Raw genomic sequence first — 57,671 nt, 5'->3', positions numbered from 1 at the left:
GAGTACACAACTTTTGGCCTACGAGATTACGCATCATACCGCGCAGACAGGTGAACACTATATCACCTCAAGTGAAAAAGAATATTGGAAAATGTTCCGATCCGCCTGTGGTGGTGGCCTCATTGTAGGTGTGATGTGTATCTTAAAGTTATTGTTGGGAAAGGTACATACCAGTGAGTTTGGTCATGCATTTTTATATAGCCTGAATTATGCGATAGGTTTCACGTTAATTTATCTTTTTGGTGCAACTTTAGCAACCAAACAACCCGCAATGACGGCTTCTGCATTGGTCAATGCAATTGAGCAGGGAGCTTCCGGAGCTGGAAATAACAGACATCGTTATTGGATGTTTGCTGAATTATTTGGAAGATTATTTCGGTCTCAGTTCATTGCTTTTGTTGGTAATGTTGTGATGGCCTTTCCGATGAGTCTTTTTCTTGTTTGGTTGATTCAACAGCTGTCTCATGTTAATATTGCGCGTGAACAGTGGTTACATCTTGTTAACGACCTTAACCCTGTAAAAACACCTTTAGTTTTTCATGCATCAATCGCGGGAGTTTTTTTATTTCTTTCGGGAATTATTGCTGGAAGTATATCAAATAGAGACAAGCATAATTCAGTTTATTATCGCATTCAGGAGCATCCGATGTTGAAAAAAGTATTTGGACAGCGGCAGACAAACAAAATAGCTTTGTTCTATGAGAAAAAATGGGCAGGTATCGTATCTAACGTTTGGTTTGGAATTTTTATGGGAACTACAGCTCCCGTCGGACTTTTTTTAGGTTTAAATCTGGATATTAGGCACATCACATTTGCGAGCGGGAATTTAGCATTGGGCTTATTTGGGAACGGTATGGAGTTGCCTGCCAAGATCTGGTTTTGGGGGATCTTGGGGATTGGATTGATAGGTTTTTTCAACTTTATGGTTAGTTTCTCCCTATCGTTGATTTTAGCTTTTCGTTCGCGTAACTTATCCTCGGGAGAATTGATTAAAATGGGGCGAGCCGTTTGGATCTATTTTAAGATAAATCCAAAGCTGTTCTTCTTCCCACCTCGAAAAAGTTAAGTTCTAAAAAGTTAAATTCTAATGAAGGCCAGCAACCCTTAATCAATCCCTGCCAATACAAGGATAACAGGCTGATTTCCTTCTAAACATTGATGTCACCGGAAAGATCGGGTGTGTCTTCGTCGTCTTTTTTTCTCTGCGCGGCCTGTTCTGCATCCTTATTATGGGTACGATCGTCTTTAATACCTGATAAATCGGTATTAGGACGCTTTATACGTTTGGAAGTATCATCTTTATGATCTTCGGACAACGCATTGTTTGACTTCTTTGAATCTTCCTCAGAGGACGTTATCATCATAAAAATAACTATGCTTGCCGTACGAGATTTATTTTTCAATCTATGCATTTGACATGTTGTTTTTTAGTAGGGAACAGCGTTCGTAGCGTTATCGTTGGCGCAAACTATAGCTTACTTTCGCCAGCAACAATTTCAATAAGGTTTTCAAGCAAGGAAATTTTTATTTGCTGGCCGCTGTAACTCCTGCATTCATCATCGATGTGTATTTTTTTGCCTTCCCATTCCATGGTCAACTGACTAGCTCGGATGGGTTTTATTTTCAATGCTACATTGGATCCATTCAATAGCCCGTCAATATAGTCTATAAGTTCCTGCCGTTGCTTTTCAGTTACAATGATGATGTCGAATTGTCCGTCGCCCGGATCAGCATTGGAAGATAAGATTAGTCGAGGCCCCATGCTTGGAATATTCATAACTTCGGCGAGAATACATGCTGTTTCAAAGTGACTTTCTCCTACCTTTATTTTCAGTGTTTTGGCCGGAAACGTTTGGACCAGTTCGCGTAATTGCTGGAGTGCAATTTTTATTTCTTCTTCTGCACTAAGATCTTCATCTAAACTCTTTTTGTCCATTTTTTCCATCAATAAAGGGAATACGCCGAAACCGATAGATTCTATAAAATGGAGTGGCTTTTCTGCTAATCCCAAAATCATTCCTACATCGAATTTTTTAAGTTTACAGTCGTTCCAAAGACCAATGGCTTTTTCACAGTCAAGAGGAATGCCAAGAGAGATAGCAATATTGTTTGCAGTTCCTTGTGGCAGTATGGCGATTGGTCTTTTAAATTTTAGTTTTTTTTCCAATAGCGCTAAAACTGCAGTTCTGATCGTGCCATCACCGCCGGCCAAGGCAATAATATCAGTCTGCGGATCGATCTTCTTGACAGCATGCTGTTTTGCGACTACTGTACAATTGTGTCCAAGATTTTCAATCAATTGACATAGTTCATCTTTGTCCCCATTCGTATCATCCCCAGCGGTAGGGTTATGTACTAATCTTATGTTTTTGCCATGTTCTTTCATAACAATTGAACAAAGCATGGCTGAGATTGGTTTTTAAACAAATGAACAACTATGAATATACTTATTACTAACGACGATGGCATTTATTCGCCTGGTATCGCAGCACTGGCAAGAATAGCGAAACAGTTTGGCACGGTAAAAATTGTGGCACCCGATGTGGAACAGTCTTCAATGGGACATGCGATTACGCATTCCCGGCCGCTAAGTTACCGGCGTGCCCCTATTACTTTCGAAGATATTGAAGCTTTTAGGGTCAATGGAACTCCGGCAGATTGCGTAGCATTGGGTTTACATATGTTTCCTGATACGCAGGTTGTACTTTCCGGTATCAATATGGGACCAAATCTTGGTAATTCCATGTGGCATTCGGGTACACTAGCTGCTGCAAAGCAGGCCACTCTTCTTGGCATTACGGGTATTGCGTTGAGCACCCCTGTCGGAAAGACTGAACCGGATTTTGATGGCTTATCTGAATGGACAAGGGATGTGCTAAAAATATTAATTGAAAATGAAGAACCCTTTGAAAACAAAGAACCCGCTCTGTACAATGTGAATTTCCCAGCCCAACCTCAGGGCATAGCATGGACAAGGCAATCAGTAAGGTTGTATGATGGTAGGGTTGTCGCTGGAGAAGATCCTATGGGAAGGGAAAACTATTGGATCACTGTCATACCTTTAGAACCTGCTGATAAAGGCACAGATCGCTGGGCAGTAGAACACAATTTAGTGTCCATTACACCTTTACGTCTTGATCTTACTGCGCATGATGAACTTGCGGAAAGAGTGAAACACGAGCAAAGTTAATTCAATGGAGCTAATCGAACGGGAAAATTAAACATTAATGGAAAAAGATATGAATGCAACAGAAAATTTAATGCAGAAGGAAAGATTTCGTCCAGTTGATAAGGCAGGATTGGGAGGCGTAGCTTTAGGTAATGGATTTCAGCACCATACTGATTATGAATGTTTGAAGACAGTAGAAGCGGCGTGGAAGGCTGGAATACGACTCTTTGACACTTCCCCATGGTACGGTTTAGGTATAAGCGAACGTCGAATGGGCTTATTTTTAAAAGATCAACCTAGGGAAAGTTTCACTTTGTCAACAAAAGTGGGTAGACTCATGTTACCTCAAGAGGATTTTAACATGGACCAGTTGCTGTGGAAGGGGAAATTAAATTTTGGGTACCGTTATGATTATACTGCATCAGGTGTAAGAAGGAGCTTAGAAGACAGTTTACAACGCTTAGGACTGTCTTCGATAGATATGGTATTTATTCATGACCTTTCACCAGACAATGGAGATATGAAAGACAGCTATGCTTATTATTTTGAGCAAGCTGCTAACGGTGCGATGCCTGAATTGACTAGGATGAGAGAAGAAGGGCTTATTAAAGGCTGGGGGCTGGGAGTTAATACCGTAGAACCGATTTTACAGACATTGGACGTTGCAGACCCAGATGTTTTTCTTTCAGCCTGTCAGTATTCGCTGATAAAACACGAGGAAGGGCTGAATGAAGTTTTTCCTAAAGTCGCTGAAAGAGGTGTTTCAATTGTTGTGGGAGCGCCATTATGTGCTGGATTTTTAGCTGGGAAAGACCGTTATCTCTACGATGGAAATTTCCCTGCGGGTGTAAAGGAAAAACTAAATGCATTGCATCAGGTCGCAAAAAATCACAACGTCGATCTTCGCACAGCAGCATTGCAATTTTCGGCCGCTCCTGAAGAAGTATCTGGGGTGATACCGGGTGCACATACTGCTGAGCAGGCGGTAGAAAATGCAAATTCTTTTAACGCTAAGATCCCCACCGACTTTTGGAGCGAGCTAAAACATGAGAAACTTATTGAACAAAACTGTCCAGTACCAAACATGTGATTACTTGACAAGATTTAGGGTGTGATTGGCACACCCTCTTTGAACCGATGTGAATTGGGCATTATTTTAGATCAGCTTAAATATATGTCATGGAATAGACCTCGTGAAATCTGCCGGGATAAGCAGTTTGAAAGTAATTTTACTGTTGTCTAAGTGAACGGTTATGGTCCCTTTGTGAAGTTTTGCTATTTCACGTGCAATAAATAATCCTAATCCCAAACCTTTGCTATTGGCTCCTCTTGTAAACGGTTCGAACAAGTTTGATAAATCCGACATGTGCTGTGGGAATATGAGGTCATTCGTAACGCTAAAAATAAATTGCCCATCATCAATGCATGCGTTGATTTCTATGTTTTTATTAGGATCCCCATGCTTTATTGCATTTCCGACTAAATTTGCAACGGCTCGTCCCATCTTATGTTGATCACAGCGTATCTCAGTCGGAAGATCGATGTTGGCAATTAACTTTTGATGATGCAAAAACTCATATTCTGATAGGATTTGTCTAATTACCGTATCTATTCGGAAACATTCATTAATTATTGAGGGTTTATTTTCAAGACGAATACTACTAAAATCCAATATATCATCGATCATCCCTTTCATCCGAAAAGACGCTTCTTCTATTTTCTTTATTAAGCGTTTTTGGTTATCATCTTTTACACTTCCCACCAAGTATTGTGATATCACCTTTACGATACTGACAGGGTTATTTAGATCGTGGGCCAGGGCTGTTAAAATGAGTTCTCTGTTTTTAGTGTAACTAAGCTCCTGTTTTAATGCACTTCTCGCGTTATTTAAGCCGAATATCGTGTTAAAGTCTAGTGCAATTAAATCACTGCAAATTGGGAGAAGCGTTTCCAACTTGTTTCGGTCCAAATGTACAGGTTCCGCATGCATAAAACTCATGTGCCCCACAATAGCGTCATTCTTGTTAATTATTGGATAAGAGATATAACTTTTTAAGCCGAATTCCTGCAGCACGTGAGCCCATTGATCAACAGTACATTGTGCGCTATCATCAATGTAAATAGGGGAAAAACCTGTTCTGATTTCCTGATATATTTTAACATAAGTGTCACTATTTTTATCAACTATTTGTTGAGACTGATAATCATAAACGCACCAATTTCCCCATTTTAGTCCATCTTTCTTACGTATCAACCCATATCTCATTTTGGTCTGACTACAAAGTTCCTCCAGAATTCGTTGACAGGTATTGAAGTCGCTTTTATTGGATGTGCTGTACGGTTTATTTATTTGATTTGGGATGGTCATTTTTTTTTGCGTTGTTAGCTACGTGAACCCATCAGTGGGTAATCATTTCTCAGTGAAAATACAACATAGTTTCCATATTATTTTTCCAATTTCGCAATTTGCTCGATTAGGCCTTTAAATATAAAGGCGTGAAAGGGTAGCACGGCATACCAATATAGCCTACCTGAAATTCCCAATGGCCTAAAAGTCGCAGTTTGTATCAACGTTTGTCCTTCGATTTTAAATTCGAGCCATGCTTCGCCCGGTAATTTCATCTCTGCATAGAGAAGTAGTCTTTTCTGTTTTTTATCTGCAATTAGGACACGCCAAAAATCAAGGGTGTCACCTGCGGAAAGATCAGTTTTGCTTTTCCGCCCTCGTCGCATGCCGACCCCACCAACCAATTGATCCATAAAGCCTCTAATTTTCCAAAGCCAATTGCCATAGTACCAACCCGATTGTCCGCCTATAGACCAAATTTTGTTTAATGAAGTGTCACTGTTGCCGAGTGTCACGCTACGAACATCTTTAAAGCAACCATAAGCCGGCACTTCCAACAGTCTGCTTAATCCTCCAGATAGAATAGTACTGGTCTGCGCATCTTTCCAGCTCGAAATCACATGGTTACTTTCAATTTTTTGGAAAGCCAATTGGATAGCCGTTCGGTAGTTTATCAGTGATATGCCAAGTTGCTCGGCAAGGCGATTTGGTTTACATATCACTTCTACTTTCATGCTGTCAACTAAGTTTTTAGCCAAATTGTATGAAGTGGAAGTAACAAAATAGAGCCAGTAGGAAGATAGCCTTGGCGTCATAACAGGAACAATATAAATATGTCTCGTAAGCTTTCTCTCAGCGGCATACTGCAAAAGCATTTCTTTGTAAGTAAGAACATCCGGACCACCAATATCATAACTTTTATGGTATGTTTCAGCGTTTAGTACAACACCTACCATAAATTCAATGACATTCCGGATGGCTATTGGCTGGCATTTCGTTTTAAGCCATTTTGGCGTGACCATAATCGGCAGTTTCTCTACTAAATCGCGTATGATTTCGAAAGAAGCGCTACCTGACCCGACAATTATACCAGCCCTTAATGTTGTAATGGGAATTGAACCACTTGCTAATACCTTTTCTACATTTTTCCTTGAATCCAGGTGTTTGGACAGCTGGTTGGAATTACTTATTCCACTCAAATAGATAATCTGCTGTGCTTTGGTCAACTCAATGAAATTTTTGAAGTTGGTGGCGCATTCAATTTCCATGCGTTGAAAGTCACCAGTTTGGGTAGCCATCGAATGTATCAGGTAATAAGCTACGTCAAAGTCAGTTGGCAAGTTTTTGAGTGTCTCTTTATCTAGAAAATCTACTTCGATAACTTTTATATTATGCTGTTCAGTTGGAATATTGAGCCGATCTTTATCCCTCACACAGCAGATAAGCTCATGTCCTTGCTCCAATAATACGGGTAAGAGGCGTTTGGCAATATAGCCCGTCACACCTGTCAAGAGAACCTTCATAAGCCATTACATCTTTTATTTGTGTTGTTTCCTATATAAATATCCTAAAATTTAGATAAATATTTAAATTTACTTCGCGGTTTAGCTAGTTATTCTTTCCTGAGCATTGTACAAATCTGCCTTTTTTTGTAAATAGTCGGGGCTTTTACAAATAGAATAAATATAGCTTTTCCATTATATGATGCGTAGGGGAGTTTCGGTAATAACTTATTCCTCAGATCTGCTAGCCTCGCGGCTCCCATTAACCGTTATTGCACGAAATATAAAGGTTACAACGGCCAGAATTAATAAAACATGAACAGTATCTTCTGTTACGAACCCGCCAAGAAAAGTAACCGCCCAAATAATGATTATGCTAACGGCTATCGAATACAATAAATCTTCCATATGCTATTTCTTGATTGGAGAACAATATCCCGATGAAATCGTTTAAAATTTGATCGGAAAAGATAACGCTCAATTTCGATATTTGGAGGAGATATATATTTCTTGTACGATTAAAATTAATCAATGCGTACTCGGAATATAGAAGTTTAAAAGCGTGATTCCCTTATGCTACCCAGCAGATAAAATGGAATTCATATCGCGGCACAGGATTTGAAACGAGAAATGCCCGATTGTTCGGGCATTTCTCGTTATTCATTATTAAGCAGATTCATTTACGCCTGAAACAGCAATTTCTGTAAGTAACGTATCTGTTTCCTTTTCTTCATCAAGTGTTTGTTGTAGCAATTGCTCTGCTTCTGAATGTTTCATCAGCTTTGCAAATGTAACCAGACAACCATAACTTGCTATTTCATAATGTTCAACTTTTTGCGCTGCAGAAATAAGCGCTGCATCCAATGCTGGGTCTCCTTCAAAATTTTCGATAATCTCGTCAGCTTCCTCTAGGAGCCCCTCCATGGCTTTGCATTTCTTACCTCGAGCGGCGATTCCCAATACGGAAAACACTTCCTTAAGCCGCTCAATCTGCTGTTCGGTCTGGCCATGATGTTTTTCAAATGCCTGTTTCAGCTGTTCATCTTCGGCTGCCTTGCTCATTTTCTTTAACCCTTTTAAAAGTTGTTTTTCAGCACCCAAAATATCTTTTAATTCGTCTACAAATAACTCATGTAAATGCTCATTTGGCATTTTTTTTTGATTTTGATTCGATTTTGCCATAATTCTTTTTTAGAGATGGACATCTGTCAAAATGAGATCGTTTTTAAAATCTCATTTTCATTTCTTCATCTTCACTGGCATTCGTCAATTGGTGACAATAAAACCCTTACATTCTTTTGCTCCATATAGTCGAAGTGAGCTTAATCGTATCATTCGTAACAAAATTTAATACATATGCGGTTTATTTGATCTCACATTCAGATTTTATTGCTGTTTTTTAGTATATTACGAACTAATAGTAATTCAGAATTAAGCTCTATATTATTTTTATTGGTTTAATTTTATCCTAAAACAACCCTTTTTTTTTATACATAAAACTATAATAGTATATTAGTGTTCTAATTTGTGTGTATGAAGTATAAGCTTTTAAAAGAAATCATTGGATTAGTCGAGGAATTTGACGCGGAAACAGAAGTTACTGATAGCTTTAGCGATGACTCCGATGGATTTAAGCGTTGGATAACGGCAAAGGAAACAGGAACTTCTGTTGAGCCCTATTGGGAAGGAAAGGAAAATGGGCGCACGCCAGAAAGTGTAATCAGCACCTTACTTGTGCATATGAATAGGTTTGCAAAAAGCTATTCCAAAGCGGCTATATGGGAATCTGATTTTTCAACCCAAGAGGAATATATATATCTTATTACCCTTAGGTCATTTGGTGAGATGACAAAAATGGAGCTAATCAGGAGGAATATTCATGAAAAACCAGCGGGTATGGCCATTATTAACCGTTTAATCAAACAAGGATGGATTAGCCAGCAAAGTTCAGAATCGGATCGTCGAAGTAAAGTGATTTATATTACGGAAAATGGTCGATTAGCTTTAGATCAACAAATGGAAAAAATACGGCATGCAACACAAATTGTTTCAGGTAATTTGACATACAGTGAAAAAATAACATTAATAAGTCTATTGGATAAACTGAGCAGATTTCATCAGGTAATTTACGATAAGAATATTTCACCAGATAAACTGTTGGAGCAGATCAATATAGCGAAATAACATCCATAGTTTAATTAACATCAGTGAAGAAGAAGGAATCAAATTAACATAAATGAAGAAGAAGGTAGCAGTTATAGGTGCGGGTTTTTCAGGTCTTTCAGCTGCGGCTTATCTCGCTCAGGCTGGATGCGACGTACATGTTTATGAAAAGCATACGGTGCCCGGTGGGAGGGCGAGACAGTTTGACACAGTTGAAGGATTTAAATTTGATATGGGACCAAGCTGGTACTGGATGCCTGATATCATTGAGTCATTTTTTTTAGATTTTGATTGCAGTACAGCTGATTTTTTTGAGCTCGTTTCGCTCAATCCGCAATTTGAAATGATATTTAGTTCAGGACAGATTAGCGTACCCGAATCTTATCCGGAATTAAATCAGTTGTTTGAGCAGATCGAACCTGGAGCGGGTGAGCAGCTGGATAAATTTATGGAGGCTGCCAAATTTAAGTATGAGGTAGGCATGCGCGACTTTGTCAATAAACCCTGTCACAATTGGAGTGAATTTCTGTCCCCTAAGATTGCTCTTAGTGCTTTTAAGCTCGATCTGCTTTCTAATTTTAGATCCTATGTTGCTAAATATTTTAAGGACCAGAGGCTACGCACATTAATGGAATTTCCTGTTATATTTTTGGGTGCTTCACCCAAAGATATTCCGGCCTTATATAGCCTAATGAATTATGGCGGTTATGCATTAGGTACTCATTATCCAAAAGGAGGTTTTTTTCAATTGGTGCTAGCGATGCAACAGGTGGCTGAGAAGCAAGGCGTAACTTTTCATTTCGATCATAATGTCGCTGGAATGAGGGTTAAAAATAATACGATCAGTTCGCTGGAGATTAACGGAGTGTATCATGATTATGATGTTGTGGTTGCCTCGGCAGATTATCATCATATTGAAACATTATTAGATAAAGAGTTCAGAAACTACGATGAGGATTACTGGAAAACCAGAACGTTTGCACCATCCAGTTTGATATATTACTTAGGTATGAAGTCTCCTATTCCTAATTTAACGCATCACACCTTGTTTTTTGAGCATCCATTGGACGATCATATTGAATGTATCTATGGCGAAAAGAAGTGGCCTCAGAATCCTTTGTTTTATGCTTGTTGTCCATCCAAAACGGATCCCAATGTGGCGCCTGCAAATACGGAGAATCTTTTCTTATTAATGCCATTGGCTACAGCTATTTCGGACGATGAAGAAACGCGTGAAAAATATCTTATTCATATGTTAAAGCGTCTAGAAAAGCATACTGGTTCAAATATGTTATATGAACAGATCGTATATAAAAGAAGTTACTGTGTGAGCGACTTTGTAAGCGATTATAATGCTTATGGCGGAAATGCTTATGGATTAGCAAATACATTGAAACAAACAGCGGTATTGAAACCGAAGATCAGGAACAAGAAAGTTAAGAATCTTTTTTATACAGGGCAGCTGACGGTGCCCGGCCCCGGGGTACCTCCATCCATTATATCGGGTAAGATAGTCGCCAAAGAAGCCATTGAATTATTGCGTAAATTATAAGATCATGAAAAAACTATTTGATGAACTCGCTTATGAAGTGAGCAAAAAAACAACTGAAAAGTATAGTACAAGTTTTTCGCTCGGTATTTTGGCTCTAAAGCCGAGCATTCGTTCAAGTATTTATGCGATATATGGTTATGTACGATTGGCTGATGAAATTGTCGATAGTTTTCATGGTTATGACAAGCAACGGTTATTGGGGCGACTTTATTTGGAAACCACCAATGCTTTAGATGAAGGTATTTCGTTAAACCCTATCCTGCAATCTTTTCAGGAAACCGTACGCAAATATAATATTGATATGTCCCTTATCAATCAATTTCTTCATAGTATGGAGATGGATCTCAACAAAGTTGAGTACAATTCAGAACGCTACAAGGAATATATTTATGGTTCTGCAGAAGTCGTGGGACTGATGTGTCTACAGGTTTTTTGTGAAGGCGACCGTCAGCGCTATGAAGAGCTAAAGCCTTATGCCATGAAGCTCGGTTCGGCATTTCAAAAAATCAATTTTTTACGCGATCTAAAAGAAGATTATCAGGTGCTTGGACGCACCTATTTTCCAAATTTGGATATGGGCCAATTCGATAATATCATGAAACGTCGTATCGAAGAGGAAATTCATACCGAATTTAAAGAAGCACTTTTGGGAATCAAGAAGTTACCTGCGTCGTCTAAGTTTGGAGTCTATTTAGCTTATAAATATTATCTCTCTCTCTTTTCACAGATCCGAAAGAAATCTTCTGAAGAAATTTTGGAAAATAGGATTAGAATACCTAATATTCAAAAAGCTTATGTCGCAGTTAAAAGTTACGTGCGCTATAAGGCGGCTTATTTATAAATCCATCAGCTTATCGCAATATGAACCTGATTATTATACTGCTCACTTTTATCGCCATGGAAGGCGCTACCTGGTTAATTCATAAATATATTATGCATGGCTTCTTATGGATGCTCCATAGGGATCACCATGATCATAGTAACGAGGGATTTTTGGAGAAAAATGATTACTTCTTCATTATTTTTGCTGTTCCGACCATCGCCCTAATGTATTTTGGCTCTTTAAGAGATTACAATTATCTTTTTTATATCGGCATTGGGATTATGCTGTATGGTTTGGCTTATTTTTTCGTTCACGACATCTTTATACATCAGCGTTTCAAATGGATGAGTAAAACAAATAATCGTTATTTTTTGGCTCTTCGGCGTGCTCACAAGCAGCATCACAAACATTTGGGCAAGGAAGAAGGGGAATGTTTCGGTTTTCTGTATGTGCCAATGAAATACTTTAAAATGTATTCTAACAATGAAAAAATATGATGCAATATACTTATTCGCTTATCTTATTCTTTACGGTAGTAATCTGTTTTGTCGCATCCTTCGACAAGCGGCTTCGATTCGACCGTGAATTTTTTCCATTCTTAAAAGCAGCTGCGCTTGTTGCTATATTTTTTATCGCTTGGGATGTGTGGTTTACGAGTGAGGGAGTTTGGTGGTTTGACACAAGATATACTTTAGGACTGGTGATAGCAGGACTGCCAATAGAAGAGTGGCTATTCTTTATCTTCATTCCTTTTTCTTGTATTTTTACTTATTTTTGCATTGACAAATTTTTTAAACTGCAATCCCTTTCCGCCTTTAACAACATCGTCGTTTTTGTAAGCATCATTATATGCGCCGTGGTTGCTCTCCGTTATACAGATCGAATTTATACCCTGGTAACCGCTGTGGTCACTATTTTAACACTGTTGATTTTCCATTTTGTTTTACGCGTGCAATGGATTACGCAAGCCTCTTTGGTTTTTACCCTGCTCATGTTGGGATTTTTACCTGTGAATGGTATACTCACGGGAACTGGATTGGAATCGCCGATAGTGAATTACAACCCAATGGAATTTATGGGCATCAGGATACTGACGATTCCTGTAGAAGATGCGGTATATGGCTATACACAGTTTTTATTGGTTCTCTATTTTTTCAAGAAATTTCAAAATAAAGGTTTGGCTTCAATAGCGAAGTGAGACGCATTGGAGCAATCGGATTAAAGATACGTATGCTGCATATGTCCGTAGAGGAGCTGATTCCCACTTCATTTTGTTATTTTATTTCTACATGCTTTAAGTAAAAATTGTTTTGTTGATCAATTTCTATCGTGTAATTGCTATTGAGCTCTAGTGTCCATCCATCCCCCTTAATGAGATTTTTTTCAATGGATATAGGTTTAGTGATGGATATCTTTTTCCAATCAGGACTAATTAAAGCCCCATTTGTGACATCTAAAATCCCCCAAGCATCTGTAATTCGGGTAGTGGGATAGTATGTGCCCAAGTTTTCGATCGGAATGATGGTTCTAGGGTCGAAAGAATAGTTCATTTTTTCGAAATGAATTTCAAAATGAGAAGATTCGACAAACTTGTTTTTGTAAGTTTTGACTAAGCGTTTATTTTCAGCATCCCTTTTATTTTCTTCTTCAAAAATTACAGCTGCATTATATGCTTTGGAAAGATTCTTAAAATTTTGTTCAGTTGGCGGAAGGAGAGAAATTGCAAACTTGCGAATAAATAATGCTGTTAGGTCAGTTTCTTTATCTATTTTTTTATTCCAATCGTTATCCTTTTTATACAGCAGATAACCATAAGTTGGCGTCGTTTGGTAGGCAAATGATCTTACAAAGGTGCGATTGTTTTGAGATCGGTTAATACCATTTATAAGATATTGTTTTGTCGATTCATCGCTGCGGGCACTGACTATTATTCCTGTAAATTCGGCAATTCCTTCGTTAATTTCCAATAAATTCTCATTTTTAGCAGCTTCATCGAATAACATGTATCTATATTTTCTAAAAAATAGGGCATTGGTGAGATGACGTTTCATGTCATTTTTATGTGTGGACATTAAAGCTTGTTTTAAAGCTTCAAATTCAAGACGTAAGCTAATCCGGCCATCTTTTTCGTCGAGGTGATTATTGTTCGCATTATTTAGTGAGAAACCCAAATCAGGTTGTATACGATGAAATGACTCATGTGCAAGCAGATTTATACGATCATCCCTGTTTTCTGGAAGTGGCAACATAATCATTGCCCACCTCTTGTCATTCCAATCCAGTGCCGTGTTAGAAAAATTGACCTCCTGAGGTAGAATTCCAGTATATAAGTTAGCTGATGGTTTTAAAGCTTTTTTTCCATCCAATTCGTTGGCATAGATTGTGCGTGTGGCGGGATCAATAAGAAGAATTGGTCCGTATATACTTTTATTCCATAACTTGAAACTCTGATCTGAGGCAGTTTTGAGCTCTTCAAACCATGAGTTGATATTGGCTGTTTCATATTGCTTACGTTGTGCATAAGCCTGCGCAGTAAGATGGATAATAAAGAGAAGAGTAAATATTTTTTTCATAACTGTATGGGAAATAATTGACTTTCAAAATAGGCTGGCCAGCTTAAATTAAAAAGTATTAAGGGAGAATCTCTTGAAAAAAGGTATCATGATAGGTTTTGCCAATCGCAATTTCATATTTGTCGATAAACACGTCATTATGGTCAAATGAGTCGATTTTATGTTTATTGATGATATAGGAGCGATTTATCCGTAAGAAAATAGATTTTGGAAGCCAGTCATGTATATTCTTTATGGTCATACGTGTAATCACGCGTTGATCTTCCATTTGGAAAATGACATAATCTTTAAGAGATTCAATAAAAAGAATTTCGTTGAGATTGATCTTAAAAAATCTACGGTCAGATTTTACAAAAATATAATCATCCGTGATTTGCTCTAAATTTTTATTCTCTTCATCCAAAAGAAGTCCATGATAAACAATCGCCTTGTCTACAGCTTTACGAAAACGAACGGTATCAATAGGTTTAACAAGATAATCGATTGCGTCGACCTCATAGCTGTCTACAGCATATTCGGAATAAGCGGTGGTAAAAATCACAAGCGTATTTTTGGGAATATTTTGTGCAAACTCAATTCCGTTAATTTCCGGCATATTGATATCCAGAAAGATTAAATCAACAGCGTTTTGTTGTATAAATGTACCCGCAGAAACAGCATTGTTGAAACTTTCAAGAAGTTCAAGAGATGCAATCTGATCGACTAGTTTCCTTATTCCTTTACGCGCTATAGGCTCGTCATCTACAATGATACATCTCATAATAGTAGCGTTAATTTTACGATATAATTTTGTTCTGTTTCTTCTATTTCTAAAGCGTGCCGATTTTCGTAAAGCAACTGTAATCTACGAACGATATTGCTCAATCCGATACCCCCCCTTTCTGTTTGCCTTTGGTTTATAGATTTTGAATTTTCACATATAAAAATAAGGGATTCTTTTTCTAATTGAAAGGATATATTAACATAAGATATGCCATTACTGTTCAGGTTGTGTTTAACAGCATTTTCTACAAAAGGAATGAATAACAAAGGAGCAACAATTACTTTATTGCTATCTCCCCAAATTTTTATATTGAACTCAAATTGGTCCCTTCTGACTTTCTCCAATTCCAAATAGTCTGTCAATAGACATAGATCGTCAGACAATAAAACTTTATCCCTGCTGTTGTTAGTGAACTGGTATTGCAATAAATCATCGAGTTTGGTTAGAATATGGGCTGCCATGTTAGGATCTTCATCCACCAGTATATTGGCATTATTAATCGTATTGAATAAAAAATGAGGATTGATTTGACTCTTTAAAAATTTGAGTTCCGATTCAGTAGTTGCTTTTTGTAACTCCTGCTGCTTCATCTTGCTCTTTATTAAAGGCTTAAAGAGTAAAAGCGATGAAGTGCCGAAAATAAATAGGATGATTGCCAGTAAGCTGGATGCTAAACTGAGAAATATCGCTGTAGCGCTGGGATCGTTTCGGCTGACTGCGATATCGTAGAACATATTTTGCAGGACCATCACTATCAATAAAGCAAATACGGAAAATAACACGACAGCGATTAAATAATGTATCAGCTTATCTTTGGCTAAAAAGAAGGGGAATAGCAGGTAAACGTTTACATAAACCAGCATATTCATAAACAAATAGTAGGCTACCCAACCGCAAGTTCTGTCGAAAGATAGGTTTAGTTTATCAGGCGCATCGAAGAATATCCCAATTGAAATTAACAGCATAAATAGTTGCATACAAAGATGCCTGTGTATGCTGTAGCGATCTTCAATTAAGAAAGCAATTTCTTTATTTTCTACGGCTATTTCCATTCCTTAAGATCTAGTTGAAGACTGATATTTCCGGATTCAATAGTAAATATATATAAATCAGGATAGAGCATATTTAATTTGTCGGTTATTTCCATTTTGTATTCCGGGGGGAATAGATAAGTGTTCTCATAGTTTACGATAAAGCGTATTTTTTTTTCTGAAATTTCAACGTTAATACTTAAGCTTTTAATTTCATTTGCTATCAGCAGGGACTGTATCAATACGATTAATAAAAGAGGAGAAATCAGCAAATTGTTGGTTTTTCCCTTTACCTCCAGAACATATTCAAAACGGCTATCTTCAATAAATTTTTTTAATTGTAGTAAGTTTTTTAGGAAGATTATTTCGGAATTAAGGAAAACTTTATTTCTATCGCAGTCATAGAGTTGGTAGCGCAGTAAATGACCGAGTAACATCAATATTTGTGAGGCTTTTTGTGGATCTGATGCGGTTATTAAGGCCGCTTTACGTAAGGCTCTCGACATAAAGATTGGCGAAACTTGCCCTTTCAGTTTGTTAACTTCTGTTTCAAGGAAGTTCTGCTCCAGCATCATCACATCTTCGTTCTTTTTATTCCATTTTCGAAAGAGTTTTATAACTGACATGCTCCATAGACAGATTATAGTCATTGCTGAGGAAGATAGACTGTCTATTAGGATAATTGGATTGCTATAGGATGTTATGCGATGCGGTAGACTCAAAATTGCGCGTATGGAATATTCCAAAACAAGCGTGCAGCCCATAAGCGCTACCACAAAAGATACTAACAAAAGGATATAAATGGTATAGTTTTCCTTTAACAAGAACTTTGGTATGAGGTAAAAATAATTCAGATATGTTGTTAGTAGGTAAGTGACAAATGAGAGAAAACAAATTAAAAAGATAGTGTTTCCCAAAGAAGACATAATGTCTTGATACACTATAAATGTTTGATTAAAAGTAATAATAACTAAGGTTAAAATAAAGGTTAGATGCCTCCATGGTCTATAATTGGAGGCAAATAAAAAATGATACGGTTTGCTTTGGCTCATATAGGTACTAAAATTACATTAAAAATCCATTCTATACAGTATATTAAAAAGTGATGTTGCCTGTTTTTTGGGTTCTATGGCCCCTGTATTTAGATTATATTGATGTCCATAATACTCTTTTGCGCCTGTAACATTCAGCCATTTGATTGCAATCTCGTGCGATCGTTTCAACCTGTTAAGTCTATAACTTATCGAATAATTAGCGATAAACATGGGGGAGAATTGTTTAGCAAATGCATTTTTTTCCTCGTATTGGATTTCTTTATCAGGATGGTTAAGGGAAGACTTTTCCAATACCGGAGCATATCGTTCTCCTCCTTGCAAGGTCAATTTCAGGTTAACGCTTAGTAGATCCCGTTGCTGTTTGTCCATAAACCATTCTTTGCCTGTCAATCCATTAATCATAAAACGCCTGTTAAATTTGCCGTTATGCCAAATGGCGTCTCCACCCGCAAATTTGGCATCAAATAGAGTGGCGGTCAACATATAATAAACACCTTTTTGTAAGTAGCGCTCGATTGTAATATCCAATCCGACATGCTGTCCTTTGCCCCGGTTCACCAGCGCATCTTCCACGTAGAATAGGTTGCGGTTAAGGATGGAATATGAGCTATCCGCAATTACTGGCACATGGAAGAGATATTGATAAAACGGTTCTAGTTTGATATGCATGTTATCCGACAGTTTATATTGATAGGATAAAGACATATGGTGCGCTTTGGTGAAATCAACATCCTTGTTTAGTGGTTGGCCATTGCCTCTATCTTTTACAAGGAATACGTCCATCTTCTCCATACGGCTATGTAGGCCATAAGCCATGGCAATCGAGCTTTTAGGTCCTGAAGACCACTTTATAGCAGCTCGTGGTTCAACCGTCCAATGGTTATTCAGGGTTAATAGCTGTGCATTGAGCCCTAATGTTACATAGATTTTTTGGTTAAATTCAATTAATGAACTGCTGTAAGCTGAAAGCAATGTGGTAGTCCCTTTTCCTTCGGAAATTGCCAGCAATGGTTTTCCTACAAAAGGTGAACTATCCAGCTGGGTGTTGTAATACATGTTTGTTACCGTAAAGCCGGTTTTATTGCTATACTTCTCCGCATATTTTTTATCAAAGGAAGATGTTAAAATCACATTGGTATAGCGGTTTCTTAAATTTAAATAGGGCATTTCGGTACTATCGTTGAAGATATCTTCGGTTGCCTTATTAGTTGAATGGGTAGTGGCCAAAGTGGTACGAAGAACTCCTCCATTCTCAAAAAAATAGCGATGGGTAATGCCGGCTGCTGCAGACATCTGGTCTGTTTTTGAGGATTTACGATCATCCATATACTTCCAGCTTGATTCTGATTCTTTTTTTGTACGGAACCTATCGGCTAATGCGTTTCCCCAAATTGAAAATGTTCCTTTATGCTTACTCGGAAAGTTTAATTTAAAATTTAGATCCTGATAGTCCAATAACTGCCCATTAGTTTCTCCTGTGCTAAGTTTGCTCATTAAGCCTGTTGTAGAATAGCGGTAATTAATCAAATAAGAAGCATCATTATTCGTACTAAAAGGTCCCTCCGAAGCGAAATCGAAGCCCAATAACCCTGCCTGGAAGGCATGTTCATGTTTCCGATTATTTCCTGTCCGCAATTTAAGGTCAAATACCCCTGATACGGCATTGTTATATTCTGCAGGAAAGGCGCTATTATAGAAGTCCGAGTTGGCTAAAACATTTGTGCTCAATGAAGTCAGTATGCCGCCGCCCAAAGTCGCTATATCTGCAAAGTGATTTGGATTCGGTATTTCTATTCCCTCAAGTTTCCACTGAAGCATACTTGGTGCATTCCCATGTACTGAGATGCCATTATTTCCAAGACTTGAAGATACCCCGGCAAAAGAACTAACCAGACGGGCGGGATCATCCATTCCGCCAGCATAGCGATTCATTTCTTCAATCCGAAGTAAACGTCCTCCAGTCAGCGCCATTTTATTTGAAGCTCTTTCCTTATTGGCTGCCACTACCACGTCTTTCAATACGTAATGCGTCGGATCCATTGCAATTTCTAATGCGATCTCTTTTTTAGAAGTTAGCATAATCTCTTTAATCACTGTAAGCTCGTAGCCTAAGCAATAAGCCTGTACGGTATATCGTCCGACTGGAAGATTGGGCAAAACGAATTCACCCTTATCGGAGGTTATTGCAACCAAACCTGGTTTTTCCAACACTCGGATAGATACGGCAGCGAGCTGTTGGCCGGACAATCGATCTGTAACGACCCCGCCTATTTTTTGTGTTGGGGGAATCTGAGCATGAACAGCCGTAGAAATTAAGGTGAACAAGAATATAATGACGATTTTATCCTTTAATTTTTCCATAATTTTATAGAGTAAATCGAAGCTATGTCGAAGCCCCTTTTTTCGCGCTAATTTTTGGCTGAGTACGATTTCGAGTGCATCCAGGACTCTTTCGCATTCAGGGGCTGATACTTGGGATAGTTTTGAGATCTGTTCTATTGTTTCTTTTCTATTCATTCTTAAATCTGATTACGGTTCAAATTTATCGGTCTAAAAAAGTTCCTTTAGCGATATGAGACGAAATGACGCTAATGAGCGACAGAAATATGTATAGCTAGGGTCATGCGATAGCATAGGCAGTTCCCGACCAATTGCAAATCGATAAATAGGGGCATGTTTACCTGATTGCATACTGATGTAATATGTATTTCTTATTTTTGTATACCTAGTATTGCCTATGCATATCTAATCAATGATTAGATTGATCGAAAAAAATTGCTAGATTTGAATTAAATTTTATCTACTTAAACTGAAAAGCAAAAACGGCTCAAATTTATAAATGAACTCTGATCAACAGATTTGGCAAATGTTTCAAGTTGGACATGAACCTTCGTTCAAAATACTTTTTGAACGCTACAACCACCTGTTGTTCAATTATGGATTTAAATTTACGCAAGACGAAGAAATCATCGAAGATAGTATTCAAGAGCTATTTGTAAAACTATGGTGCAATAGGGATACCTTAAGTGCGGATGTTGCTGTAAAGAACTATCTTTTTAAAGCGTTTCGAAGGACGTTGATCAAGAAAATAGAACAATCGCTGCGAAGGGCAGATGTTGCTCAATCTTCCCTCGATTATTTGCCCTTTACCATCGAATTACCTCACGATCTCAGTATGATACGTCAAGAGCGTGCGCAGGAAATTAGAGATAAGCTTGATCAAGCACTTCAGCAGATGACAACACGCCAAAGAGAAGTTATACATCTCCGGTTTTTTGATGAATTGCCTTATGACGAAATCGCCGAAATTATGGGACTCTCTACTAAAGATACTTACAAATTGTATTATAGGGCTCTCGATAGTTTGAGAAAACACTTTGGTGCATTTGGTTTATTGGTATTACTGCACATACTTAACACGCTACGCTATCCTTAAATTTTTCACCTATCTTCAAATTTCACTCGAATAAATAATAGGCAGTATTTACAATCATAGTCCTTGTTAACGCTGTTTAATGATGATTTGGTTGAGGAATTCTGTTTTTTTTAAAAAAAATATAATTTATTGGGGTAAAATTCTGTCGAGAGGTGTAACCTATATAAAACAGTATGAACTCTCGATTATCAAAATATAAAGATTATAAGTCAGCAGATTTTTTTGCGGATGAGGATTTTGTATTAGCGGCTTTAATGCCGGCAGACGCCTCAACCGATTTTTGGTCTGAACTTATTCTTCATTATCCACATCTTTCGGATGAAATGGCTCTTGCCAAAACATGGGTCTTATTGATCCAAAATCAGACCACTGCAAAAAGTACCTTAAGTAGTGAACAGCGCTGGGCGAGGATTCAAGCACAAATTCCAATTTACGAAAGTAAAAAACAACGTAGTCGGATTGTACGCACTTTGTTACGGTGGACAGCCTCTGCAGCAGCCATCTTGGTATTTACAATGGTGGTATATGATGTTAGCCAATTTGGGACTAAAGAAACAACTACGGCCTTCGGTGAGCAACGTATCCTTTCCCTTCCGGATTCTTCTATCATCAGACTAAATAGTAATTCTCACATTTCATACGTGCGAAGTTGGAAAACGGATAAACCGCGCGAAGTTTGGCTTGAAGGAGAAGGGATGTTTGAGGTAAAGCATACTGCCGTTAAAAATCGCATGCGCGAAAGCGACTTCTTTGTTGTACATGTGGGCGACCTTTCATTAACTGTTTTGGGGACAAAGTTTAATGTAAAGGACCGTCGTGGGCGTATTGAAGTCGCGCTGTTTGAGGGAAGTGTCCGTATTCAGGGACAAAACGGTGAAGATCGTCTCCTAAAACCAGGAGAGACGTTCGTCTATGATACATCGGCAAAAGCAAATCAGGTTGTTACTAACGATGCTAATAGGGTGCTATCCTGGACGCGCGGTGAACTCAGTATTGAACATAACAGCTTAGCAAATATTGTTGATGTATTGGAAGATAACTATGGCTATCAAGTTGTACTAGAAGATTCAACATTGCTCAATAAGCGATTTACAGGTGTTATACCAATCAAAAAAGTAGATGACATCCTCTTTGTTATCAAACATACCATGAACGTAAACATCGAAATGAAAAACAAACAAATAATAATAAAACCTAATTAAAAAACGAGCACTTATCAATCGAAATTTATGAAAACTAAATTACTTGTGCCTATTGTCTGCCTGCTGAGTACCACGGGTAGTTTTGCGCAAAAAAGAGCGAGTCTCAGTCAGGCTCTTAGCGAAGTTACCCGGATCTACGGAACTAAATTTTCCTATGAAGAGGGGCTGATCCGGGATGCCTTTGTTAACAGTGAGGATATTCCAAAAAACAAAAGGCTTCCTGTGGAGACCGTATTAAAAGAACTTCTTTATCCAAACAACTTCTTATTCCTTTATGTACAGAACAATTATTTCACGATTATAAAAGATTCGCGGGGTAAACGTGACAATGATGGGGACGACCGCTTCTGGAAAGTCATTACGGGCAAGGTCAAAGACAATAACGGGATAGCACTTGCTGGTGTTACTGTCATACCGGATGGCTATGCCGTACGATCGGGTGTAACCACAAGTAGTGATGGAAGCTATACCCTTCGCCTGAAGGATCCAGCAGAGGCAATTATTTTTTCTTATGTTGGTATGGAGCCTACTCGAAAGGTCATCGGCAGCGATACACAAATCAATGTCACCCTGGGCTCGGTTAACAATCAACTGGATGAGGTTGAAGTTGTGTCGACAGGATACCAAAAAATTGCAAAAGATCGTGCAACTGGGGCGTTTGGCCAAATTACCGCTAAACAGTTGAAGGAAGTGCCATCCGTTAATCTTTTGGACCGCATTGCAGGCATGATTCCGGGCGTACAGGTTGACCCAGTGAAGAATTCAGTCACCGTTAGAGGAGTAAATAGTTTCAATACAGATGGTAATTCTAAGCGTCCACTTATTGTTATCGATGGCTTTCCGGCGATCGATCAGGACTTGGTAAAAAATACCACGCAATTTGCCAGCAATTCCATATTGAGTCGTTTAAATCCGGCAGATATCGAAAGTATTACCGTACTTAAAGATGCGGCAGCAGCTTCCATATGGGGTGCGCAGGCTGCAAATGGTGTTATCGTCATTGAAACAAAAAAAGGACGTATCGGCGAACCCGTCATTTCATATAATACCAGCCTCAGTATTTCTGCTCCAGCTGATCTCAATAGCTTGGATCGGATGACCACTGCACAGTATATCGATTTTGAAAAGGAGATGTTTGGTTACGGTTGGATAGCTGATCCGGAAGTGTGGAATTCGGATTGGCTACCCTTTAATACCAATGAGCCTGTTAGTGAAGCGGTTCAATGGATGTATAAAAATAAAAAAGGATTGATCAGCGATGATGAATTAGCTAAACAGCTCGATCGTTTAGGTCAAATTGACAATACTAGCCAAATTCGCAAATACTTGCTACAGAATGCAGTGACCCAACAGCATAACCTTTCCCTTTCAGGTGGAAATGGAAGGACAACTTATGCATTCTCGGGCAGCTACGCAAAGGATGTTCCCGTATTCCGGTCCAATCAGGCCCAGTCCTTTTTTATGAATTCAACTTTATCGACAAACTTTTTAAATCAACGATTAAGTTTGACAACGGGATTGAATTATAATTATACGAATACGATTGCTAATCAAGTTGCGGCAAACTCCATCGGCAATTCGACTGAGGGATTACGGCCATACGAATTGTTGGTTAACCCCGATGGGAGTAGAAATCGGCGATCATTGCGTTTTACAGAGTCTGTAGCAGCAAATCTAAAAGAGATTGGATTATACGACTGGACCTATAGCCCAGTAGATGAACTGGAATACAACAAATATACCACGGCAGACAATCGGATAAGAATCAATGCTGATCTCAACGCCAAAGTGACTAGCTGGGCTAACATCAGCCTGTCAGGTATGCTTCAACGTACCATTGCGAACAGTCGAAATCTTGACGAATTAAAAAGTTATTCGATGCGTGACTTTTTAAATTATTATTCTACTGTTGATTTCCAAAATAATACGTTCACCAGAAATTTTGTACAAGGCGGGAGAATCGCATTGCGAGACCAAAATGCCACACAGTACAATATTCGCTTGCAAGGTAATGTCAACAAATCATGGGGTGACTTCGTTAGTTTAAATCTTCTCGCAGGAGCAGAGATTGGTTCTGAAACCGGTTTTAGCTCATCACAAACGGGATATGGTTTTAACGAAGATACCTATTCAATCGCTCCGTATAATCAACTTGGTAGCTTTATGGGTATCGAGGGCTGGCAGCAGTCGATTACAGGTTCGGATGGCATTAGTAGAGCTAACCTACGCAAGATGTCTTACTATTCCAATGGCGCATTATCATTTCTTAAAGATAGGTACATTTTGTCTGCAAGTGCACGTTTTGACGATCTTACGTTAGTTGGTATTTCCAGATCGAAGCGAGCTAAACCAATCTGGTCTGCTGGGGCCAAATGGAATATCAAATCCGAGCGTTTTATGCAAGAATTGGATTGGCTGAACGCCCTGAATCTCCGTATTACCTATGGTGTCGGCGGTACAGTGCCACAGGGCGGATCTAACGTTACCATCATCAACGTCGAAGGGGCTGACTATGCAACAGGTGAAATACCGGCGTCAATATCGCAGCCACGAAATCCCGAGGTTGGATGGGAAAAAGTGTATACACAAAATTACGGAATTGATATCGGTTTGATCAATAACAGATTAAACATCGCATTTGATCTTTATAAAAAACATACGCGTGATATCCTATATAGTTTTCCTTATAATGCGACATATGGATGGACAGAACTCCAATTTAATGGTGGAACGATGCAATCTAATGGTATCGATCTGGGTATTCAGGGACTTCTCATTCGCAAGAAAGACTTTTCATGGAGTTCCATCCTTAATTTTTCTTACAATACCAATAAAGTTACGGATTCACGTTTAATAGCAAAAGATATTAGTCACTACATCAGTGGTTCTTTACTAGAAGGGATGCCGTTGGATTACCTATACGGCTATAAGTGGGCCGGCCTCGATGAGACAGGACAGTCACAAATCGCCAAAGCCAATGGTGAAATCGTAAAGAGTACGCAGGGAGGACGAAATTTATTTGTTCGTGAAGATCTCGTGTACATGGGACGTAAAACGGCGCCTTACTTTGGTGGTTTTATGAATACATTTTCATATAAAGGGATTAATCTTGGCTTTCGTATTAACTACGATCTGGGAAATGTCAAACGTCTGGAAACATTTGGTAATTATCCACAATACCAGGGTACTTTCTATGGCGTGCTAAACACAAACAAGATGCAGACAGCGCGTTGGCGAAATCCGGGTGATGAAGCAACAACAAATGTCCCGGGCTTAAAAAATATAAATACAAATAGTTATAATAGGTTTAGAGATTCCGAGGTAATGGTTATTGATGCTAGCCATATACGCTTTCAACAAATATCATTAGGATATAGTATACCATCAACTTCGCTTAAGCGGACACCGTTTAAATCTGTCGGTGTAAATGCAGCCGTACGAAATTTAGGTATTCTTTGGAAAGCAAATAAATTAGGAATTGATCCCCTTTATGTACGCGCAAATTCCTATAATAATTTGCCGCCTACCAAGAATTTTTTCTTAACCATTGACGCCACCTTTTAAAAAATAACAGCATGAAAACAAAATATATTTTTTTTGCATCGATTTTTGCGCTGACAGCCGTTATGCAGGGCTGCCGTAAATATGTGGAAGTCGAGCAGTATAATCGTAGGGAATTGAAGTATACTACAGATTATGCTTATCTCTTAAACAATTCAACGGTATTTTCGCCTACTTTTAGTGCACCAATATTATCTAGTGATGATGTCACTTTCGCTAACCTGGCATACCAGCAACAACAAACGGAAAGTGACGCGTGGCCTTACATTTGGTCCTCTCAACTTGTGCCGGATAACGCAGAAGATCTGAACTGGTCAAGGCCTTATAAACAGATTTATACGGCCAATGAAGTCATTGCTGGAGTGATGCAAAGTCAGGATGGTTTAGAGAAGGAGAAGCGTGCACTCTTGGCAGAGGCGAAAATCCAAAGAGCATATGCTTATTTCGTTTTGGCTAATCTCTATGGAGATATTTATAACCCGCAGAATGCGGGAAACGCAATGGGGGTACCACTGCTTTTACAACCTGATTTATTTGCTTCGCTAAAGCGGGCATCACTTGGCCAGGTGTATGCGCAGATACTTCAGGATTTGGACGAAGCATTGGTTGATATTCCGACAACCGCGAGTACGAAGAGGCATCCCAATAAAGCAGCTGTAGAAGCATTGTTGGCGATTGTACATCTTCATATGCGTAATTTCGATTTGGCCGCTAAGCATGCAGATGCAGCCCTTCAATACAATGCAACACTTTTAGATTTACAACAGTTCGCTACATCGGCAGCTGGATATCCTCTTCCGTTCAATCATCCTGAAACCTATTTTTTAAAGCAGGTGGGACAAATGATTGATCAACAATTAAATCCCGAGCTTGTTTCTCTATTTGACACGAAAGATCTTCGACGTACGGTTTATATGCAAGCTGGTACCGGTCAGATGCCAAGTGGCGCATTGCGCTCAAAAAAAATGAACGTAATGGCCGGTGCTCCTAATGCTGGCCCTTCTGTCCCTGAAATGTTGCTTATCAAAGCGGAAGTTGAGGCGCGAAAAGGAAATACAGCGACAGCAATGGAATTTGTTAACAAGCTGCGCGCAAAGCGATTCAAGCAACAGGATTTTACACCTCTAGTGGCGAACTCTGCTGATCAAGCACTCCAGCTTATAGTCGATGAACGCCGTCGCGAGTTTTTCGGAACAGGTTTACGCTGGCTGGATATGCGTCGGTTCAATCTCGATGCTAAGTTGGCGAAAGAATTTAAAAGGCAATTTATAAATCAAGACTACACGCTCAAAATTAATAGTGCCAGCTATGTATATCCAGTAGCAAATAAATATTTACAGCTCAATCCAGAAATAGGTCAAAGACCAATGTAATATAATTAAGATGAAAAAGCAGATAATTTTTTTAGTGTTGTTGTTTGTCCAGGCTGTGTTGTATGCGCAGCCTCGATTTGACAGCAGTCTTTTCAAACCATCCAAACCTAGCACATCTGAACCTGTTCAAGTGCTATACAATGCCAAAGATAAGGACCTCGAATTTAGTGATGCGATAAATGCGGCCTGCTTTCTATTCGAAGATTTTTCATGGCGGCAAATTAGTCTTCCCATGCAAAAAAATGCAGAAGGGCTATGGACAGTAGTGCTGCCTGTCAAATCGACAACAGCTTTTATTGCTGTAAAATTTTATCAGGGCGAATTTGATCATCCCGACGTAATAGATAACAATCAGGATCGGGGCTATGCGGTAGCTTTAAGTGATGCAAAAGGAAAAGCAGTACCGGGAGCCTTTCTTGGAGAAGCTGCTTTCCAGCAGCCTGAGATCGCCGGCGGGGGAATTTTTTCTTACTATAATACGCAGCCGGCTGCGATGCCTGCTGACTATATGAAAAGTTTAGCGGATAAGGAGTTTGCCTTATCAGGTAAACAACACCTTCGCTATTTTCAGTCATTTATGAATTTACAAAAATTGGCTTTGGGGGATGCTTTTCCTGCATATGCCCAAAAACTGATCACGCAGCAATTACAAAGAAAAGATTTGAGCGATGAAGTGCTTGGTCAGCTTTATTCGTTTGCGAGTTCAAGACTAAAAGACACTGAAGTGATACAATTGATCGAGAAGCGTGTAAATACGGATTACCCAAGTGGAGCGACAGCTCGTTTTATTGCTTATAGTAATACGATGAGTGGCAATCCGAGTAACGCTGAAATAATCACTTCCTATGAAAAGTTTTTACAACGTTTTCCTGTTCAGCAGTGGCGCCAGCGTCCCAATGCTCAGGGATTTATTTATTATGCGATATACCGCGGACTAGGATCGGCATACTTCGAAACCAAACAGCTCGACAAGTTTGCTAAGTTATACGATGATCTCGATTTTAGAACAGGAAATGAGTTGATGCGCTGGAATATTATGCGTGCCTATATGTTTAAAATGGTCGGTAAAGATAGCCTCTATCAAGTGTCTGAAGCAATCCTACCCAAAATGATTGCTCGCCGTGGCGATAATTCCTACAAAGATGATTTTGATCGTCAGGTTCAGGCAGATTCCAATGTAGTGAAAAATTTGGATGACCGTCTTTTTACGCATATTTCTTTGTTAAACGATCTTAAAAAATATGCGGAAGCGCGAAAATATTTTCTGCTGCTCTCTGAAGATGGCAAATACAGTAATGCGGATCTTAACGAAATTAATCTACAAGTACTGGAGGGACTCAATGATGAAAAGCAAATTTTACCTTTACTGGAAATGAGTGCCCGTTACAATGCGATGACTCCGCGGATGTTTGATAAACTAAAATCAATTTACTTAAAAGGACACCCCAATGATGAAAGTGGGTACCAAGCTTATCTGGCGGGATTGAAATCGGATGAAGAAAAAGCCGCAATGCAAGCCTATGTAGACCATAACTGGGTCAATCATCCGATGCCCGACTTTCGTTTGGAAACGGCTGAAGGACTATTTATCACACCAGAAGACTGGAAAGATAAAATTGTTGTTGTGGATTTTTGGGCTACTTGGTGTCGACCATGTATCATGGCATTTCCGGGAATGCAGCTTCTAGTTGACAAATATGCACAGGATAAAGAGGTTGCGATATATATGCTAGGAACCATGCAGACTGGAAACTATAAAGATAAGTCTGTCAACTATGTTCGTGGGGAAGGGTTCCGTTTCAACTTATTGCATGACAGTGTCAATCCTAAGACGAACGAGCAGGATTTGTTATTCAAGCAGTTGGTTCCTTTATTTGGCGATTCATCCATTCCGCGCAAGATCATTGTTAAAAATGGTCGTGTGCGCTATTGCTCAGGCGGGTATTCAGGAAGTCCCAGCAAATTGATGGATGAACTATCCCTTGCGATTGAAATCCTTAAAAACGAAAAATAGATTTAAATCAAGATACAATATGAATAGGAAAGCAACGAGCTTACTCGTGGGAATGCTTGGTGTGGGGCTGTCGCTGCAGGCGCAGATGAATCCAAAATATAAATTTGAAGAGGCACTGAAGCTTATTCAGCAGAATTATGTCGACCAGGTCAATGAAGAGCATTTGGTGGATGCAGCGATCAGAGCGATGATATCGGATTTAGATCCCCATTCACGGTACACTAGTCGTGAGGAAGCGGAGCAGATGAATGTGGCCATGAGTGGAAGTTTCGCTGGAATTGGCATCCAATTCCTAAAAGACAATGAGCAAACTTTCGTCTCTAAAGTAAATGCTGATGGGCCAGCCATGCGTGCAGGATTACGTGTGGGCGATCAGATACTCCGGATCGATGGCGAGAGCATCGTTGGGGAAAAATGGGGCAACCGCGAGATTATGGAAAAATTGCGTGGCGAAAAAGATGTGCCAGTGGTATTAACAATAATGTCTACGGGAAGCAAGGAAAGTAAGGAGATAAGTATTATTCGTGAAAATATACTGGAGAGATCTGTTCGCGAAAGTTATATGGTCGACAATCAGATTGGTTATATTTCCCTTTCAATTTTCAATCAGACTACGCGTCAGGAAATAGATGCTGCCTTAAAGAGTCTTAAAGATCAGGGTATGAAAAAATTGATCCTAGACTTGCAGAGTAATGGCGGCGGGTATGTGCAATCTGCTATTGGTGTCGCTGACGAGTTTTTGCCCAAAGAAAAAATTGTGTTTTATTCCGTACCAAACCAAGGCGGAAAAGATTACTACTTCACTGGTGGTTATGGTCAATTTTATGATGGGGAATTGGTCGTCCTAATTGATGAGTCCACGGCTTCAGCCAGTGAAATCGTTACAGGAGCACTTCAGGACTGGGATCGTGCCGTGGTCATCGGTCGGCGCAGTTTTGGAAAAGGGTTAATGCAGAAACCCGTTCCATTATCCGATGGTTCACAAATGCAGCTTACCGGCGCACGTTACTATACCCCTTCCGGTCGGTCGATTCAAAAACCCTACACAAAAGGAAAGGAAGATTATTTTCAGGATTTTAATCGCCGTATGGCATCCAAAGAGCTGCTGGAAGAAGGACATATTTCTTTTCCAGACTCCTTAAAGTATAGCACATTGGGAAATAAAAGAACGGTGTATGGGGGCGGCGGAATTATGCCGGACCGTTTTGTGCCTATCGATACCAATGAATATAGCACGTGGATGGCGCAGCTGATGAACAACGGTATTGTCGCTAAAGGAGGGATTGAATTTGTGCAGCAGAATCGTACAGCGCTTCTGAGTGCATATCCGAACTTTGATGCATTTAATTCCCGCTTTAAAGTCCCTAAAGAAGTTCACCGCCAACTTGTTGCCGGAGCACATAAGCGATCCATTACTATCCCGCCGGAAAGTCATCTAGACGCTCATGATGCCATTGATATTGAATTTAAAGCAAAGGTTGCTTCTTTGCTTTACACCGGTGGCGATTATATGGCACGTGTCAGAAATGAGTCTAACAAGAGCTTCAGGGAGGCCTTATTAGTCCTTCGTGATGATAAGCTTTATAAACAACTTTTACAGACAAATATCGTTGGGCAAAGCATAAAAAAAGGCGTGACGAAAGTGTCTAAATAGATTTTAAAATAGTACAATAATTATTATATCAATATGAAGAATATAAAATGGGCTTTAGCTTTAGCCTGCATATTGCCAGCTTTGGGATATGCGCAACAAAATTATACTTTACAAGGAACTGTAGGTAAACTAAACAAACCTGCAAAAGCTTATCTTCGTCTTAACTATGACGGAAAAGAACGCATTGATTCCGTAGATATGAAAGACGGTAAATTTGAGTTTAAAGGAAGCATTCCTTCACCGATGGAAGCACATTTGCGTATCATCCACGATAATGCTCCTTTTGATCCCGCCAAACCACCTAAGCAGGATATATTAGCATTTTTGATAGAAGGAACAACGATCAAATTCGCAGCTGCAGATTCTATCAAACATGCGAAAATAACTGGATCGCCTTTGAATGCTGAAAATGAACGCGTTAATGCCATGCTGAAACCAATATATGATCAGTATGAGGGACTTGAAAATGAGTATAAATCCAAATCGCTCGCAGACCAACAAGATCCCAAATATATCAAAACCCTAGAGGATCGGGCTAATGCGATACAACAGCAGACAATAGATGCAAAATTGGATTACGTCGCCAAAAATCCCAAAAGCTACATGGCGTTGATGGCTTTCAACTCCACATTACCGCCCGAATTTGATGCCATCAAAGCCGAAAAAATATTTGGCACATTGGATCCAAGTTTACAGAACTCTATCCTCGGAAAGGATCTCGCTAAGCGTATCGCTTTGGTTAAAAAAACAAGCGAAGGGGTAGAAGCACAAGATTTTACACAACCCGATGTGGACGGTAAACCGGTCAAGTTATCAGACTACCGTGGAAAGTATGTACTCATTGATTTTTGGGCATCTTGGTGTGCCCCGTGCCGTCGTGAAAATCCAAATTTAGTAAAAGCCTATGCGAAATATCAGAAACAAGGCTTTGAAATTCTAGGCGTTTCCATGGATAAGGCCGCGGATAAAGCAAAATGGTTAAAAGCTATTCAAGATGATGGGCTGACTTGGAAACAGGTGGGGGATCTCAAAGGATGGGAAAACGAAGCTGGAGCAATGTACGATGTCAAGGCTATTCCTATGAATTTCCTGGTTGATCCAAATGGAAAAATCATTGCTAAATATTTGCGTGGTGAAGAATTAGATAAAAAACTAGCTGAAATTTTTGCTAAGTAGTTTATAGGTGCACTCTAAAATCCTATAGTTAAGACCTAATTTTTATTTAGTTGGTACGGCTGTAAACTCAAGGCAGCCGTATCGACTTAAAATAGCGTAATTATCTCCTTAATCGACTAATATAGTCTATTCTTAAGTTTCAAAAAACAATATTCCATTTCAAGCTGTCTTATCTATGTTAAATAGATAAACAAGATGAATTTTGATATTATTCAGTGTGAAGACCTGAAGCAGGCCATACATATACCAAACACAACTACAGACCATAGTGAAGAAACTTGGTTTGTTAAATTTGGAGAGGAAATAATAGGGGTCGGACTTTTTCCATTACAAAGCCAACATTGTTCCTTAGCCATTGTTGGAAATAACTATGATGATAAGAAAATACTGGGCGATATTGACGCACACGATACAACAATCATCGAGGGATTGAATATTGCTTATGAAGGCTATTTAAGATCCATTGTTGGCGACATCGTTATCGGTGAAAAGCGAGTAGACGATTGAGCTTCCACGCCAATTTGCTCATGGTTACATTAGATACACGTGCCTTTTAATTTTTTTTTCGCAATAAAATTCTTTCATTTGTAAAGAAGAGAAAGTCGTGATGATAAGAAAAGATCTTTTGATCGAAATAGCTGAAGAGCTCGAAGATTACTGCACCAATGAATCAGCAAATGGCACACTTGATGATTTCCTAAAATACATGTATCTCAAAAATTCGATTGGGATGACTCAAACACGAAAAGTCGGGGGAGAACATGCGCTTGTAGAAGATAGGGACGTTCCAGCAGAAGATTTAGGAAAACTACTTTTGATGATGAACCGTTATGCCAAACATTATATCAAACTGGCATTTGAAGGGACTCATCTACAGTCTCCAGAAGACTTTACCTTCTTAATGGTGTTATTTTCTTATGACAAACTTCTTCAAACAGAACTGATTCGAAAAAATGCTGTCGAAAAGGCCTCGGGTACTGAAGTCATTCGAAGATTAATGCGACTTGGTTTAATCGAAGAGGCACCCAAAGTCTCTGATAAAAGAGCTAAACCAATATGTATATCCGATGAAGGGCGAGCCGAATTATTTAAGGTGCTACCTAAAATGAAAATTGTAGGTAATATATTAACTGGAAATCTTTCCAGTGCAGAACGTGATCTATTGATCATATTACTTGCAAAGCTTGATCATCATCACCATACTTTGATTGACAAGAAAGAAGTGAGCCATCTCGAACAGTATTTAATAAAAGATTAGGCTTGGCTTAATCTTTTTATTAGATACGTATTCCCTAGTTTATTATTGTATAATCTATTGATTATTAAGTGTATATTGGTCTTTTTAGCCATGTTGTTATAATGATTTAGAGGTAGAATATGTGCCTTCAACCATTTTACTGTTAATTTACTCGTTAATTTAGTATTTTTTAATACTAAATTGGAGTTTTAATAAACTATATTTGAAGAAGAATTTTAAGAACTTCTTTATGACTAATAAAATAACGGTAATAAAATTCATTGAAGTCTTATGCCATTTCTAAGTAGTATCAGCAGCTTTATATTATAGCGCATGATAATGTATACGAAGATTAAGATTACAAAATATTGGGTTTAGCATTATTTATTGTTTTAGTTTGTTTTTGAACTTAAAAAAGTGTTTTTTAAATTTATTTAAACAATAATGGTATATTTATGGTCTATTTAGATTGAGCCGTGATCATGCCAGCGAATGATTCGTTCACTATAGGCTGTAAATCGAGTTGAGTAATAAATGGATGTTATTGCAAATTGATTAGAGGGTGTGGGCATTGATTAAGCCGTATCTGAGGTAAATAAGTTGAGTAATGAAAGAGATTTAAATAAATAGATATGAATATTAATAACTATTTTATCATGCTGTTTTGTATGTTGTTTGGATTTACAGCATATGGACAAAATAATAAATATCAATTGTCAAGTCACATTTTGGATATTGCTAAAGGAAGTCCCGCACCAAATGTCAAAGTTGATTTGGAAAGACTGATGCCGAATAAGGAATGGATTACTATAGCCAGTGAAGAAACGGATAGTAATGGTCGTATCGGTAATTTTTTAGTCGTTGGAAAGGGTGATAATAAAGGGATATATAAACTTAAGTTCTATACAGAAAACTATTTTATCAGTCAAAAGCTGGAAACCTTTTATCCTTTTATTGAAGTCATTTTTGAGATAAAAGACGATAAACATTACCATGTTCCAATCACTGTAAGTCCATTTGGATATTCTACATATAGAGGTAGCTAGGTGAAATGAAAGCGACTTTTTGATCTCAAATTATTCATTCTAGCGTGCAGTTAGATCCTAAATTATTAGACCATGAAGAAACTATTTGATGAGCTCGCTTATGAAGTAAGCAAAAGAACGACCGAAAAATATAGTACCAGCTTTTCACTCGGTATCTTGGCACTAAAACCGTGCATTCGCAATAGTATTTATGCAATCTACGGCTATGTGCGGCTCGCAGATGAAATAGTAGATAGTTTTCACGGTTATGATAAAAAGCGCCTTTTAGCACGCTTATATGCCGATACAAACTGTGCTTTAGAAGAGAAAATTTCGTTAAATCCCATATTGCAATCTTTTCAGGAAACTGTGCACAGGTATGCGGTAGATCCTGAACTGATTCGTCAATTTCTTCATAGTATGGAAATGGATCTGACCAAGATCGATTACAATGCCGAACGCTATAGAGAATATATCTATGGTTCGGCAGAAGTTGTGGGACTCATGTGCTTACAAGTTTTTACGGAGGGAGATAGCGCGCAGTATGAAGAGTTAAAACCTTATGCGATGAAACTCGGATCTGCATTTCAGAAAATAAATTTTTTACGTGATCTTAAACAGGATTATCATATTCTTGGACGAACGTATTTTCCCAATTTGGATATGACAGTTTTTGATAATGCGATCAAAAGTCAGATTGAGCATGAAATTCACAGTGAATTTAAGGAAGCGCTTTTGGGAATAAAAAAACTGCCTGCATCTTCAAAGTTTGGGGTTTATTTAGCTTATAAATATTATCTATCACTTTTTGCCAAGATTCGTAGAAAATCTTCAAAAGAAATTTTAGAAAATCGGATTCGGATACCGAATTTTCAAAAAGGCTTGGTTGCAGTAAAGAGTTATTTACGGTACAAAATGGCGTATTTATAAATTGAAGTATAAATTTCGAGGCAGAAAGTCACTTGTCTCTTCTCTAAAATTACAGAACTATGGATAGAAATCATGTTATCCTTGTAGATGAAAGCGATCAACAACTCGGTCAGATGGATAAGCTGGCTGCTCATAAAGAAGGACTATTGCACCGTGCTTTTTCAATATTTATTTTTAACAGTAGCGGACAACTCCTGCTGCAACAACGGGCGTTGGATAAATATCATGGGGGCGGCCTTTGGACAAACACATGTTGCTCGCATCCCCAGATTGGCGAGGATGTCCTAGATAGTGCTCAAGAGAGGCTTTTTTTTGAAATGGGCATTACTTGTGAATTAAGTTTTTCTTTTTCCTTTATCTATCATGCTAAAGTGGAAAATAATTTGATTGAGCATGAGTATGATCATGTGTTCATAGGATGTATCGATACTGATCCAATACCTAATCCATCAGAGGCCGCTGATTTTAAATGGTGGTCGATTGAGCAAATTTTAATGGATATTTCTGTTCATCCCACACGTTATACATATTGGTTCAAAGCCGCGCTTCCGCAGGTAATACAGAAGGTTAAACGAGCTAGCATATGAAAAAGATCTTGATCGCAGGAGGTACTGGTTTTGTAGGTGGTTATCTCGTTTCCCACCTCACAGACCTTGGTTATGAGGTACACGTCTTAACACGTCAGTCTCTCGCTGAACCTGAGGAGAGCGGAACAAAGTTTTTTAAGTGGGATTTGGAAAAGAGCTACATCGATCTTAAAGCTTTCGAGGGAGTGGATACCATTATTAATTTAACAGGTGAAAATATCAGCGCCGGGAGATGGACGTCTAAACGGCGTTTGGAGCTGATCGAAAGCCGGGTGTTGTCACTGAATTTAATTTACAAATACATCGAGCATCATGCTATTGCGATTGATAAAATCATTTCATCATCGGCAGTTGGCTATTACGGTGCACGTACAACCAATACAATATTTTCGGAAGATGCTAATAGCGGAAGTGATTTTTTGGCAGACATCTGTAAGTTATGGGAGAAGGCAGCAAGGCAGTTTGAAAGCCTAGGCGTCAAAACTGTTATATTGCGAAAGGGTATTGTCGTGGGTAAAGCGGGAGGGATGTATGCTAAGCTTTCACCGTTGGCAAGACTTGGTATTAATGTGTCAGTGGGCGACGGAAAGCAATACCTTCCTTGGATCGATATCCGTGATTTGGGGCGTTTATACGAGTTTATACTCCATCAAGAGGATCTCCGAGGTGTTTATAATGCTGTTGCTCCTCAACATATTACTATGAATGATTTTTCTTATTCCCTCCTCAAATCATTTGATAAAACAAGCTTTTTACCTAATGTACCTGCCTTTATGTTAAAGCTATTGTATGGCGAAATGGCGGCTATGCTACTGCAGGGGTCGCGCGTCAGTGACGAGAAAATTAGGGGTGTGGGGTTTAACTTTTATTATGACACGATAGAAGCGTCACTGCAGCGTGATGATGAATGATTCGAAGATGGTATAAGCTGACTTTAAAACTTTTTCGTTTTATTTGCTTCATATGTGGTTATTCGTTCACATGATTTTATATATATGATGCTTTACAAAAATTATGCAACCTCCGTACTGAAAGATCTAAAGACCGCCATAGATGAGCAGATCGCAGATTTTGTTGAGCTGGTCAAATTTCCAAAGAACACCTTATTATTATCACCCGGACAGCGAAATTTGTATTATTATGTGGTGGAGACCGGAATCTTAGTGAACTATTATATGAGAGACACGGAAGAAGTTGTTACAAGCTTCACCTTTCCTGGAGATATTGTAGCGGATTTTAGAACAGCCGTGTTTAAAGTCAAAAGTACCGACTATATTAAGGCACTTAGCCCCGTGACGGTTTATCGTATTTCTGTAGCTGATTTTGATATGTTGAAAAAAGACAATACTATTTTATTAGCGTTGGAGAGAAAACTAATTATTGCCTACACACTTCTTTTAGATGAACGTTTACGATTTATTCAGCATACAACAGCTTTGGAACGATATCAATTTTTGATGGATCATTATCCACAGTTAATTTCTACCGTCAGTACCCGATATATCGCATCTTATATCGGCGTTAAAGTGGAAACCTTGAGCAGGATTCGCGGCAAAATTTAGACGCAATTTATAGGTGCGTCTGTCTACTGATTTTATTGACAATTGTCATGTTTATTGGTGTTTTAATTTCAGTTTTTTGTATTTATGGAAAACAAGAAAGTAAATAAGACAGATGCTGCCCGCGTGGTAGATGTTATATGTAGTTCATTTGTAGATGATCCTTGCTTTAAGTGGATGATTGGAAAAAAAAACTTTGAAAAAAAGATTTATTTTCTCGCAAATTATATCGTAGAAGAAACATTGATTAATGGCGAGATATTTATTGATCCAACCAGAAATGCTGTAGCATTGTGGCAATCTCAAAACAAAACGCGTCTAACAGCGGCACAACTATTTAGAAATCTTAAGTTCTTACTTTATATGGGGCCTTCGACAGTTTTCCGTTCACTCAAGCTGTTGAAACTTAAGGATGCGCACATAAGCGATCAAAAACCATATTTATATTTGGCATGTATCGGTGTAATGCCTTCGCGACAGGGGAAAGGCTTGGCAAAAGGATTATTGGATCCTGTTTTGACTGAGGCCGAAAATTCTGGAAAAGATGTCTATCTGGAAACTGCTAATCCATTGAATGTAAGAATTTATAGGAAAAAAGGTTTTGAGATTATTGACGAAGTGGCGTTATCCGATATCAGAATGACGTTTATGGTAAGGCGCAGTTCAACTATGGATAAGACCAAGAGTGTCATTAAAGATTAGTAAAGGGCTGAAAGTTTCATTGAAATCCCCATACAGCTCTGTATAAACAACCAGTAAAATTAGCAGCTATTGGAAAAATAAAAAAATAAATTTTCCTACCCTGCTTCTGAGTAAAATACTGCTCACTAAATGCTGTTAAGACGTATAAATGGCCTTTTACCAGGTTTTGTATAGGTAGGGAAGTCAAAACAATATCTATTTTAGCTTGTTTTTAAGGGTAAAATATACTGTGCTTCTATGAATAAAGACAATAAAATTGAAGACTTAACTCAACTCAACGAAGACCTGGAAAATTATTTTAGCAATACCATCGTCCCACAATTATTTGTGGATGCGGACTTAATATTAAGGAAGTTTACTCCGCCAGCGATGAAGCAATTTGATCTTAAGCCAGAGTTCATAGGAATGTCCCTTGAAAATGTAAGGGGAAATTTTCGATTTCCGACTTTTATCAATAATATAAATACCGTTATGGCAACTGGTAAAATCCTGGAGAAAGAGATACAGACAACAGATTTAAGGTGGTATCAGATGAATATACTTCCTTATCATGTTCGTAAAGAGAACCGGACAAACGGTGTGATTATTACATTTGTCGATATTACTCCGAGGGTGAAAGATCTTAAGGAACAAGAACGGCTCGTTTTGGAGCATGAGTTGCTGCTAGATACGCTAGCCCATGATATCAAAAATCCATTATTAGTACTCAACCTTACATTTGGGTTAATGAAGGAAGTAAAGGATAAAAATTCCCAGAAATTCCTGCCTTTAATGCAAAATCACGAAAAAAGCTTGATAGAGATAAAAAAAATAATTCACGATCTGACCGAAAGTCGTTGGGAAAAGCAAAAGTATCAGGCATCATCTGAATTGGTCGATCTTCCTAGTATTTTAGAAGACGTACGTTTGAGTTTAGCACAGCAGCTTATAGAAACCGATGCGATTATTCGTGATGATTTAGCTGTTTCGGAATTTAATTTCGTAAGGCGTAAGCTGCGTAGCGTGCTCTATAATTTAATCCATAATGCGGTGAAATATACCCCAGAGACACGCCCTCCGGAAATTCTAGTGAGATCATTCATCGCGGGTGACTATATTGTTGTGTCTGTCAAGGATAATGGGATCGGTATGGGAGCTGAGGATAAGCAAACAATTTTTGAGAAATTTACGCGGGCTACCAAATTGGTTGATGGATCCGGAGTAGGGCTCTATCTGGTAAATACTATTGTCAAGCAAGCGGGTGGAAAGATAGACTTAATCAGTGAACCTGGACAAGGGACTGAAGTAAAGATCTTTTTAAAGCAAAGTTAGTTTAAATTGTTTACAATTGAGACTATTTACTTATAGCACCTTCGACAATGCGATAATTCCTTCTTCCAAATCTTTTTCAGATAGTGATCCATAACCTAACCGGATGCCTGTTACCGGCTTATCGAGGCTATAAGTATTGGGTAGAATGATTTGAATTCCGACGCTGTCTAATTTCCCAGCAACATACGACCAATCCACGTCCTTATTCGGAACTATCCAAAATGCTAAACCACCTTCGGGGAAGGTAAATGTTGCTTTGTCGGCGAAATGTTTGTTTAACAGACCCGCCATAAAATCCCTCTTAGTTCTGTAATAATGACTTGCCTTTTTGATATGACGCTTAATCGTACCATCCTTGATAAGTTGTAACACTGCCTGCTCCATAATACCATCTCCCTGAACATCAATTATTTTTCGCAGGCTGCCCGCATTTTTGATTAAGCCAGTGTTATTGCTTACCAGATAGCCAATACGCAATGCTGGGGCTACTACCTTGCTTAGCGTACCGATATATACATAGTTTTTTAGTTCTGAAAAACCTGACAACGGCAATAGCGGACGGTATCCGAAGTGAAACTCATTGTCATAATCATCTTCAATAATAGTAAAACCATAGGTGTTGGAAAGCTGTATTAATTCCAATCTTCTCTTTAAACTCAGGGTTGCCGTCGTCGGATATTGATGGTGCGGCGTTACGTAAATAGCCTTTATTTTTTTATAAGATTTCAGATAGTGACTCACCTCTTCCATGATTAGACCGTTGCGATCTACATTAACTGGCAACAGCGTGGCCCCCGCATGTTCAAATGCTTCCCATGCGGGTTTGTAACCAGGGTTTTCTATCATCACATAGTCGCCTTTAGTAAAAAGACATTGTGAAGTGAGATACATCGCCATTTGACTTCCTCTTGTGATGCAGATATGATGTTCGTTTACCTGCATCCCCCTTTGATGATTGAGCATTTGAACAATTGTTTTACGAAATTCAAAATCTCCAAATTCATTGCCATAGCCCATCATCTGCCACTTAGCTTTTTGGTTGAAAATTTGACGATAAGCGCGAGCTAGCTCACTAATAGGAGCAATTTTAGTATCCGGATGCCCATCATCAAACCGTAAATGATAATGCTGGTTTGCAGTACGCTGTATACTTCCAGTTAACTTATCACTACTGTGCCCATCTTTAAAATTAGGCAATGTATCAGCGACAAATGTACCCTTTCGTTCCTTAGAAACAAGCCAGCCTTCAATCAGCAGTACATTCAGCGCTTCTACAACCGTATTCCTATTGCCTTTTAATAGTTGTGCCAAGTTTCTGCTTCCGGGTAAAGCATCACCAGGATGTAATCGTCCCGAATGAATATCTTTTATTAGAGCATCGGCAATTTGTAGGTAAACAGCCTTACGCAATTTCTCATCTAATTGTATTTCAAACTTCCAATCGCGTAACATCTGGACTATCAATTTTTGTAAAAACTGCATCATTAATACAGTCCAAAAATACAATACTTTTGTCATGCAATAGTGCAAAAAACAAATAATAATTTCAGTAATGGCAAAATTAGAAACAGCTGCAGAACTAAAGAAGTCTATTCATGAAGAGCAAAAACAATTCAGTTCAAAAGATTTTCATCAAACATTTGCCCGGCCAACATATGTAAAGCCATCACATGTTATCCATAAAAATGTTGAGAACGCTGGGGTACATAATCAATTTTCGGAGGAAAGAAAGCATCCGGTATTCTTTGTGGATCTGCCAAGTAAGAATGTGAGTATGACTATCGGTGGTTTACTGTCTGGACAGAAAACGCATTTACATCGCCACACCTATGAGACCGTTTTGTATGTGCTCGAAGGTAAGGGTTGGACAAAAGTGGAAGATGAAATTGTGGAATGGGAAGCAGGTGATGCGGTCTACATTCCGTCGTGGGCGTGGCATCAGCACCAAAATCTGAGCGATAGCCAACCAGCAAAGTATATTGCCTGCGAAAATGCGCCACAACTTCAAAACCTCGGAGTAGCACTCCGTGAAGAAGAAGGAAGAGATTTTTAATTTTTAAATGAGATTTACACAATGAGCACAGTACCATTTAAAGGTGTGATTGCCTATCCCATTACACCATTTGACAACAACGAGCACATCGATATTCCCTTGTTTAAAAAGCAGGTAGAGCGATTAGTGACAGCTGGAGTACACGGTATTGCTCCCTTGGGGAGTACTGGCGTTATGCCTTATCTGAATGATGGTGAAAAAGAAGCCATTACGGAAGCTACGATGCAACAGGTGGCAGGCAGATTGCCTACACTGGTAGGGGTTTCAAATCTTACAACGGAGCGAACCGTTTATCATGCAAGATTTGCCGAAAAAGCAGGAGCAACAGCGGTAATGATTATTCCAATGAGCTATTGGAAACTTACCGATGACGAAATTGTAAAGCACTACGACAAAGTGGCGTCCAAAATTTCTATCCCTATTATGGCATATAACAATCCGGCTACGGGCGGCGTGGATATGTCGCCTACATTGTTGAAACGTCTACTGGAGATTCCAAACGTCACGATGATTAAGGAGAGCACTGGAGATATTCAGCGAATGCATTATTTGAGAAAGGTATTGGGCGAAGAAGTCGCTTTTTTCAATGGTTCGAATCCGCTGGCTTTGGCCGCTTTTTCTGCAGGTGCACGGGGTTGGTGTACCGCTGCGCCTAATCTGATACCTGAACTGAACATAGCGCTTTATGACGCCATTGAGAAAAATCATCTAGACCGGGCGAGAAGGGTTTTCTACCAGCAGATTGAGCTGCTGAAATTTATTGTCGCCAAAGGTTTACCACGCTCCATAAAGGCAGGTCTGGATTTGCTCGAAGTAGGTGGCGGTGGATTTAAAAGCCCTATTCAGTCCCTCGATGAAATGGAAATAGCAGAACTGGCTGGCATACTTTCAGCTATGGAAAACGAAGTTTATCAAAGTTAAAGCTTGCTGGTGTACAACCTCTTTTCAGCATTGTTACCGGCTAATGCAAATGTAAGTCTTGTAAAAGCCCGGGAGCCTATTCAGAGCTTTCGGGCTTTATATGTTCAAATCTGATTATAAACAGCGTACAATAACGTCAAAAGCAGACGAGTAATTCATGTAAAGCCCCGGATAGCCCATTCAATACAATTAGGATCAATGTAAGATCGAAAGCTGTAACCAATTTTAAGCACTGAAACACCAGTTTTTTAATAAACTGTACCACTAGGCCCAGCTCACTATCATCTATTTTTGTACCATCAATAAAAATCATAAAAAATGGAGTTTAATATTAAAAAAGTAGGTCTCAACGAATTAGACGAAACCGCAGAACTATTTAACCTTTACCGGATTTTTTACCGCCAGAACGAAGACTACCAGCAATGTAGAGAGTTTGTGCGGGAACGAATGATTCACGATCAATCCACTATTTTTGTGGTATATGCAAATGATAAAGCTGTTGGTTTTGTACAGCTATACAAATTGTACCATTATATTAAACTGGCGAAGCAATATTTGTTGAGTGATCTGTTTGTGCATCCTGATTATCGCGGACACGGTTTATCGGTAGTATTAATAAACCAAGCAAAACAATGGTGCGTCGATACGGAAGCCTGCGGATTGATGCTTGAAACTGAAAAGACAAACGATATAGGTAATAAGCTCTATCCACGTTGCGGTTTCGAATACGATGGCAATCATAACTATTATTACTGGTGGAAGTAAAAAAATACAACAGCAGTACATACTAGTATTAATGGGTTGGCAATGAGGGTTTTTGTTGTAAAACAGTTCGCTCAAGTACCGTTAAATTTCAGCCAAAAGTTCCACTTTTAGAAAAGGCTAAAAAGGAGTAGAATGCAGTAGCTTTCTACTCCTTTCTTTGTTATTAAGGCTGTTTGTGTTCGATGTGATCCTGCTTGCTATCCGGAAAAATCTACTGTTTAGCTCCTATTTCAAATGGTATAACAGGATTCCCTATTTCATTCCAAACGATTCGGAATTAAGTGATGAGCGTGATTCGCACTATTGTTCAGAAAATTAGTTTTCGGATCAGCAACCAAAAATGTAGTTAACGAATAACACGGTTGCTTGGGAAAAAAAGAATAATATAGGCAAAACCGTTTTAGTTTTTAGTACATTTGCATATAACCATCTTAGATAGTCCTTATGCAAGTTAAACGATAAAGGGGGAACGGCAATATGATGAAATATTCGTGCTTCACGTAGTTATCTTGTATGGCGCTCACTAATTTATGAGCCTTACTAGTTTATACCATAACTTTTAAGATTGGAAATAGATAACCAAATACAATAAACGTTTAGCAATATTTGCTATCGAGGAAAGGGTAAAACTTGACCATGGATACACAAAAATACGACTACGCTGAAGAGAAGTCTGTCTTGATCTCCCTTCGTTCCGGCTGCCAGCGTGCTTTCCGGCAGGTCTACAGTATGTATAGTGGGCGTATTTATCTCAACATCCGTAAGATGGTCAAGTCTGAAGAAGATGCAGTCGAACTGTTACAGGAAGTATTTATTAAAGTATGGGATAAGCGGGAGTTGATTGATCCCGAGCAGTCTTTTCGATCTTATCTATTCCAGATCGCTAAATATACTGTCTATAATTTTATCCGACGAAATAACCTCGAAAAACAAGTTCAGGCCTATCTCAGCCTTCACAATACAGCCTTATACAGTCACGTCGAAGAGGAACTCTATGAAAAGCAGTATGAAGAATGGCTGTCACAGACCATTGACCAGCTGCCGCCGCAACGCAAACTGATCTACAAGCTTTGTAAAATTGAGGGCAAAACCTACGCCGAAGTAAGCGACTTATTGAGTATATCGACTTCTACAATTAACGACCATATCGTAAAAGCTACGAAATATATAAAAGAGAAACATGGGATCCTGGATAAATCCACATTGCTCATTATTTCATTTTTACTTCTCCAACAGCATTAACGCATAAAATTTTCATTGCACAGAAAAAAAGTAAAATAAATTTGCAGACAGAGCAGATGATCTATACCGCTGAAGTGTATTAGCTGAAAAGAGAGTAACCAATTGTGGAAAAGAAAACACTTCAATATACGCTAAGGCAGTATATACAGGGGAAACTTAGCGAAGAAAATTCCCGTGCGTTTTTGTCCTATGTAAAATCAGGCAAGGATAAAATATTACTTCAAGAACTCATTCAGGAGGTTTTGGAAGATCCCATCGATCAACATCTGTTGGATGATCCAACCTTATTGGCTGTACTGGATAATACCTGGGACCAATTGCATCTTCAGATCAATAAACCGAAAACAAGATCGCTGTGGGATTGGAAACGTATCGGCGCAATCGCAGCGGCTATTATTGGACTGTTTTTTATTGGTCGCTGGTTTTTTGCCGTTGAACATAAAAGCGTAGCTCCGCAAGCTGCACAAAATGTAATATCGCCGGGAAAACAATCCGCCACCTTAACGCTGGCCAACGGCAAGCAGATTCGTCTACATGAAGCACAGAATGGTCGGCTTTTGGAACAATCGGGCATAAGAATCTCTAAAACAACGGATGGCCAACTGATTTACGAGGTCAGCGGTAAGACGCAAGGCGATAGCGAACATAATACCTTATCGACAACCAAAGGAGAAACCTATCGGATTAAACTACCTGATGGTACACTGGTATGGCTCAATGCGGCCTCTTCGCTCAGCTATCCCGTTAGTTTTGCCAATCAGAAAGACAGAACTGTCGCACTGACCGGTGAAGCTTATTTTGAGGTAGCGAAGGATGCCAAACAGCCCTTTATTGTTCAGGCAGCAGATCAGCAGGTCAAAGTGCTCGGTACTCATTTCAATGTAAACAGTTATGCCGACGAATCGGCGGTACAGACTACTCTTCTTGAGGGTCGTGTGCAGGTCAGTTCCCATAATCAAAAATTGCTATTAGCGCCGGGAGAGCAGTCGAGCCTTACAGCGCATGGGGTGCTAAAATCCCATCCAATAGATACAGCTCCGGTTATTGCCTGGACAAACAACGAATTTATGTTTGACGAAGATGATATCGAAAGCGTGATGCGCAAGGTTGCACGCTGGTATAATGTCGAGGTCATCTATCAGGGTAAAAAAACAACCGAGAAATTTGGTGGCGGAATATCGCGTTTTGATGATGTTCAAAAAGTCTTAAGCCTGCTCGAAAAAACGGGTGCCGTACATTTCAGAATAGACGGAAAAAAAATACATGTACTTCCGTAATGATCCTGTAAATAATTAATTACACAATAACCTAAATAAACGAACCGATGAACAAAAAACGACAAAACGAATAGCCACAAAGGTGGGGGTATAAAAAAGCAACCAAGATCCTGAAGGGACTCGGTTGCCGTTAGGGACAATTAAATTTAACTATCCAATCTGCAGTATGTTTCTGTTTTGGACGACTCGAATACACTGCAAATAAACCTTACAAATGTATCAAAATTATATCAGAAAAAAGGAGATAGCGTATCTGCTATTCCGTAAACTATGGCTTATTATGCGATTGACAACCATAATTATCTTGGTTACTTTTATGCAGGTTAGCGCTACCACCTTTGCACAAAAGGTAACATTAGAATACTCCAACATGAGCCTTAAGAAAATATTTAGGGAACTCAAATCCCAGACGGGATATAATTTTCTGTACACGGAACGGCAGATGGTAAACGCGAAGTCTGTTGACATAAAAGTTAGGGACCGTCAATTGTCGGATGTATTGGACCAGATTTTTAAAGATCAGCCATTGTCTTACCAGTTGGATAATAAGACTGTGGTCATTTATGATAAGCCAAAAGCTTCTATAAAGTCCGCACCGATGGCGTTTACGATGACCCCAAATCAGGTTCCTGTAAAAGGACGGGTGACCAATGACCGTGGCGAACCGCTCGCAAATGTCTCTGTGCGGGTCAAAGATAATGAATCTATAGGTACTACCACCAATGGTGATGGTCTATTTACGCTCACAAACCTTTCGCCCAAAGCGACCCTGATATTCTCCTCTGTTGGTTATGATGCATTGACCGGGGAACTGTCCTCCCTGCGGACCGATGGATCGGGGCAGCTCAATGTAATCATGAAAAATAGCAACAGTCAGCTCGAAGAAGTTATCGTAATCGGCTATGGTACCACGACACGTCAGCGTGTTGTCGGCGCCGTTGATCAGATCAGTGCGAAGACTTTTGAAAACCGACCTGTAGGCAATGTAACGCAAGCTCTTCAGGGAGCCTCGCCCAGCTTGACCATCCAACAGAAAAGCATGGACCCCAACGATAATTCGATGAATATCAATATTCGTGGGATATCTACCATAAACAGTAATGCACCGCTGGTGGTGATCGATGGAATTATTACAGAAGGTGGAACGCTCAATAAGATCAATCCGGATGATATCGAAACGGTGTCGGTATTGAAAGACGCAGGTTCTACGGCGATATACGGTTCAAGGTCTGCCAATGGCGTTATTTTGGTAACCACCAAAAGAGGACGCCAAAATCAGCGGCCTGCAGTGACTGTCGGCACACAGTGGGGCGTGCAAGAACCCAAAATTTTATTTTCACCGGTTGCAGGATATGAAAATGCGACCCTTCGTAATCTTGCGCTGACCAACTCAGGAATGGATCCTCAGTTTTCACCAGCGGCTATCGCAGACTTATATGCCCATCAGGATATCGAGCGGTGGAACTTGCCGGAAATCATGAAGAACTCTTTCCAGCAAAAATATAATATCAGTGTGGCCGGGGGCGGCGATAAAAGTTCCTATTTGTTTTCAGGCGGCTTCTACAATCAGCCCAGCAACTTTGTCGGACAGGACTTTGGCATTAAGCGGTACAATTTGCGGAGCAACCTCAGTACAGAGATAGGCCGTTTTAAACTGACCTCAATCTTAGCCTATACACGCAACAACAACATGAGCAATACGGCCGGAAGTGCCATTATCAATGCTTCCAGACTTCCGCCTTATTACTACTATCGCATGCAGGCTGACAATGGAAAATATCTTGTCAACAATGCACTGACAGATCAAAATCCTTTGGCTGAACTGAATGAAGGCGGCTATATCAAAAACGATAACGACTATTTTAATATCAACCTGAATCTCGAAGCAAAACTCTTCGAAGGTTTAAAACTGCGTGGTATCTTCGGAGCGGACATCTATGCCGATCACCGTTCTATCCGTAGAATCCAGGTGCCATTATATTCCAATCCGGACGCCACGCAACCTCAGGTCTACGTCAATTCAGACCGTAATACGGAAGATTTTAACGAAAAAGCTTCCTTACTGAACTTTCAGCTGCTCCTGGATTATGACCGGACTTTTGGCAGTCATCATGTATCAGGTCTATTTGGAGCATCCAACGAATCCTATACACGCCGACAAAACGAACTGAAAATGAAATTTACTGATCCTATCCTCGGTACACCTACCACAGGAACAGTTATTGACCCTGTGAGTGCCCGTGTAACACCAAATGGGACACTGCAAAATAGTATCAATTCGATCTTCGGTCGTGCCGGATACGACTTTGCAAGTAAGTATTTTGCCGAATTTAGCTTTCGCTACGATGGCTCCTCTAAGTTTTCGAAAGCTAATCGCTGGGGCTTCTTTCCTTCGGGATCCCTCGGATGGCGGGCATCCGACGAAGTATTTATGAATTGGTATAAACAACATGTCGGTAGCCTAAAAATCCGATCTACCTATGGTGTTCTTGGCAATCAGGCCGTAGACGACTACGCGTATTATTTTACCTATGAATCCTATCAGAACAGTTATGGATTTAACAACAAACCTGTTTCTGCTGCAGGATTTAATTATGCCAGTCTGGATCTACGCTGGGAGAAAACCTATAATTTCAATGTTGGGTTGGACGCCACCTTTTTTCATGATAAATTGACGGCCAGTTTCGATTATTTTAAAAAGCGTACGGTTGATATATTGATGTCGCCACAAATACCTTCCACATTCGGAACCTCCCTAAAGAATCAGAATTTAGGTGAGATGAACAATGAGGGCTGGGAAATCAATCTTAGCTACCGTGCTACAACAGGCGATTTCCAACACACGATCAATGCGAATATGGGCGATAGTCACAATAAGATTATTGCGATGCCCGGCGATGACCGTATTTCGACAGTCGATAACATTACTAAATTGACGCGTGTTGGGCTACCTTATAATTCCTATTATGGGTACAAGATGGCCGGATTCTTCCAAAATATAACGGATATTGAAACTTCGGCCTTACCGAGCGGTATTGCTGCAGCAGATCTGCGTCCCGGCGATGTAAAGTATGTGGATCGGAATAACGATGGAATTATCGATGCACGGGACCGCTTTGTGTTGGGCAACGGTTTCCCGAGGTTTACATTTGGGCTGACCTATAACCTGAATTATAAAGATTTTGATTTTAGTATGTTCTGGCAGGGGGTAGGCAAGCGCGATATGATGATCCGCGGAGAATTGATCGAACCATTTCATCAGAATTATTCCTATACCATTTATCAGCATCAACTCGATTACTGGACACCGACTAATATTGATGGACGCTGGCCACGATTGACTGCAAATGGATCAACAGCGTCGACCAACAATTTTGGGAAAGATTCTGATCTCTATCTTTTCAACGGGAAATATGCCCGATTGAAAAATATACAGGTAGGTTATTCGCTGCCAAAAGAACTAGTGTCGAAATTGGGATTGCAGCGCGTTCGCTTTTTTATCAATGCCCAAAACTTGCTGACTTTGAGCAAAAACTCCTGGATAGATCCCGAATCCTCCGAATTTGATTCTAACATGGGTGGATCGGCCAATAGTGCCCGCAATTATCCGACGTTGAAATACTATGGCGGTGGATTAAATATTCAATTCTAACCTTTTATGTAATGAAACTATATAAGATACTTGTAGGAGGCTTGAGTTTAATGGCAATTCTCCAATTAACATCCTGTAATAAGTTGGATACGCTGCCAACAGATCGTTTTACCGATGAAAATTTTTGGGACTACGCAGACAATGCCGAAAAAATCGTCAATATGGCCTATAATCAGCTGTATTCAGCAGATCGTATGTGGAATGATGAAGCCCTAAGTGATAATATTTTTGAGGGGCGCTCAAACACAGACCAGCGTGCAATCCGTAATGGAACTGCCGATCCGACACTGGGCCGCTTTGGGGCAGAGTGGTCCGATCTCTACGGCGGTATTAAGACCTGCCATGTCTATTTAGAGAATGTGGAGCGTGTACCCGGAATGGATGCGGCACTCAAAAAACGCCGTATCGCCGAGGTGCGCTTTATACGTGCATTTCTCTATTTTAGACTTGTTAATTTCTATGGCGCTGTGCCTTTCTTCACGAAAGATATCTCAATGGAAGAGTCCAAGGCTCTACCACGGACAGAAAAAGCGACTATTATGGCATTTATCCATCAGGAGTTGGATCAATGCATGGCCGATCTACCGAACAAAGATGCTTTACCGGCAGACGACCGCGGCCGGATTACCAAGGGCGCCGCTTCAGCCTTTCAAGCCCGGGCCTACCTGTATGAAAGTAATTGGAATAAAGTAATAGAGTACTGTGAAAATCTGATGAAAAAACAAACGGAATTTGGAACTTACGCATTATTCCGCAGTTATCCTGAGTTGTTTACTGCAGCCAATGAATATAATTCAGAGGTTATTCTGGATTATGCTTATGTACCTCTTTTAAAAACCTGGAATAAGTTATATGATGCAGCACCGATCTCTGCACAGGCACGTTTGAACGGTTATGCACCATTACAAAGTCTGGTTGATAATTATTTGACACTGGGCGGAAATACCATTGCAACGGATCCGCAATATAACGACAGTAATCCCTATGTCAACCGCGATCCACGCATGGCCGCAACCATCGTCTTTCATGGCGGACAATGGACTGATTTTGAAGGTACAACACGCAAGATCTTTATCAAACCCGGCTCGGGCACAACCGACAAGGAACGCCTCGACGAATATCAGGGGGCCAGTGCCAACGCTTCCGCGACAGGTTATTACGTAAAGAAATACTACGATGTAACAGCAACGGTAAAATATGATGCCGGATTGAACATCATCATGTTCAGGTACGCCGATATCTTATTGATGTATGCAGAAGCAAAAGAAGCACTGGGACAACTGAATGCCGCAGTATGGGACATGACGATCAGACCTATTCGTCGGCGGGCAGGTTTTGAAGCATCAAAAGCGCTGGACTTCCCGACGACCGGGGACTTAAAAACAATGGTCCGAAATGAGCGGAGAAGCGAGCTCGCACTTGAGGGATTGCGTTACTATGATATCATGCGCTGGAAGGCGGGTAAAACTTATTTGGACGGCCAGGTATTGGGCGCTAAATATGGTGGTAACAATAGTAATATCAAACTGGATATTCGTCGATTTGATGAAAGTAGAGACTATCTCTGGTCGATACCACGAACCCAGATCGATCTAAATAAAAATTTATTTCCTAACAATCAGGGCTACTCAAACTAAATTAATTAAAAAACAAGCGCAAACGGCGCATTAAAAAAATGCACGTTTCGAACCATAAATAATGATAAAGACATGAAATGGTATTTTAAAGTTATAGCAATGGTCGCATTGGCTGCGAGCATCGTTTCCTGTAAAAAAAACGATATGAAATACGCTGACGCAGAGGTGTCTGCTGTTGAGAACCTATATGCCCCTGCAGATGGAAAAGCTGTCAAATTATTAAGTTCCAGCTCCGCAGCGCTGTATTTTGAGTGGGAGTCGGCCTTGGTGGCCGACGGTGGGGCAGCTCAATATGAAGTTGTCTTTGACAAGTCCGGCGGCGATTTTAGCAAGCCTCTATATACAGTCACCTCGGATAATAATGGAAACTCAAACGGCGCCAATATCAGTCACAAAATATTGAATCAGGTAGCAACAAAAGCGGGGATCAACCCTGGTGAGAGCGGCGATGTAATCTGGTCAGTCTATGCTATCCGTGGAATGAAACGGGTGTTGAGCAAAGCTAAGAAGGTATTGAACATCAAAACACTGGAAGGCTTTGCGGAAATCCCGGATGATTTATTTATCACTGGAGAGGCAACTGAGGGTGGGACGGATGTTGCCGCATCTTTACCTTTTAAATTGGTGGGGAATGGTGAATATGAGATCTTTACAAAATTGGAAGCCGGAAAAAAATATATTTTTACGGATCGCAAGTCTGCTGAGGGACGTATTTTCTATTCGGAAGATCAAACCAAAATAAAAGAAGGTGAAACCGGAAGTAACAGCATTGCTAAGACGGCAGTATATCGTATTCGAATTGATTTCAATGTTGCAGCAGTGACCTACACCGAGATCAAAAACGTGGGCGTTTATTTCTCGCCATCCGGAGCTGTGGTGTTGGATCTACCTTATCAAGGGAAGGGAATTTGGTCTGCTACAGGTATCATCAATTTTAAACAGGAAAGTTGGGGCCGCGACCAACGGTATAAATTCCAAATGGAAACCGTCAAGGCCGGAAAGGCTGAAACCTTACAGCTGGGAACTCAAAACGGTACGGACAGTCCTCCAAATAGTTCATCAGCTCCTTCTTATTATTTCGTTCGCATATTGCCCAATCTCTCGCAATGGGACGATAAATGGAAATTTGCGGATGCCGTAGACGGCCATCCAACAAAAATAGCGATGATTTTACAAGGCGACAAAGACTATACGCATACTGTAGTACCAAATTAAAGGAGGAGACCCGATGAATAAAATGATTATACTGTCATCCATAGTGTTTCTACTCTTTGGATGCACCAAGATTGAGGACAGCTACCCGTATGAAGACTCCGTAGACGAAAGCTGGACAGCTATTGCAACACAGGTTTCCGATAAGATGATCGCCGGGTTCTGGAATGAGTCCGGATATTTTAATAATGCGATCAATCAATCCGATCTGGGATTTCAATATTGGCCCAACGCACATGCCATGGATGTTGTTATCGATGCTTATCTACGGACGAAAGATGCCAAGTATAGTGCCTATTTCAGCAAATGGTTTGAAGGTGTGAAGATCAAAAATGGCAATACTTATTATAATGTATTCTATGATGATATGGAATGGAATGCATTGACCATATTGCGCTTATATGAAATTACCAAGGAGCAAAAATATCTCGATACGGTATTACTTTTATGGAAAGATATTACTGGTGCATGGGATGAGCAATATGCAGGCGGCGGATTGGCTTGGAAGAAAGATATGCGCTATAGCAAAAATGCTTGCTCGAATGGGCCAGCTAGCATTCTGGCAGCTAGATTATATCGTTTGACAAAAGATGAAAACTACCTGACCTGGGCAAAGAAGATCTACGAATGGCAAAAGGCAACCTTGTATAATCCGTCAACAGGTGCTGTTTATGATAATATTAATGGTCAGACAGGTAATGTGGATATGACGACCCTTACGTATAATCAGGGAACGTTCCTTGGTAGCGCGGTTGAGCTTTTTAAGATTACGAATGACCAGCTTTATCTAGTTGATGCGCAAAAAATTAGTTATTACACGATCACACGTTGTATCGATGGCGGGAATAATATCTTGCGCGACGAGGGAAATGGCGACGGCGCATTGTTTAAGGGAATATTTATACGATATTTCGTAGACTATTTAAATCAGGGAGGAATTGATGCAGCCTACCGCAGTAAGTTTGAGAAGTTTTTGGTCAATAATGGTAAAATTGCCTGGACTAAGGGAACGAGTCTACCGACGTTGTTCTTTGGCCCATCCTGGGCGCAGCCACCGATTGGCAACAGTGAAATTACGGCCTATACAAGTGCAGCCATGCTCTTTGAAGGATTAGCAAGCTATCAAAATAAATTAAAATAATTGAACGAATACAAAGAAGCCTTCGTGATCCAACAGGTTCCGAGGGCTTCTTAAAGAATTATATGCAGATGAAACAAATTACTAAAATAACGACCACTGTATTACTGTCAGGCTTATGCTATCTTACCAGCAATGCACAGCGCAGCAAAGGACAGTCTGCTGAAAGAGCCCAAGAGACTTTAACTGTTATTTATGCTAAATATGGAAATGCGAACAACCATCTGTTAACGGAGAAATTTCCATATGACGAAAGCTTTAAAGCAGACTATCTTGATAATCCCGAACAGGCAGCCGGGCAAAAGAAATATGCCTACCTATGGCCATTCTCGGGAAGCTTTTCCGCTGTAAATACATTGATGGAGCTCCCGAAGAACAAAGCTCTTTATCAAAAGATCCTGGACCAGCGCGTGCTGCCGGGATTAATGGAATATAGGGATCATTCCAGGGAGCCTGTTGGTTATGCGTCCTATATCAATTCTGCTCCGGCATCAGACCGGTTTTATGATGACAACGTTTGGCTCGGAATCGATTTTACCGATAGCTATGTGCAGACAAAAAATATTGATTACTTGAAGCATGCAGAAGAGATCTGGACTTTTGTGAAAAGTGGTGAAGATGAAAAGCTTGGCGGTGGAATCTATTGGTGCGAGCAGAAGAAAGAGTCTAAAAACACCTGTTCGAACGCTCCTGCAGCAGTATTTGCACTCAAACTGTTTGAGGCAACAAAAGACAAAGAATATCTCAATGAGGGGCGACGTCTGTATGAGTGGACGAAAGCAGGACTGCAAGATCCAACGGATAACCTGTATTGGGATAATATTCAGCTCAATGGAAATATTGGTAAGGCCAAGTATTCCTATAATTCCGGACAGATGTTGCAAGCAGCGGCATTGTTATATAAGCTGACTAAAGAAAAAAAGTATCTCCTTGATGCACAGGTTCTAGCAAAATCCTGTTTAAGCTATTTTTTCCAAACTAGGGATGGGGAAAATTTCCCAATATTAAGGAATAGTAATTTATGGTTCCATGCCGTAATGATGCGAGGGTATGTTAGTTTATTTGAACAGGATGCTAATAGAACCTATCTTGACATTTTCGCTAAAAACCTTGACAGGGCTTGGTACAAAATGAGGGATCAATACGGACTGTTTGATGTTGATTGGACTTTAGAGAAGAAGCAAACGTCTAAGTGGCTATTGGATCAATGCGCTTTTGTGGAAATGTATGGACGTTTAGCGCAGCTAGGGTATTAGTCAAGCTTAATATCATCATTTACCTATGTTAACGCCGACATAGACATATTTACCTCCTTTGTGTACTTAGTGGCTAAACAGCAACGTTTTGATTGGGTGCTGTCCAGTTTGTCCGTTACTATCTAAACGGACAAACTGAAAACATACGCTACACCAAAGTTTTTTTACACCTACTTTTTAGCCACCTTTTTCTCCAAATATCCGCTGAATAATACCATTAAATAAGCAAGTAAATCAAATATTAAGGTAAGCCACGGAGTGTGAGCTAACCCTTTGTTAACAATAACCCACCCGCCAATAGTTGTCACAATAGTATTACCTCAGTTTAACCGATCATGTAATCAATGGTTAGACCCAGTAGAAGGACCATTACGGAAAATGTGATTAATCCTAAAACATATGCAGCCAGTGCTTTAAAGTAATTTCCTGCCTTTTTAGCGTCGAAGAATTGTCCTATTGCCCAAGAGCAATATACGATCCCTACAATGCCGCCAACATTAGCTATACGCATATGAGTGACACCTTGCAATATGGAAAATACGGCATAAATGAGCATGCCCATTCCCATGACAAAGCATAGTAAGATTAATATTTCAAAAAAGTTATAATTATACTTTTTAAAAAATAGCTGAATCCATGCCGCAATAAATACACCCATAATGAGGTTTGCATAACCATAATGCCCCTGTACCCACGCAAACAGTACTCCTGTAGTGGATGGCTTAGCTTCGTTGTAATGGACATATTTGTCTTCAAGATGGAAGAAGTGCGTGATAATGGAGTATATCAACGAAGTCACAATAATGAATATAATCGGTTTGACTAGCCGACTTCGATTTTCCGAAATGTATTTTTTTACATTTTGGCCGGGAGTGATAATAAGTTCTTTGATCGTATATAATATACCCCTTTCAAAATGAAGTACATGCTCAATTTCATGAGTAATGTAATGTGCGTCTATTCTTTTGAGAACCGCTGGCTGTCCGCAGTCTGGGCAAAATTTTGAAGCAATGGTAGTTCCGCAGTTTTTACAGTTCATATATCAGTGATTTTTGAGTTAATTGAGCTGGCGAGATGTATTTAGTAGACGTGCAAGAGTTTCCGTATTACTAAAGTAAAACATTGCAAAAAAAAATTAATACGGTTTAAAAGTAGACAGATTAATAGGAAGAGCATCTTGTTTGGTATTTATTTATTTTGCGCGTTTCATTTGGTGTCGGTTGTTATATCCATCAAAAATATTGGAGTTTATACTAAATTGAACTACACCTGAGTGTAGTTTTAGAGTTACTTATGAAAGTTTTTTCTTAGAATCACTAATTACCGTAAGGATGCCATGTTCTCCAAGGAAGTCAAGATTTCTTTGATTGCTAATAATTTTATAAGCTTTTGTTTTTAAATAACTATTGGGGAATACTGTAGCATAGCTCATCTTAAAAAATCTATTTATATATTTGTAGGCACAGTAGAGGGGAGCAAGTGCTTCTATCACGACTGGTTTACAAACAAAGTTAGGATCTAATACCTATGAAAAGTCACATCCCTATCGACGAAATTGCCGAACTATTACTTCGTGTTTCTAATGGAGATGAACAGGCCTTTCGTACTATTTTTGAAGATTACAAAACTCCTATCTATTCTACTATTTTTAACCTGAGTGACGACGAATTCATGGCTGAGGAAGTCCTGCAGGATACTTTTATTCGACTTTGGAACTATAGGAATAAACTCATCGAAGTCGATAATTTTGATGCATGGATCTATCGTGTAGCAAAAAATGTATTTCTGACAAAGATTAAGAAAATGAGTCCGTCACAAGAGCCTCTCGACCTTATCCTACACGATATCTTCGCCACCCCCAAGATCTATAATGATATCGAATACCAGGAGTTGGAAAAAGCATTTGAACAGGCCATACAGTGCCTATCTCCGAAACAACGGATCACTTACCAACTGGTGAAGATCGAAGGCCTTTCTCGTAAAGAAGTTGCAAAGATACTTGACGTCTCGGCCGAAACTGTTAAATGGAATCTGGATGAGTCTGTTAAAAAAATAAGATCCACAATGACCGAAATGCTAAATGACCTCCCATTAGCGCTCATTTTTTTCTATTTGCAAAAAAAATAAATTATTCTCCCCCCCCCAAAAGGTGTTCTGCCAAAGTCATACTAATAAAGGGATGCAGGTTTTGAAATTTTCCGGTCCTCAATTTTATATGCCCTATGATTGATAATGATAGCTATATAGACTTGTTGATACAACGTTGTCTGGATCGTACAGCGACTGCCGAAGAGCGAAAAGTGCTGATGCGGGTATTGAAATATACAGACAATGAGCAGGTTGAAGCGAAGATTGTTGCTGCCTTTCAGCAGGAGCAGATCAGGCTAGAGCCTCCGGATTCTGTTTGGATAGCGATAGCAAGGCAGATAGCTCAAGAGACTCCGATAACACCTATTCGTAGAAATAGTGTTGTATTGCAGTTTGTGAAGTATGCTGCTGCTGTATTAGTGTTTTTAATGATTCCGCTATACTTTTTCAGGGATGCTTTGCCGCCTGCTATTACTGAGCTAAATTTAGTACGCGAGGTAAACGAGATTTTGAAAGATAATAAACCAGAGGCTACCTCGGAAGAATTTGCTGAAGAAATTCAGTTGCTTCTCTCTCAGGACAGGAGTGTAAATCTATTAGGGCAGGACTCTGCTTTACTTGCCAATGCAGAGAAATCTATTCATATAACCCGTAGCGATAACCAGATTAGCTATACACTCGAAGATAGCACCTCCCAGCTCATGGCCGGTACCACGGTATACCATACAATCAAAGTGCCTTACGGTAAACGTTTTTCTGTTAGGTTGATTGATGGTACCACGGTATTGCTTAATTCAGGCACAGCGTTGCGCTACCCTATTAATACCTCGCATGAAGATATGGATTTGTATTTATCAGGAGAAGCCTATTTTGATGTCGCCAAATCGCAGAATAGAAAGTTTAACGTACATGTTCTCGGTGATCGGCTTAAGAAGGAGCATATAGTTCAGGTATTGGGAACACAGTTCAACATCAGGGCATTCCGCAATGAGAAGCAAAGCGTAACCACCTTGTATGAAGGCTCTATTCAGGTGTCGGGACTCACAGCAGTCCCTCTGCACCTAGAGCCATCAAAACAAATTGTGGTAGATCAGCACTTTGTCATATCTGCTGCAGATATGGAGCAAAGTTCGGCTTGGAGAAACAATGTGTTTTATTTCGACAATACCCCGCTAGATGAAGTCTGCCTTGAACTGGAACGTTGGTATGGTATAAAGTTTACCTATCAAAGAAATAAAGAAACCAAAAAATTACTCGCTCAAATATCCCGAAATAAGAGCCTAAAAGAAGTACTGGATATGTTGGCCCAAACCTATGATGTTAAATACGAATTCCGTGGAAAGGAGGTTATCTTGACAGATTGACACTTACCAAATAAATAAAAAGTTATGGTTTTAAAAACCAATAATTTTTAACCCTAAACTATAAAGAACTAACCAGTCTTTACTTACACTATTTATGAAGAAATTTTTTAATAACACTAGACATAAATGCTGCCTGTTGTTTTTTTGCAGCTTTATTTTCGTGACCAATGTCTTTGGACAACAACCAAAGATAACGATTCAAAAGAAGGGTATTACGGTAGATGAACTTCTTAATGAACTTCGGAAGCAAAGCGGACTTGATTTTGTATCGCTAACTTCCAAAATCGATCATTTCCAAAGAATTGATGCGAATTTTAAAGA

At 39.5% G+C, this 57,671-nt stretch carries 51 protein-coding genes (2 of these 51 cut by a window edge); 37 read left to right on the top strand and 14 right to left on the bottom strand.

The window, feature by feature from the left end:
- A protein-coding gene (locus J2X77_RS10355; RefSeq protein ID WP_310080652.1) for a hypothetical protein crosses the window boundary here: on the top strand, positions 1–1,066 show its 3' portion. 953 nt of this gene lie to the left of the window's left edge; the window shows 1,066 of its 2,019 coding nt (coding positions 954–2,019); its start codon lies beyond the left edge, outside the window; its stop codon occupies positions 1,064–1,066.
- Between the two features lie 82 nt (positions 1,067–1,148).
- Here the strand turns inward: J2X77_RS10355 and J2X77_RS10350 are convergent, their stop codons facing one another.
- Positions 1,149–1,364 (bottom strand): hypothetical protein, encoded by a 216-nt coding sequence (locus tag J2X77_RS10350; RefSeq protein ID WP_307185356.1) that lies wholly within the window; start codon positions 1,362–1,364, stop codon positions 1,149–1,151.
- A gap of 104 nt (positions 1,365–1,468) precedes the next feature.
- The gene (locus J2X77_RS10345; protein ID WP_307185357.1) at positions 1,469–2,386 is read right to left on the bottom strand and encodes a diacylglycerol kinase family protein; all 918 of its coding nucleotides are present in this window, start codon (positions 2,384–2,386) and stop codon (positions 1,469–1,471) included.
- 51 nt (positions 2,387–2,437) lie between these two features.
- Here J2X77_RS10345 and surE point away from each other — a divergent pair, with 51 nt between their 5' ends.
- Both surE and J2X77_RS10335 read left to right on the top strand, forming a co-directional pair.
- Positions 2,438–3,190 (top strand): 5'/3'-nucleotidase SurE, encoded by a 753-nt coding sequence (gene surE, locus J2X77_RS10340; RefSeq protein WP_310080650.1) that lies wholly within the window; start codon positions 2,438–2,440, stop codon positions 3,188–3,190.
- A 37-nt stretch (positions 3,191–3,227) separates the two neighbouring features.
- Positions 3,228–4,259: an aldo/keto reductase gene (locus J2X77_RS10335; RefSeq protein WP_307185359.1), complete on the top strand. Its 1,032-nt coding sequence runs from the start codon at positions 3,228–3,230 to the stop codon at positions 4,257–4,259.
- Positions 4,260–4,346: 87 nt separating this feature from the next.
- Here the strand turns inward: J2X77_RS10335 and J2X77_RS10330 are convergent, their stop codons facing one another.
- From J2X77_RS10330 to J2X77_RS10320, 4 genes are all read right to left on the bottom strand, one after another.
- Positions 4,347–5,537, bottom strand: coding sequence for a GAF domain-containing sensor histidine kinase (locus tag J2X77_RS10330; RefSeq protein ID WP_307185360.1), 1,191 nt, complete (start codon positions 5,535–5,537; stop codon positions 4,347–4,349).
- A 77-nt stretch (positions 5,538–5,614) separates the two neighbouring features.
- The gene (locus J2X77_RS10325; RefSeq protein ID WP_310080648.1) at positions 5,615–7,039 is read right to left on the bottom strand and encodes an SDR family oxidoreductase; all 1,425 of its coding nucleotides are present in this window, start codon (positions 7,037–7,039) and stop codon (positions 5,615–5,617) included.
- 207 nt (positions 7,040–7,246) lie between these two features.
- Positions 7,247–7,426, bottom strand: coding sequence for a DUF5670 family protein (locus J2X77_RS23735; RefSeq protein WP_370877874.1), 180 nt, complete (start codon positions 7,424–7,426; stop codon positions 7,247–7,249).
- Between the two features lie 258 nt (positions 7,427–7,684).
- Complete coding sequence (locus J2X77_RS10320) at positions 7,685–8,200, bottom strand: ferritin-like domain-containing protein (RefSeq protein ID WP_310080646.1); 516 nt, start codon at positions 8,198–8,200, stop codon at positions 7,685–7,687.
- Positions 8,201–8,551: 351 nt separating this feature from the next.
- Here J2X77_RS10320 and J2X77_RS10315 point away from each other — a divergent pair, with 351 nt between their 5' ends.
- Genes J2X77_RS10315 through J2X77_RS10295 form a run of 5 tightly spaced genes read left to right on the top strand, consistent with a single transcriptional unit; the run spans position 8,552 to position 12,754 of the window.
- Positions 8,552–9,202 (top strand): MarR family winged helix-turn-helix transcriptional regulator, encoded by a 651-nt coding sequence (locus J2X77_RS10315; protein WP_209577997.1) that lies wholly within the window; start codon positions 8,552–8,554, stop codon positions 9,200–9,202.
- Between the two features lie 52 nt (positions 9,203–9,254).
- Positions 9,255–10,733, top strand: a complete 1,479-nt coding sequence (locus J2X77_RS10310; RefSeq protein WP_310080643.1) for a phytoene desaturase family protein — start codon at positions 9,255–9,257, stop codon at positions 10,731–10,733.
- A gap of 4 nt (positions 10,734–10,737) precedes the next feature.
- Complete coding sequence (locus tag J2X77_RS10305; protein ID WP_209577999.1) at positions 10,738–11,574, top strand: phytoene/squalene synthase family protein; 837 nt, start codon at positions 10,738–10,740, stop codon at positions 11,572–11,574.
- Positions 11,575–11,594: 20 nt separating this feature from the next.
- A complete protein-coding gene (locus J2X77_RS10300) occupies positions 11,595–12,053 on the top strand; it encodes a sterol desaturase family protein (RefSeq protein ID WP_293884823.1) in 459 nt (152 codons plus the stop codon).
- Positions 12,050–12,754 (top strand): lycopene cyclase domain-containing protein, encoded by a 705-nt coding sequence (locus tag J2X77_RS10295; RefSeq protein ID WP_310080640.1) that lies wholly within the window; start codon positions 12,050–12,052, stop codon positions 12,752–12,754. Before J2X77_RS10300 ends, J2X77_RS10295 begins: the two co-directional genes overlap by 4 nt.
- Positions 12,755–12,830: 76 nt before the next feature.
- Here J2X77_RS10295 and J2X77_RS10290 read toward each other — a convergent pair whose 3' ends face one another.
- The 5 genes from J2X77_RS10290 to J2X77_RS10270 form a co-directional block, all read right to left on the bottom strand.
- On the bottom strand, positions 12,831–14,129 hold the full coding sequence (locus J2X77_RS10290; protein WP_209578001.1) for a hypothetical protein: 1,299 nt from the start codon (positions 14,127–14,129) through the stop codon (positions 12,831–12,833).
- 58 nt (positions 14,130–14,187) lie between these two features.
- Positions 14,188–14,889 (bottom strand): LytTR family DNA-binding domain-containing protein, encoded by a 702-nt coding sequence (locus tag J2X77_RS10285; protein ID WP_209578002.1) that lies wholly within the window; start codon positions 14,887–14,889, stop codon positions 14,188–14,190.
- A complete protein-coding gene (locus J2X77_RS10280) occupies positions 14,886–15,944 on the bottom strand; it encodes a sensor histidine kinase (RefSeq protein WP_209578003.1) in 1,059 nt (352 codons plus the stop codon). Before J2X77_RS10280 ends, J2X77_RS10285 begins: the two co-directional genes overlap by 4 nt.
- Positions 15,935–16,498 (bottom strand): histidine kinase, encoded by a 564-nt coding sequence (locus J2X77_RS10275; RefSeq protein ID WP_310080637.1) that lies wholly within the window; start codon positions 16,496–16,498, stop codon positions 15,935–15,937. The genes J2X77_RS10280 and J2X77_RS10275 overlap by 10 nt, the downstream gene beginning before the upstream one ends.
- 495 nt (positions 16,499–16,993) lie before the next feature.
- Positions 16,994–19,495 (bottom strand): carboxypeptidase-like regulatory domain-containing protein, encoded by a 2,502-nt coding sequence (locus J2X77_RS10270; protein ID WP_310080635.1) that lies wholly within the window; start codon positions 19,493–19,495, stop codon positions 16,994–16,996.
- 322 nt (positions 19,496–19,817) lie between these two features.
- Here J2X77_RS10270 and J2X77_RS10265 point away from each other — a divergent pair, with 322 nt between their 5' ends.
- The 16 genes from J2X77_RS10265 to J2X77_RS10190 all read left to right on the top strand — a co-directional run bounded on the left by J2X77_RS10265 (position 19,818) and on the right by J2X77_RS10190 (position 38,745).
- A complete protein-coding gene (locus J2X77_RS10265) occupies positions 19,818–20,414 on the top strand; it encodes an RNA polymerase sigma factor (RefSeq protein ID WP_307185372.1) in 597 nt (198 codons plus the stop codon).
- A 173-nt stretch (positions 20,415–20,587) separates the two neighbouring features.
- On the top strand, positions 20,588–21,616 hold the full coding sequence (locus tag J2X77_RS10260; protein WP_310080633.1) for a FecR domain-containing protein: 1,029 nt from the start codon (positions 20,588–20,590) through the stop codon (positions 21,614–21,616).
- Positions 21,617–21,643: 27 nt separating this feature from the next.
- Entirely contained in the window at positions 21,644–25,180 is a 3,537-nt protein-coding gene (locus tag J2X77_RS10255) for a SusC/RagA family TonB-linked outer membrane protein (RefSeq protein WP_310080631.1), read from the top strand.
- 11 nt (positions 25,181–25,191) lie between these two features.
- Complete coding sequence (locus J2X77_RS10250) at positions 25,192–26,550, top strand: RagB/SusD family nutrient uptake outer membrane protein (protein ID WP_310080629.1); 1,359 nt, start codon at positions 25,192–25,194, stop codon at positions 26,548–26,550.
- A 10-nt stretch (positions 26,551–26,560) separates the two neighbouring features.
- Positions 26,561–28,564 carry a TlpA disulfide reductase family protein gene (locus tag J2X77_RS10245; protein WP_310080627.1) on the top strand — a complete coding sequence of 668 codons (2,004 nt, stop codon included), beginning with the start codon at positions 26,561–26,563 and terminating at the stop codon, positions 28,562–28,564.
- Between the two features lie 19 nt (positions 28,565–28,583).
- Complete coding sequence (locus tag J2X77_RS10240; RefSeq protein ID WP_310080625.1) at positions 28,584–30,218, top strand: S41 family peptidase; 1,635 nt, start codon at positions 28,584–28,586, stop codon at positions 30,216–30,218.
- A 33-nt stretch (positions 30,219–30,251) separates the two neighbouring features.
- Positions 30,252–31,394, top strand: coding sequence for a TlpA disulfide reductase family protein (locus J2X77_RS10235; RefSeq protein ID WP_310080623.1), 1,143 nt, complete (start codon positions 30,252–30,254; stop codon positions 31,392–31,394).
- A gap of 195 nt (positions 31,395–31,589) precedes the next feature.
- A complete protein-coding gene (locus tag J2X77_RS10230; protein WP_307185379.1) occupies positions 31,590–31,901 on the top strand; it encodes a hypothetical protein in 312 nt (103 codons plus the stop codon).
- Between the two features lie 100 nt (positions 31,902–32,001).
- Positions 32,002–32,652, top strand: a complete 651-nt coding sequence (locus J2X77_RS10225; RefSeq protein ID WP_310080771.1) for a MarR family winged helix-turn-helix transcriptional regulator — start codon at positions 32,002–32,004, stop codon at positions 32,650–32,652.
- 611 nt (positions 32,653–33,263) lie between these two features.
- Positions 33,264–33,677 carry a hydroxyisourate hydrolase gene (gene uraH, locus J2X77_RS10220; RefSeq protein WP_307185380.1) on the top strand — a complete coding sequence of 138 codons (414 nt, stop codon included), beginning with the start codon at positions 33,264–33,266 and terminating at the stop codon, positions 33,675–33,677.
- A 72-nt stretch (positions 33,678–33,749) separates the two neighbouring features.
- Entirely contained in the window at positions 33,750–34,586 is an 837-nt protein-coding gene (locus J2X77_RS10215) for a phytoene/squalene synthase family protein (protein WP_307185381.1), read from the top strand.
- Between the two features lie 59 nt (positions 34,587–34,645).
- The gene (idi, locus tag J2X77_RS10210) at positions 34,646–35,173 is read left to right on the top strand and encodes an isopentenyl-diphosphate Delta-isomerase (protein WP_307185382.1); all 528 of its coding nucleotides are present in this window, start codon (positions 34,646–34,648) and stop codon (positions 35,171–35,173) included.
- Positions 35,170–36,084, top strand: a complete 915-nt coding sequence (locus J2X77_RS10205; protein WP_310080616.1) for a TIGR01777 family oxidoreductase — start codon at positions 35,170–35,172, stop codon at positions 36,082–36,084. Before idi ends, J2X77_RS10205 begins: the two co-directional genes overlap by 4 nt.
- Positions 36,085–36,168: 84 nt before the next feature.
- The gene (locus J2X77_RS10200; RefSeq protein ID WP_307185384.1) at positions 36,169–36,735 is read left to right on the top strand and encodes a Crp/Fnr family transcriptional regulator; all 567 of its coding nucleotides are present in this window, start codon (positions 36,169–36,171) and stop codon (positions 36,733–36,735) included.
- Between the two features lie 84 nt (positions 36,736–36,819).
- Positions 36,820–37,434: a GNAT family N-acetyltransferase gene (locus J2X77_RS10195; RefSeq protein WP_310080613.1), complete on the top strand. Its 615-nt coding sequence runs from the start codon at positions 36,820–36,822 to the stop codon at positions 37,432–37,434.
- 237 nt (positions 37,435–37,671) lie between these two features.
- Positions 37,672–38,745: an ATP-binding protein gene (locus J2X77_RS10190; protein WP_307185386.1), complete on the top strand. Its 1,074-nt coding sequence runs from the start codon at positions 37,672–37,674 to the stop codon at positions 38,743–38,745.
- Between the two features lie 30 nt (positions 38,746–38,775).
- Here J2X77_RS10190 and J2X77_RS10185 read toward each other — a convergent pair whose 3' ends face one another.
- Positions 38,776–40,197 (bottom strand): PLP-dependent aminotransferase family protein, encoded by a 1,422-nt coding sequence (locus tag J2X77_RS10185; RefSeq protein WP_310080611.1) that lies wholly within the window; start codon positions 40,195–40,197, stop codon positions 38,776–38,778.
- 100 nt (positions 40,198–40,297) lie between these two features.
- On the opposite strand from J2X77_RS10185, the gene J2X77_RS10180 reads away from it, so the two are divergent.
- Complete coding sequence (locus J2X77_RS10180) at positions 40,298–40,798, top strand: cupin domain-containing protein (protein ID WP_307185388.1); 501 nt, start codon at positions 40,298–40,300, stop codon at positions 40,796–40,798.
- Between the two features lie 21 nt (positions 40,799–40,819).
- Entirely contained in the window at positions 40,820–41,719 is a 900-nt protein-coding gene (locus J2X77_RS10175) for a dihydrodipicolinate synthase family protein (protein WP_307185389.1), read from the top strand.
- A 136-nt stretch (positions 41,720–41,855) separates the two neighbouring features.
- Here J2X77_RS10175 and J2X77_RS10170 read toward each other — a convergent pair whose 3' ends face one another.
- Positions 41,856–42,032, bottom strand: coding sequence for a hypothetical protein (locus tag J2X77_RS10170; RefSeq protein ID WP_310080608.1), 177 nt, complete (start codon positions 42,030–42,032; stop codon positions 41,856–41,858).
- 5 nt (positions 42,033–42,037) lie between these two features.
- On the opposite strand from J2X77_RS10170, the gene J2X77_RS10165 reads away from it, so the two are divergent.
- The 8 genes from J2X77_RS10165 to J2X77_RS10130 all read left to right on the top strand — a co-directional run bounded on the left by J2X77_RS10165 (position 42,038) and on the right by J2X77_RS10130 (position 53,898).
- Positions 42,038–42,484, top strand: coding sequence for a GNAT family N-acetyltransferase (locus tag J2X77_RS10165; RefSeq protein WP_307185390.1), 447 nt, complete (start codon positions 42,038–42,040; stop codon positions 42,482–42,484).
- A 636-nt stretch (positions 42,485–43,120) separates the two neighbouring features.
- The gene (locus J2X77_RS10160; protein ID WP_310080605.1) at positions 43,121–43,726 is read left to right on the top strand and encodes an RNA polymerase sigma-70 factor; all 606 of its coding nucleotides are present in this window, start codon (positions 43,121–43,123) and stop codon (positions 43,724–43,726) included.
- A gap of 104 nt (positions 43,727–43,830) precedes the next feature.
- Positions 43,831–45,003 (top strand): FecR family protein, encoded by a 1,173-nt coding sequence (locus tag J2X77_RS10155; RefSeq protein WP_307185392.1) that lies wholly within the window; start codon positions 43,831–43,833, stop codon positions 45,001–45,003.
- A gap of 214 nt (positions 45,004–45,217) precedes the next feature.
- Positions 45,218–48,655: a TonB-dependent receptor gene (locus J2X77_RS10150; protein WP_310080603.1), complete on the top strand. Its 3,438-nt coding sequence runs from the start codon at positions 45,218–45,220 to the stop codon at positions 48,653–48,655.
- Between the two features lie 11 nt (positions 48,656–48,666).
- A complete protein-coding gene (locus tag J2X77_RS10145; RefSeq protein ID WP_310080601.1) occupies positions 48,667–50,292 on the top strand; it encodes a RagB/SusD family nutrient uptake outer membrane protein in 1,626 nt (541 codons plus the stop codon).
- Between the two features lie 72 nt (positions 50,293–50,364).
- The gene (locus tag J2X77_RS10140; RefSeq protein ID WP_310080599.1) at positions 50,365–51,507 is read left to right on the top strand and encodes a SusE domain-containing protein; all 1,143 of its coding nucleotides are present in this window, start codon (positions 50,365–50,367) and stop codon (positions 51,505–51,507) included.
- A gap of 13 nt (positions 51,508–51,520) precedes the next feature.
- The gene (locus J2X77_RS10135; RefSeq protein ID WP_310080597.1) at positions 51,521–52,645 is read left to right on the top strand and encodes a glycoside hydrolase family 76 protein; all 1,125 of its coding nucleotides are present in this window, start codon (positions 51,521–51,523) and stop codon (positions 52,643–52,645) included.
- A gap of 68 nt (positions 52,646–52,713) precedes the next feature.
- Positions 52,714–53,898 carry a glycoside hydrolase family 76 protein gene (locus J2X77_RS10130; protein ID WP_310080595.1) on the top strand — a complete coding sequence of 395 codons (1,185 nt, stop codon included), beginning with the start codon at positions 52,714–52,716 and terminating at the stop codon, positions 53,896–53,898.
- A 325-nt stretch (positions 53,899–54,223) separates the two neighbouring features.
- Here the strand turns inward: J2X77_RS10130 and J2X77_RS10125 are convergent, their stop codons facing one another.
- Positions 54,224–54,937 carry a DUF3667 domain-containing protein gene (locus J2X77_RS10125; RefSeq protein WP_293884857.1) on the bottom strand — a complete coding sequence of 238 codons (714 nt, stop codon included), beginning with the start codon at positions 54,935–54,937 and terminating at the stop codon, positions 54,224–54,226.
- Between the two features lie 488 nt (positions 54,938–55,425).
- On the opposite strand from J2X77_RS10125, the gene J2X77_RS10120 reads away from it, so the two are divergent.
- The 3 genes from J2X77_RS10120 to J2X77_RS10110 all read left to right on the top strand — a co-directional run.
- The gene (locus J2X77_RS10120) at positions 55,426–56,025 is read left to right on the top strand and encodes an RNA polymerase sigma factor (RefSeq protein ID WP_310080593.1); all 600 of its coding nucleotides are present in this window, start codon (positions 55,426–55,428) and stop codon (positions 56,023–56,025) included.
- Positions 56,026–56,120: 95 nt separating this feature from the next.
- Positions 56,121–57,350, top strand: coding sequence for a FecR domain-containing protein (locus J2X77_RS10115; RefSeq protein ID WP_310080591.1), 1,230 nt, complete (start codon positions 56,121–56,123; stop codon positions 57,348–57,350).
- Between the two features lie 94 nt (positions 57,351–57,444).
- A protein-coding gene (locus J2X77_RS10110) for a SusC/RagA family TonB-linked outer membrane protein (protein WP_310080589.1) crosses the window boundary here: on the top strand, positions 57,445–57,671 show its beginning. It continues 3,082 nt past the right edge of the window; only the first 227 of its 3,309 coding nucleotides appear in the window; it begins with the start codon at positions 57,445–57,447; its stop codon lies off the right edge, out of view.

The sequence above is a fragment of the Sphingobacterium sp. 2149 genome (genome assembly GCF_031455655.1).
GTDB lineage: Bacteria > Bacteroidota > Bacteroidia > Sphingobacteriales > Sphingobacteriaceae > Sphingobacterium.
The sequence above is the reverse complement of the archived record's forward strand: the minus strand, read 5'-3'. Positions and strand labels throughout refer to the sequence as shown.

Excerpts from the sequence above, each read along its gene's own strand:
- J2X77_RS10350 (WP_307185356.1), bottom strand. The coding sequence starts at position 1,364 with ATGATGATAACGTCCTCTGAGGAAGATTCAAAGAAGTCAAACAATGCG.
- J2X77_RS10305 (WP_209577999.1), top strand. The coding sequence starts at position 10,738 with ATGAAAAAACTATTTGATGAACTCGCTTATGAAGTGAGCAAAAAAACA.
- J2X77_RS10270 (WP_310080635.1), bottom strand. The coding sequence starts at position 19,495 with ATGAATAGAAAAGAAACAATAGAACAGATCTCAAAACTATCCCAAGTA.
- J2X77_RS10255 (WP_310080631.1), top strand. The coding sequence starts at position 21,644 with ATGAAAACTAAATTACTTGTGCCTATTGTCTGCCTGCTGAGTACCACG.
- J2X77_RS10245 (WP_310080627.1), top strand. The coding sequence starts at position 26,561 with ATGAAAAAGCAGATAATTTTTTTAGTGTTGTTGTTTGTCCAGGCTGTG.
- J2X77_RS10185 (WP_310080611.1), bottom strand. The coding sequence starts at position 40,197 with ATGTTACGCGATTGGAAGTTTGAAATACAATTAGATGAGAAATTGCGT.
- J2X77_RS23735 (WP_370877874.1), bottom strand. The coding sequence starts at position 7,426 with ATGGAAGATTTATTGTATTCGATAGCCGTTAGCATAATCATTATTTGG.
- J2X77_RS10150 (WP_310080603.1), top strand. The coding sequence starts at position 45,218 with ATGTATCAAAATTATATCAGAAAAAAGGAGATAGCGTATCTGCTATTC.
- J2X77_RS10165 (WP_307185390.1), top strand. The coding sequence starts at position 42,038 with ATGGAGTTTAATATTAAAAAAGTAGGTCTCAACGAATTAGACGAAACC.
- J2X77_RS10195 (WP_310080613.1), top strand. The coding sequence starts at position 36,820 with ATGGAAAACAAGAAAGTAAATAAGACAGATGCTGCCCGCGTGGTAGAT.
- J2X77_RS10275 (WP_310080637.1), bottom strand. The coding sequence starts at position 16,498 with ATGATGCTGGAGCAGAACTTCCTTGAAACAGAAGTTAACAAACTGAAA.
- J2X77_RS10200 (WP_307185384.1), top strand. The coding sequence starts at position 36,169 with ATGATGCTTTACAAAAATTATGCAACCTCCGTACTGAAAGATCTAAAG.
- surE (WP_310080650.1), top strand. The coding sequence starts at position 2,438 with ATGAATATACTTATTACTAACGACGATGGCATTTATTCGCCTGGTATC.
- J2X77_RS10230 (WP_307185379.1), top strand. The coding sequence starts at position 31,590 with ATGAATTTTGATATTATTCAGTGTGAAGACCTGAAGCAGGCCATACAT.
- J2X77_RS10115 (WP_310080591.1), top strand. The coding sequence starts at position 56,121 with ATGATTGATAATGATAGCTATATAGACTTGTTGATACAACGTTGTCTG.
- J2X77_RS10125 (WP_293884857.1), bottom strand. The coding sequence starts at position 54,937 with ATGAACTGTAAAAACTGCGGAACTACCATTGCTTCAAAATTTTGCCCA.
- J2X77_RS10140 (WP_310080599.1), top strand. The coding sequence starts at position 50,365 with ATGAAATGGTATTTTAAAGTTATAGCAATGGTCGCATTGGCTGCGAGC.
- J2X77_RS10335 (WP_307185359.1), top strand. The coding sequence starts at position 3,228 with ATGGAAAAAGATATGAATGCAACAGAAAATTTAATGCAGAAGGAAAGA.
- J2X77_RS10265 (WP_307185372.1), top strand. The coding sequence starts at position 19,818 with ATGAACTCTGATCAACAGATTTGGCAAATGTTTCAAGTTGGACATGAA.
- J2X77_RS10280 (WP_209578003.1), bottom strand. The coding sequence starts at position 15,944 with ATGGAAATAGCCGTAGAAAATAAAGAAATTGCTTTCTTAATTGAAGAT.
- J2X77_RS10135 (WP_310080597.1), top strand. The coding sequence starts at position 51,521 with ATGAATAAAATGATTATACTGTCATCCATAGTGTTTCTACTCTTTGGA.
- J2X77_RS10120 (WP_310080593.1), top strand. The coding sequence starts at position 55,426 with ATGAAAAGTCACATCCCTATCGACGAAATTGCCGAACTATTACTTCGT.
- J2X77_RS10295 (WP_310080640.1), top strand. The coding sequence starts at position 12,050 with ATGATGCAATATACTTATTCGCTTATCTTATTCTTTACGGTAGTAATC.
- J2X77_RS10215 (WP_307185381.1), top strand. The coding sequence starts at position 33,750 with ATGAAGAAACTATTTGATGAGCTCGCTTATGAAGTAAGCAAAAGAACG.
- J2X77_RS10130 (WP_310080595.1), top strand. The coding sequence starts at position 52,714 with ATGAAACAAATTACTAAAATAACGACCACTGTATTACTGTCAGGCTTA.
- J2X77_RS10175 (WP_307185389.1), top strand. The coding sequence starts at position 40,820 with ATGAGCACAGTACCATTTAAAGGTGTGATTGCCTATCCCATTACACCA.
- J2X77_RS10330 (WP_307185360.1), bottom strand. The coding sequence starts at position 5,537 with ATGACCATCCCAAATCAAATAAATAAACCGTACAGCACATCCAATAAA.
- J2X77_RS10290 (WP_209578001.1), bottom strand. The coding sequence starts at position 14,129 with ATGAAAAAAATATTTACTCTTCTCTTTATTATCCATCTTACTGCGCAG.
- J2X77_RS10240 (WP_310080625.1), top strand. The coding sequence starts at position 28,584 with ATGAATAGGAAAGCAACGAGCTTACTCGTGGGAATGCTTGGTGTGGGG.
- J2X77_RS10180 (WP_307185388.1), top strand. The coding sequence starts at position 40,298 with ATGGCAAAATTAGAAACAGCTGCAGAACTAAAGAAGTCTATTCATGAA.
- J2X77_RS10205 (WP_310080616.1), top strand. The coding sequence starts at position 35,170 with ATGAAAAAGATCTTGATCGCAGGAGGTACTGGTTTTGTAGGTGGTTAT.
- J2X77_RS10235 (WP_310080623.1), top strand. The coding sequence starts at position 30,252 with ATGAAGAATATAAAATGGGCTTTAGCTTTAGCCTGCATATTGCCAGCT.
- J2X77_RS10285 (WP_209578002.1), bottom strand. The coding sequence starts at position 14,889 with ATGAGATGTATCATTGTAGATGACGAGCCTATAGCGCGTAAAGGAATA.
- J2X77_RS10225 (WP_310080771.1), top strand. The coding sequence starts at position 32,002 with ATGATAAGAAAAGATCTTTTGATCGAAATAGCTGAAGAGCTCGAAGAT.
- J2X77_RS10345 (WP_307185357.1), bottom strand. The coding sequence starts at position 2,386 with ATGAAAGAACATGGCAAAAACATAAGATTAGTACATAACCCTACCGCT.
- J2X77_RS10170 (WP_310080608.1), bottom strand. The coding sequence starts at position 42,032 with ATGATTTTTATTGATGGTACAAAAATAGATGATAGTGAGCTGGGCCTA.
- J2X77_RS10190 (WP_307185386.1), top strand. The coding sequence starts at position 37,672 with ATGAATAAAGACAATAAAATTGAAGACTTAACTCAACTCAACGAAGAC.
- J2X77_RS10250 (WP_310080629.1), top strand. The coding sequence starts at position 25,192 with ATGAAAACAAAATATATTTTTTTTGCATCGATTTTTGCGCTGACAGCC.
- J2X77_RS10260 (WP_310080633.1), top strand. The coding sequence starts at position 20,588 with ATGAACTCTCGATTATCAAAATATAAAGATTATAAGTCAGCAGATTTT.
- J2X77_RS10325 (WP_310080648.1), bottom strand. The coding sequence starts at position 7,039 with ATGAAGGTTCTCTTGACAGGTGTGACGGGCTATATTGCCAAACGCCTC.
- idi (WP_307185382.1), top strand. The coding sequence starts at position 34,646 with ATGGATAGAAATCATGTTATCCTTGTAGATGAAAGCGATCAACAACTC.
- J2X77_RS10160 (WP_310080605.1), top strand. The coding sequence starts at position 43,121 with ATGGATACACAAAAATACGACTACGCTGAAGAGAAGTCTGTCTTGATC.
- J2X77_RS10310 (WP_310080643.1), top strand. The coding sequence starts at position 9,255 with ATGAAGAAGAAGGTAGCAGTTATAGGTGCGGGTTTTTCAGGTCTTTCA.
- J2X77_RS10315 (WP_209577997.1), top strand. The coding sequence starts at position 8,552 with ATGAAGTATAAGCTTTTAAAAGAAATCATTGGATTAGTCGAGGAATTT.
- J2X77_RS10320 (WP_310080646.1), bottom strand. The coding sequence starts at position 8,200 with ATGGCAAAATCGAATCAAAATCAAAAAAAAATGCCAAATGAGCATTTA.
- J2X77_RS10300 (WP_293884823.1), top strand. The coding sequence starts at position 11,595 with ATGAACCTGATTATTATACTGCTCACTTTTATCGCCATGGAAGGCGCT.
- uraH (WP_307185380.1), top strand. The coding sequence starts at position 33,264 with ATGAATATTAATAACTATTTTATCATGCTGTTTTGTATGTTGTTTGGA.
- J2X77_RS10145 (WP_310080601.1), top strand. The coding sequence starts at position 48,667 with ATGAAACTATATAAGATACTTGTAGGAGGCTTGAGTTTAATGGCAATT.